This is a genomic window from Tepidimicrobium xylanilyticum, from assembly GCF_900106765.1.
In the GTDB taxonomy this organism is placed as follows: domain Bacteria; phylum Bacillota; class Clostridia; order Tissierellales; family Tepidimicrobiaceae; genus Tepidimicrobium; species Tepidimicrobium xylanilyticum.
In genome coordinates this window covers 115,343-173,013 of sequence record NZ_FNNG01000004.1, presented here as the reverse complement: position 1 = coordinate 173,013, position 57,671 = coordinate 115,343, and the positions used below count along the sequence as shown (strand labels likewise).

The following is a 57,671-nucleotide window of genomic DNA, read 5'->3' as shown; positions in this document are numbered from 1 at the left end:
ATTAAACCTTGATTATCCTGAATATGAAATAGTAATTATAAATGATGGCTCAACGGATGATACAGCAAAGGTGATCATTGACTATTTCAATTTAAAGCAAGTAGCAAGACCCATTAATAAATTGGTTCCGAGCAAAGAGATGAAAGAGGTATATGAAAATGATGGGGAAATTAAAGTTGTACTAGTTAATTAGGAAAATGGGGGAAAGTCTGATGCGCTTAATATGGGAATCAACATAAGTAGATATCCCTTGTTCGTATGTGTGGATGCCGATTCTATGCTACAGTCTGACTCGTTAAAAAAGATTGTTGAACCATTTCTGGAAAGCGATGATACAATTGCCGTTGGGGGTAATATAAAAGTTTCAAATCAAGTTGTACTCGACAAAGGTAAGGTTGTGGATACAAGGGTTCCAAAGAGAAAAATGGTTATATTCCAAATGATCGAATATTTAAGGGTATTTCTTAATTCAAGGGTTGCTCTTAATGGATTGAATGCAAACATGATAGTATCGGGGGCTTTTGGAATCTATAATAAGCAGGCTGTGGTCAATGTGGGCGGATATTCATTTGGGGTAATAGGTGAAGATATGGAAATTGTGGTAAAGATGCATGCTTTTTATAGGAAAAACAAATTACCCTATAAAATAGCTTATGTACCAGATGCTATTTGTTGGACTCAAGTACCTGAAAGCCATAGGGTATTGAAGAAACAAAGAAGGCGTTGGCATACGGGAATGGGTGAAAGCCTTAAAAACCATTGGTTTATGAATTTTAATTTTAAATATGGCACCGTTGGAATTATAGCATATCCATATTTTCTACTATTTGAATATGTAACACCTTTATTGGAAATACTGGGGATTACGACTATAATAGTCTCCTTTATTTTGAAGATAATAAATACTAAATTCTTTATATTATATCTATTAGTGTACATGGGGTACAATATGGTTGTATCTATAATAGCAGTATTATTGGATAAATGCTTATTTGGGAAGGATTTGCCTAATGATATAGTTTATAAACAACTCCTCTGCTGCATAATAGAATCTTTTGGATATAGGCAGCTTTGCTCATTATACAGACTAGGAGCCTTTAACCCATTTAAAAAGCAAGAATGGGGTAATATGGTCAGAACAAAACAGCATGTAGTTGAATGAAGGTTGGGACAGGGGGCAGTGGACTGCACCCTGTGTTCCCATAAAAAACCCAGGTATAAACCCGAACAATTGTCCATTGAATTATTCTTCCTCGTATGGCTCAACATGGGCTATTAATTGTAAATTCTTATTATATTTTTCCTTAATGGCATCTTCTATATCGTGAACTAGCTTATGAGTTTTTTCCACATCCAAACTAGAATTGACCATTATATGTAGGTCAATATTTAGATTGTTCATGGTGCCTCTACTTCTTATTTTATGGACATCTTTAACCTCTTCAAAGCTCATTACAATCTTCTTTATCTCCTCTGAATCAATAGCCACACCGTCAAGAAGCACATCGCTATTTTCCTTATAGATTTCATACCCTGCATGAATAATGAAGCCAGCTACTACCAATGAAACCATAGGGTCTATTATAGGTGGTAGACCTAACTTAACACAAATTAGGGTGGCCAACACTCCTAAAGATATGAAAATATCACTTTTTGTATGTTTTGAATCTGAAATGAGAATTTGACTATTAAGTTCTTCTCCTTTTCTATATTCTATAATGGAAACGGCTATATTAACGATTAAAGTAAAAATTAACACCATAAGGCTTTCTAGCGTTATTTCGGGAATTATTGGTACTTTAAATCTTCCAACTGCATTTAAAATAATCTTCCCAGCAGCAAAAAATAACATAATAGATATAAATAAACCAGCCAAAGTTTCATATTTATTATGTCCATAGGGATGATCTTCATCTTCAGGTTTAGATGCAAAAAAGATGCCTATTAGCCCAACCACATTAGAAGAACCATCTGAAAGGGAGTGGAATCCATCAGCCACCAAGCTGGCACTATTAATAATTGAACCAATGATTATTTTTAGTGCAGCAACCATTATATTGGCTAATAAAATGGTAAATAGAATTTGTTGAACTTTCTTATAATTGTTTTTATCCATAGAAACACCTACTATACTAATTAAACCATATTATTAATTATGTTAATATATATGTTAATTATCCATAAAAGGTTCAAATTGATTCATTAAATTCAAGTTCTATGTCTATAGTATTATATTGGTTAATTATGCTAATGTCAATATTATGGTGTTTTATTTCTGCCTTGCCAATCGGCTGTACTAATGAGGATAGGCGTATAGTGGCTAATTTAATGGAATTAATTTATTGTGGGTAATAGCTACATAGATTAAAACGTTTCTGCGAGACTATCTCTAACAGAGGAATATAAAGTTTTTGGATGGAAAAAATAAGAGCAGTAAAAATTTTATAAAAAGCTATTGACATTTTAGCAGGTTAGGATATAATAATAGTAACGATTACTACTAGATAGGAGTTATTATTATGAACAAGCGATATAGTGCTCAAAAAATGATGATAGAGGATGCTTTGATGAAATTGGATCATCCAACTGCTACAGAAATATATGAATATATTAGGGAATTCTATCCTAATATTAGTTTGGGTACAGTATATCGTAATTTAGGCCTTATGGCTGAATCTGGTGAAGTATTAAGGATTACCCTTGGGGATGCTCCTGATCGATTTGATATTAACACCCACGACCATATTCATGTAATGTGTAGGAAATGTGGCGAAGTATTTGATGCTGAAATCGACAATCTAAAAGAATTGCTAACAGAAATGGACCAATACTTGGAAGGGTATACGGGAGTTCATATAGAAAATAGGAGCATGTATTTCAAAGGTGTTTGTTCTAGTTGTAGGGAACAATCTTAATATGAACCTTGCCGGTGTAACCGGATAAAATAAAAATACATTAAGGAGGAGAGTACTTTATGTCACTTATAGGTAAAGAAATATCAGATTTCACAGTAAAGGCTTTTGTTGACGGAGACTTTAAGGATATTAGTAAGGAAGACTTGCTAGGCAAGTGGTCAGTATTTATTTTCTATCCTGCAGATTTTACTTTTGTATGTCCAACAGAACTAGAGGACGTAGCTGATCTTTATGAAGAATTCAAAAAAATTGACGCAGAAGTATATTCAGTATCAACAGATACCCATTGGGTGCACAAGGCTTGGCATGATACTTCAGACACCATTAAGAAGATTAAATTCCCAATGTTAGCTGACCCAACTGGAAAGCTTTGTAGAGACTTTGGAGTATATTTAGAAGATGAAGGAGTAGCTTTAAGAGGAAGTTTTGTAGTTAACCCAGCAGGAAAGATCGTAGCTTATGAAGTTAACGAAAACAGTATAGGTAGAGATGCTTCTGAATTATTGAGAAAGGTTCAAGCTGCTCAATTTGTTGCAAAACATGGAGATCAAGTATGTCCTGCTAGATGGAAACCGGGAGATGAAACTCTAAAACCTGGAATCGACTTGGTAGGTAAACTATAAAATTTAATTGATTCTTACTTATAGGCTATATTGAGATAAACGCCCTTTTATACTAGAGAGTATAAGAGGGCGTTTTTGATTATAAATAGGCCATTATTTTTCCTAGCTAATAAAATATTTTCCTAAACATATTATGTTAATATGTATAATAGATATATAGTGCAAATATATTTTATATTTACTAAAGGGAGGTTCAACCTAAATGAAGACGATAGTGATGACCGACTCTTGTTGTGATTTGCCATATGATTTTATTAAGGAAAGCAATATTCATGTTATACCCTTTACATACCATATGGATGGTGAAGATTACTCTGATGATTTTGGAAAATCGTTAGACTATAAGGAATTTTATAATAGAATAAGGAAAGGCAGTATGCCTACCACATCTCAAATAACTGCTTTTACTTTTGAAGAAAATTTCAGGAAATTTACCTCAGAAGGCTATTCTGTAATCTATATTGGATTTTCTTCCCAATTAAGTTCTACTTTTAACAATGCAATTTTGGCTAGAAATATGTTATTAGAAGAAAATCCTTCATTAGACATAACCCTTATAGATTCAAGGAGTGCATCTGTTGGACAAGGAGCAATAATATTTTACGTATCTCAAATGTTAAAGGAAGGAAAGTCCAAGGAGGAAATAATTCAATGGGTTGAGGAAAACAAACTAAAAGTTAACCATTGGTTTGTCGTGGATAGCCTAGAACATTTAAAGCGGGGTGGGCGAATTTCCTCTGCTAGCGCTGCTGTAGGGACTTTATTAGATATAAAACCTCTGCTTAATGTAGATGATTATGGTAAATTAAATGTTATTAAAAAGATTAGAGGAAGGAAAAAGTCCATCAAAACTCTATTAGATGTACTTAAATTAAACATAGTCAATCCAGAAGAGCAGGTAATATTTATCAATCATGGGGATTGTTTAGACGAGGCTGAATATCTAAAGGAACTGCTTTTAAAGGAAGTAAGGGTAAAAGATGTAATGATAAATTATGTAGGGCCAATAATAGGTACCCATACTGGACCTGGTATGTTGTGTATGGTTTTTCTTGGACAAGATAGGGGAAGAATATAGATAACTCGAAAGGATGATACGATGAGATACATCGATTTAAGAAGTGATACGGTAACTCACCCAACAGAAGAAATGAGAAAAGCTATGTATGAAGCTGAAGTTGGAGACGATGTTTATGGCGATGATCCAACGGTTAATAGGTTGGAAGAATTAGCAGCACAAATGGTAGGTAAAGAGGCAGCATTATTTGTTCCTTCTGGAACCATGGGGAACCAAATAGCCATTATGGTTCATACTAAGTTGGGAGATGAGATAATAGTAGGAGCTAATAGCCATATCGTTCAACATGAGGTGGGTGCTGCAGCAAGGTTATCGGGTGTCAGTTACTCTGTTGTGGACAACCCAGACGATAAAATATATAAAGAAGATGTGATAAAAAGGATTAGAGATGAGGATATCCATAATCCAACAACGGGATTACTATGTTTAGAAAATGCTTTAGGAAATGGAACTGTAGTAACCTTAGAAGAGATGGAGGAATTATATCGGGTAGCTAAAGAATATGGTATCCCAGTCCATTTAGACGGGGCTAGGCTTTTTAACGCTGCCACCTATTTGAGAGTGGAAGCAAAGGAAATTGCCCAATATGCAGATTCCGTAACCTTTTGTATATCTAAAGGGCTATGTTCTCCTGTAGGATCATTGCTTTGTGGTTCTAAGGAGTTTATAAAAAAGGCTGGAAAGATGAGAAAACTATTAGGCGGTGGCATGAGACAAGCGGGAGTTCTTGCTGCCTGTGGAATAATTTCTCTGGAAAAGATGGTTAATAGGCTTGAAGAAGACCATCAGAATGCAAAGTATTTAGCCCAAAATTTAAATGAAATAGAAGGGTTTTCAGTGGATTTGGATAAAGTCCAGATCAATATGGTATTCTGTGAGATAAGCATAAAGGATTTCAATTCTAAGGAATTTGTTGAATACCTATTAGAAAAAGGTATAAAGGTTAACGATGGTGGAAGCATATTTAGATTTGTGACAAATAAGGATGTAAATAAAAAAGACATCGACTTTGTAATAGATTGCATTAGAGAATATATATATATATAAAATAAATTAGACGATCCAAAAAAAGGGTCGTCTTTTTTATTGAAAGTGTAGGTTGGTAATATTTTAAAAAGTATGAATAATATAAATAAGGTAGGGTAATATTTTAGTAAGATTGATAATCTTCAAACTGTAGATTAGATAGATATTTTGAAAGGGGAATTTGTATGGATAAAGTAAAATTAGCTGTTATATATTATAGTTCCACCGGAACTAACTACCAATTAGCAAAATGGGCAGAGGAAGCTGCAAAGGAAGCAGGTGCGGAGGTAAGGGTGTTAAAGGTACCAGAACTAGCTTCGCAAGCAGCCATTGACTCAAATGCAGCCTGGAAGGCTCATGTTGAAGCCACAAAAGATGTCCCAATAGCCACACCTGATGATTTAGTTTGGGCAGACGCTATTATATTTAGCACTCCAACCCGTTATGGTAATGTGTCATCTCAGATGAAACAGTTCTTAGATACTACAGGAGGAGTGTGGGCGCAAGGTAAGCTGGTAAATAAGGTTGTATCTGCCATGTCTTCTGCAGGAAATCCTCATGGCGGGCAGGAGGCTACCATCCAAAGCCTTTATGTTTCCATGATGCATTGGGGAGCCATAATCGTTCCACCGGGATATACTGATAAATCCGTTTATGTGGCAGGAGGAAATCCTTATGGAACTAGTGTAACAGTCGATGGAGAAGGAAAGATGATAGAGAATGTAGAAGCTGCAGTAAAGCATCAGGCAAAGAGAACAGTGATGGTGGCAGAATGGATTAAAAGGGGAAGTAGGTAAAACAACATATTACAATGGGATAAAGGATTACATCCTTGGCTATAAGGTTTTTCCTTATAGCCAAGACCTTTGAATTGTATTTTTAGAAAGAAGGGGGGAATGAGGTGAAAGGGATTACAAAGATCTTTTTAGTCCTACTATTAATTACATCATTAGCCTTAACCTTAACAGCTTGCGGTTCTTCCGATACATCTAATGGGGATGTGACTTACAAGGATGGAACCTATATTGGGCAAGGCGAAAAAAGGGAATTTGGCTATGAGGAAGCTGAAGTGACCATAGAAGGTGGTCAAATAACCAATATTGTACTTAAAAGGATGACACCAGAAGGGGAAGAAGTGGACTATGATGAGTGGATTGGCGAAGATGGTAGACCCAATTTAAAACAATTTAGGGTGGATATGGCGGAAGAAATGATAGAAAAACAAAGCTATGATGTAGACGCTATAGCCACAGCTACAGAAACTTCCAATGGATGGAAAGATGCAGTTAAAAATGCATTAGAGCAAGCTAAGTAATTTAGTCAAGAGAGCAGGTAATCTGCTCTCTTTTAACAGTCTTTTACTCAGTGATGGCTGAAAGCTTCCCGGCTCAAATCACAATAAGTAAGATAATATTAATGGATTAAAACTCTTTTTTCCTTTTTGTTCTATTAACGGGGAATGAAAAATAATATAAAATAAAAGCAATAGAATTATTTTAGGGGGAAAAATGGCTGGGAAACCAAGAATTCATGTAATAAAGTTAAATAGAAAAATATTACTATTAATAGGTTTTTTACTTATTATCATAATTGGCATAGCCATCTTTAGAAACCAGAGGGTAACTAGGATATTTAGTTATAAGCTAAACCAGACTATTGTATTAGATCCAGGGCATGGAGGAATAGATGGAGGTACCGGAAATCCTAAGGATATCTTAGAAAAGGATATTAATTTGGATATAGGGATAAAATTGAAGAAAGAATTAATAGTGGAAGGGTTTAATGTAGTAATGACTAGGGAAAGAGATGAATCCTTGGAACACTTAAGTAGTATCAATTCATCAAGATATAGAAGGGATTTAGATGCTAGACGAAATATCATAAATTCCAATGAACCCTTAATTTACATAAGCATTCATGTAAATTCCAGCAAAAGCTCATCGGCTAGAGGAGCAAAAATATACCATTTTCCAGGGTCGGAAGATGGGAAGGAGTTGGCAGAAAAAATTGCCCATTCCATAGACCTTTACCTTTATGACCAATATTTAAAGGATGATACAATAAGAGCTGAAGTTTTATCGGAGGATTTTTTCATATTAAGGGAAACTGAATATACGGGAGTATTATTAGAAGTAGGGTTTATTACAAATCTAGAGGAAAACAGATTATTAAAAGATGATGAATACAAAAGGAAAATGGCTTATGCTATAAAAAAAGGGATACTTGAGTATTTGAATTGAGCCAGGCGATAGTAGATAAACTATTACCTGGCTCAGTTGACAATTAGGAGTAACGTGGATCGATATCATACCCCTATATATATAATAATGTAGATAGAAAAAAAGAGGAGGATAGGGATGAAGATTACTATTGACCCAAAGGCCAGAGAATTTATAGAAAGGAACTGTAAGGATAAGGCAATTACCATTAAGCTAATTGTGGCTGCTAAAGGTTGATTAACATGTATAGAACCATCTGTTGAGATGGTAATACCTAAAGATGAATCTCTCTACCATAGATATGATATAGATGGGATTAGAGTATATTGTTCACCAGAGGTTAGGAAGAAAAATGACGAAATAAGGCTTAAATTGATGAGGTTTTTTTGGATTAAATACCTATATGTAGATTGAAAGAAAATGGGGCCTAGTATATTATAATATTCATAGTAATAAATATTGGAGGTTTAATATGAATGATAAAATTTGGGTTATTCTCCTGTTAGTGCTATTGATCCCATTAAAAGTTTACAGCGATTATATGGAACCAACGGAAATACATATGGAAAGAGCTATTGTTTTAGAAGTAGAGGAAGGGGAGAATATTGAAGAAATAGAAGGTTTACTAGGCCAAGTCCAATATGTAAAGCTTCAAATACTTAGTGGGAAGTTCAAAGGCCAAATATTTGAGGTGGAAAACAACCTATCCAACAATATGGCCTATGATATTGTGGTAAAAGAAGGGGATAGGGTAATAGTAGGCATTGAAGAATATGAAGAGGATTTTGTAGAAGTTTACATAACGGATTATGCTCGACAAAGCTATGTTTTCTATCTTTTAGCCTTGTTCATACTGTTAATCCTGGCCATTGGGAGAGGAAAAGGGTTGAAAGCTATATTGACTTTGGGCATTACCATATTTATAATTGTAAAGATATTGTTGCCCTTGATGTTGAAAGGAATAAATCCAATTCCTATTTCCGTTTTAGCTGCCATAGTCATTACCATAATTACCATTTTATTTATTGCAGGAATTAATACTAAGAGCATTTCTGCCATAATAGGTACTTGTAGTGGTGTGATTATTGCTGGAATTATAGCCTACTTTGTTGGCAGCCAGGTTAGGTTAACGGGCCTTAGCAGTGAAGAAGCTACCATGCTCATGTTCATCCCCCAAAGGGTGGATTTCGATTTTCGAGGCCTATTGTTTTCAGGAATCATATTAGGAGCTCTAGGTGCCATAATGGATGTAGGGATGTCTATAGCCTCATCTATAGAGGAAATACACAATGCCAATAAAAGCTTTACAAGGAAGGAATTATTTAATTCAGGCATGAATGTAGGAAGGGATATAATGGGGACTATGACCAATACATTGATATTAGCCTATACTGGCAGCTCCATACCTTTATTGCTCCTATTCATGGCCTATGAAACCTCTATGATTAAAGTCATAAATTTGGACATTATTGCAACGGAAATAGTAAGGTCCCTATCGGGCAGCATTGGATTGGTTCTAACCATTCCATTAACTGCTTTGGTTTCCACCTTCTTAATAAAAAGGGAAAATTCCAAGAAAGAAGGTTTCTAAAAAATTTACATGACTCCAATAGCCAATTGACAAATATGTTAAGCTAATACAATAAAAATATTGTTGACAGAATATATAATGAAATATAGACTATAATTAGATGGTAAAAATTGAATATAAGGTTTAGGTTCTTTTTAAGTAAAGATTAAAAGGGAATCAGGTGAAAATCCTGAACGGACCGGCCACTGTAATTGGTGAGTGACCCTTCAAACTGCCACTGAGACTTATCTTGGGAAGGCGAAGGTAAACTATGAACCATAAGTCAGGAGACCTGCCTAAACTGCAATGTAACATATACCTTCCTGGGTTTAAGGTAATGTGTATTTTTGTGTTGTTTTTATATGAACGGGCCTATAAATGCCTTAACCTATGGTGGTTAAGGCATTTTTTAATACAGCAACAATGCCGAGTATGGATTAGGAACGGAGGGGAGTTAAATGAAGAAGAGAAACGTTTTCCTGTTACTATTGTTATCTATAATAATTATTTTGGGGAACATACAGATTTTTAGGGGAATAAAAGATTATTTTTCTGAAGATGTGGTCTTTGGACAAACTAATAAGCTAGAGATTGAATATTGGATGGATACCAGTGCAGAGGAAATTAGTGAAAGCCAGAGTTCTGAGTCCATGTTAGCCAAGTTAAGAAATGAAAAAGTAGAATTCCATGATTCATCCAAAATCCATGAGGAAGAAAGGGAAAATATCAATTCGAATGCCACAGATTCCAAAGAAAGGAGATCACCTTGGGAAAAGTTATTGGAATCTAAGGAAAAGAGAAAAAAGAATGAAGCATCTATCCAAGACCTAGTCCTTGAAAAGGCCAAGGAAGATAAAATAAAGGAAGATAAAATAAATGAAGAAAAAAATAAAAAAGAAGAAGAAACAATAAATAAGTTTCAGGAGGAAATAAGGAAGCTTAGTCAAAATACAAAGAAGGGTCCTGAAGAAAATAATAAGGACCAAGAAGAGAACAAAAATGTAGAAGAAAAAGCAACAGAAGAACAGAAAAAAGCCACAAAAAAAGCTAAAAAAGAGAAGGAGAAAAAAGAAAGAGAACAAAAAGAAAAGCGTAAAAAGGAAAATATAGTAACCATGCAAATTCGCTGTGATACAGCTGTAGCTAAAGGTATGGCTGATAATCCAGAGTGGCAGGGTATAGTACCTAAAAGTGGGATAATATTAGCTAATACAGAATTTAGAATTAAAGAAGGGGATACGGTATTAGATGTATTACTCATGGCTAAAGAACAGTATAAGTTTCACGTAAGTTATAGAGGCGAAGGGGGATCCGCCTATGTAGAAGGAATTAATAATTTATATGAGTTTGATGGTGGTCGTTGGAGTGGCTGGATGTACTGTGTAAATGGCTGGTATCCAAACTATGGAGCAGGAGCATATGTGCTTAAAGGTGGAGATGTAATCGAATGGAACTATACCTGTAATCTAGGCAAAGATTTAGGACAAGAATGGATAGGTGATTAATAGTAAAGGATGGGATTTGATTGGAAGGATACATAAAATTAAAAAAAGTCCGGAAAGAGTTTATCTTAGGAAAAAACATAATTAAGGCTGTAAATGGAATAGATCTGTCCATAAAAAAGGGAGAAATGCTTAGGATAGCTGGACGTTCTGGCTCGGGCAAGTCAACACTTTTAAATTTAATGGCTGGATTGGAAAAGGTTACATCTGGTGAAATAATAATTGCTGGTGGTCATATTGAAAAAATGAATGAAAGAGAACGAATCAGATTCAGGAGGGAAAATATAGGCTTTATATTTCAATCTTACAATTTATTACCTCAATATACAGCATTAGAAAATGTAGCCCTTCCCTTGATATTAAGGGGGGTAGCTCCTAAAGAAAGGGAAAAAATGGCCAAAGAAATTATGGAACAAGTAGGGATATACTCCCATGCAAATCATAAACCAAATGAAATGTCTGGAGGGCAGCAGCAACGTGTAGGTATAGCTAGAGCCTTGGTTACAAACCCACCAATAGTTTTTGCAGATGAACCTACAGGAAATTTAGATACAAAGACAAGTGAACAAGTAATGGAATTATTAGAAAAACTTTTCAAGGAAAAGGGGACAACCTTTGTATTAGTATCTCATGATGAGGACACAAGGGATTATATAGAAAAGACCATATATTTGGAGGATGGAAAAATCATAAATTCAAAACTGAATAAGGAGGAAAATCATTGAATCTAAAAAGAAAAGGTTTTATAGGCATATTAGTGCTTATATTATTAATTTCATTTATATTTGCATATAAGCCATCTGCTAATTATGCAGCAGATGATACTACCACTACTCCTAAGCAAAACAAACCGGGACAGGATAAAATCGAAGTAAGCGATAAAAAAGCCATTGTAATAGCAGATACAGGTACTAAGGCAGTAGTTGGTAAACCAGGAGATAAGGTGCGAATAGAATTGCCCTTAGCAGTTAATAGGGAATATGTACCCAGCTTAAATTACGTACTTAGAAATATTACCATAGAGCCAATCATTCCTACTGAAAGATCTGAAATAGAAAATTGGCCTTTTGAAATTGATAATGCCAGCTATATTAAAAGAATAAAAGATATGACTTACAACAGCCGAGCAGACGTATTTTATGATTTTACTATATCTCAAAGGGCCCAAAAAGGGGTTTATCCAGTTCCATTTTTGATAAATGCTACAATTTGGAGAAAAGATGATATAAATGGGACTCAAATAAAGGAAGATGTAGAATTTGAATTGTTTGCCTATGTAAATGTAACAGAAAATGGTAGCGAATCTAAGGTTACAAATGAAATGGGGGCACTAAGTGTTGCTACAGTAGAAAAGGATGGTTCTTTGATTCCGGCACCTCAAGGGAATGCAGGAGAAAGGATAAAGTTCAAAATACCAATAATAAACAATGGAGGTACATTAACTGATATAAATATTCATCCCGTAATATCCACTTCATTAGACGAATGGCCTTTCATAGTAGAAGTAGTCAATTATGGAAGAAAGATACCTCGAATGAATCCCAGGGATGTAATTACGCTAGAATATGAATTTACGATATCCCCAGAGGTTACCTCAGGAGCTAAACCCATAAACTTTAGAGCTACATATATGGAAAATGGGAAGATGGAAGAAAGTTTGTTTTCTGCCTATATAAATGTAATTAAGGGTAAAGAAGAACCTAAAGAACCAGTAGAGCTTCCAGATTCTGTACCAAAACTTATGGTTGTATCCTATACCACAAATCCAGAAACCATATATGCTGGCAAACCCTTCGAACTAACGCTGAAGCTGCAAAATACTTCAAAGAATAAGAGTATAAAAAATGCAAGTATTGCTTTAACATTGGCTGAAGAAGAATTAATGCCAGATATAGGCAAAAGTGATAGTGCCTATATTGACTATTTGGGGCCAGAAAAAACCGCAACTAGAACCTTTTATTTAAAAGCACTCCCAACAGCTGTCAACCCAACTTCCATAATAGTAGTTAATATGGAGTATGAAACTCCTAAAGTAACTAAAGGAACCTATTCTCAAGCAATAGTATTGGAAATAAAACAAGAAGTAAAGGTATCCTTAGGTGAGCCTGCAATCTATGGGGCAGAACACGCTAAGGGAGAACCAATTGCAGTAACCATACCCATAATGAATAAAGGCAAGGGAAAAATATTTAATTTACAGGTGGATGTAGAAGGGGAAGGTCTAGCAATGGTAGAGGAATACTATGGGGGAGATTTGCTGCCAGCAGCTAAAACTGATGTAGACTTTCAAATAATAGGGACCAGCCCGGGCGAAATACAAGGAAGTTTTATTATAAAATATGAAGATATAGATGGAGCAGAATACATGGAAGAGTTACCCTTTCAATTGGTAATAAAAGAGGAGGATTATTTAGGCAGTCAAATTGTTGAAGAACAAATCCAAACCAAAAGCAAGAAAAATAAAGACCTTATTGTGGGAGGAACTCTAGGGGCATTAGCTTTAATTGGAGGAGCCTATTATATGATAAAAAAGGGTAGGTTTAAACTATGATGAGGACTAGGGACTTTTTCCGCATGGGTTTTATAAATCTGTGGAGAAGAAAGGTAAGGACAATTTTAACGGCTTTAGCCATGACGGTAGGAGTAGCATCTATAGTGGTACTTGTTTCAATAGGTTTAGGTTATGATCAGACCTATAGGGAAACCATAGAAGAAATGGGAAGTTTAACTAAAATAGATGTAATGCCACCAAGGGACAAAAAGGGAAAAGTGCCATTATTAAACGAGAAAGCAGTAATGTCTTTTAAAAAATTAGATGGAGTAGAGGCGGTAACACCAGTTTTGCAGGTATTTCCATATTTAAAAAATGGGAAATACATAACCCTTATTAAACTTTACGGTATAGATATGAAAACTGCTCCTAGTTTTCAATTGATTCCATTAGAAGGGGAACTGCCTTTAAAAGGTACTAGAATAAGACCTGAAATAATGCTAACCGACGATGTCCAAGACTCCTTTGTGGACCCGGAAACCTGGGAAAAGATAGAAATTGCCTCCATTAAAAAGCCCCTAGATCCAATGAAATCTAATATTAGGATGTCCTTTAATTATGAATCCTTAATGGGTGAGTACCAAGCAGGGGAAGATGGCAGGGCACTTCCTATGGGGAAAAATTACAGAGTTCAAGTTACAGGAATATGCAGCAATCAGAACCGCAATTATGATACTTCTGGATTCATGGAATATGAGATTTTGGAGGAAATAATGAAAGATAATGAAGAATATATGCCTTCAGTACCAAAAGAAGATGAGGAAGACAATGAATTATCAAAACTTCAAACCTATCAGATGGTATGGGTAAAAGCTGAGGACACAGACTCTGCACAAGATGTAATAGCTGCAATTAAAGCAGCAGGATTTGAAACCTACTCCTTAAACGATATGTTAGAGTCAGTTAGAAGACAATCCAAGCAAATTCAGGGAGTGCTTGCAGCCATAGGAGGAGTATCCCTTTTGGTAGCAGGAATAGGTACTGCCAATACTATGATGATGTCAATTAATGAAAGAACGAAGGAAATAGGCATATTGAAAGTTTTGGGCAGTGAATTAACGGATATAGTAAAGATGTTTTTAGTAGAAGCAGTGATAATTGGAATAATAGGGGGAATTATAGGCCTGGCACTAAGTTTTGGTCTGCAAAGGCTGTTGCCTGTACTTTTAAAAGAAATGGAAGTAAGGTCTATAATTCCACCATGGTTAGCCGTAGGTGGAGTCCTTTTTGCAGGTTTAGTAGCTGTAATATCTGCATTAGGTCCTGCAATTAACGCCATGAGAGTAAGTCCACAGACAGCCATAAGGACAGAATAGCAGGGGCTGAAGTGCAGTTTATCATAAATACTGTGCTTGGGGGTGAAAAAATGAAATAGGATATATCTTATGGGAATAGGGTCCTTAAAAGAAAAATTTATTAAAGGGGGAATTAGAATATGTTTAAAAGCAAGAAAAGAATATTTAGCTTGTTGTTAGCATTGGTATTAGTATTGGGATTGAGTGTGTCTGCATTTGCAGAGATGGAAATACTGCCGGATGACGGAGTTTTGGAGGTAAAAGCAATAGATGGTTCAAATGAATATTCAGTGGAAATGAAATTTGTAGAGGTAAATGGTGTGACCAGATATACTGGGTATATTGAGTTTCCTAGTAATAGTGTAGATTTAAGTGATGTACAAATAGAAGCTGAGTTTGACGATTTAGAATATAGTCTAGAAGTAAATGGAGTCCCATATACTTCAAACATGAGTGTAAACTTTAGTGATGGATATGTGGATTTTGTTCTGAAATCAGGTAGTACAATTTTTAGAACCTATCAAATAAATGCAGGTATTAAGGGGACAAACACACCGATAATAGTTGCCATTGACTTAAAAAATGCAAATGATTGGATAGATGGAAGGTATAAAAGCAAAAATAAAGAAGGTTATGTAGTTCCACTAGCAGAAGACTATCCTTTAGCAAAAGATAGGGTACAGAATGCAGTAGATGGTTTGGAAAATGGACAGTTGAGTGTAATAGTATTGGCAGATATAGGGGAGTCAGCAATGGATGTATTTAAAAGAGCAATAGGTGCTAGATATCTGAACCTTAATGCAATAGGTGCAGACAGTGGATATGTAAGTGAAATTGGAAGAAATGGTCATGAAACTCTACCAGCTTTACTATTCCAGGAGACACACCCAGAGGATTTTCCACCTGAAGAGTGGTGGAATGACAGAACAGGCTGGATTTATAAGATGAACGATGAGGTCCCCAATATGGGAGCAAGCCAATATATAATAACAGCAAGTGATGAAACTATGATATGGGGGTATACCTTTGACTGGGGTATAGACCTAGGTGGACCTGAATGGTAGTAAAAAATTAAAGATAATATATGGGGCAATATTGTCCCATATATTATCCAGATAAAATATAGGAAGATAAGGGAGATTCATATGAAAAAAAGCCTAAAACTAAGAAGAATATTAAGCTTTCTTTTAGCAATTACGATTTTACTTTCAACTGGAAGTTTTGCTTTTGCTCATGATAGGAAATTTGAGTGGAAGGCTTATGTTTTTCAGAGGATATTCTCTAAGGAACATTTTTATCCAGGCACGATTATGCCCAAGAATATTTTAAATGATACTTTAGTGGGAAAATATATCAAATATACTACCTTTGTTCCTCTAAATGTTAAAGAGGCTACTATTACAAAAGCAGAAACAAGGGCCTGGAATATAATGGAGGACAGATTTAGTAACCCCCCATTGGGAGAACTTGTACCAGATGGAAAAAAACATAACTATGAATTACCAGTAAAGCATCTATATAAATTTACCTATGATAATGATACTAGGGAAGACTTCATGCCTGCATGGTTTATGGAAAATTACGATAGAAGTCAAAGGGTAGACCCTAAAGAAGTAGATGATTTAAAAGATGACTTTATAAAAGCATTAAATAGACTTCAAGGATTAGCAGATGCAATAGAAAATCAAGGAGTGCCTAAAAAGGCAGGAGACTATCATCCTACTTTGAGGGCCTATGCCTTAAATGCAATTAGAGAATGGAAGCAGATGCTTTTAGATAATTGGAGATTACCAGAATCAGGGTTTGATATATATCTATCCAGGGCCAAAATAGAAGCATCTATCCCGCTGCTCTATGATATTGTAGATTACGTAGAATCCCATAGGATAAATGAGGCAGAGATATTGGATTTTAGAATAGGTGAATATGCAGGGATTATTGATAGGGAAAATTCTTTAGTTAACATATACATTCCAAAGGATATGGAATTAGATGAATCACAGATTAAGATAGCAACCCCTGACTGGGTGGTAGCAAGGCATAAATCAGGGAATTTAAAAACAGATGGAGAAGCAATCTATTCAGTAAAGCCCATTGATGCCATACATGAAAAATACCTCGATTATTATGGTATAAAAGATTATAGCCACTTGGAAAGAGAATGGATAGTAAAGATACTGCCCGAGGAACCTGACCCACTAGTAAATTCGCTAATCTATACGAGTAAATATGGGGAAAGAATATATGGAAAGATAAATGGAGATACCATAGATTTAGAAATACCCTTTGAAGTTGATCTAAAAAATTTATCTTTAGATTTATTCCATACAGGCACATCTGCTTATTATATAGATGAAAAAGGCAGTCAAATCCCAATAACAGTTGACCAAACTATAAATGCAGAGGAAATAAAAAAAATAAAAGTAGTAAATAAGGAGCTAGAAAAAATTTACAATCTCAATATCAGTTTTAGAAAGTCTAGTCACAATGAAATTATTTATTTTAGTATAGGTGATTATGTAGCTGACATAGACCATGAAAAGGGAAAGATTCTTATAGAAGTACCTTATGGTTCAGATATTTCCGCACTAAGGCCCTATATCAAGGTTGATTATAGAGCTAAAATAATACCAGATTCAGGAGAGGAACAGGACCTTACAAAACCTGTGACATATAAAGTAATATCTGAGTCAGGAGCTACTAAGGAATATGAGGTAGCGGTAATTATTGGGGAAGCTTCTTCGGAAAATGAAATCCTGTCCTTTAGGGTGGGGACTATAGAAGGCAAAATAGAAGGAAATGATATTGTTGTAGAGGTTCCTTCATCTATTGATTTAAAAAAGGTAAAACCCTTTATTGAAGTTTCTCCAAATGCAAAAGTAGAACCTGCCAGCTTTGAAGAAGTGGACTTTTCCAAAGGGCCCGTCGATTATACAGTAACCGCTGAAAACGGAGACCAGAAAACCTATAAAGTTTATGTAAGATATAGTGACAAAGCAAAAGTAGGCCCCAGTGAAGAATATATGAATATGCTCAAGAAGCTGAGGGACAACATATATGCTAAATATAAAAAAGAAGCTACTTCGGAAGACTGGGAATGGATGAATATAGGCTTTTATGAGGGAAAAAATAACGGATTCCCTGATGGAATAAGAAAAACATATGAAGATTTGCCTGAAAGATTTGATATGTATAAGGAAATAGGAGAACTATCCAGCTCTAAGATTACGGATTTTGCTAGATTTGCTATGACTTTAACTGCTTTGGGAATAGATGCTTCCAATCTGGAACCATTTAAAATTAATGATAAGCCCTTTAGGACAGACTTAAACAGACCTTTTGGAAAAGAGGTTAACAATATAATGGAGATGCTGTATAACGAAAATCTTGGTGGCATAAATGGGGCGGCTTTTTCCCTTATAGCACTGGACATGGGGAATTATTCTATACCTGCTGATTCGGTTTTAAAAAGGGAAGATTATATTGAATTTCTATTAGATCATGAATACGGTTCTGATAGATTTGGGATTGACATGGTGGCCATGTTGATGCAGGCCTTATATCCATATCAAAATCATCCCATTTATGGGGAAAGAGTAATGGAGAAATTAGAAGAAGGGGTAGAATTGTTTACAGGTTCTAAATCAGCCAAAGGGGTAGAGCCTTTAAGTGATGATTTTTTAGGGATTTCATGGGGTGATGCAAATAGTGAATCCACATCTCAAGTTATAATTGCCCTCTGTTCCATGGGAATAGATCCTTTTTCCGACTATAGATTTTCCAGAGGACCAGAAGATAATATGATAGTCAATTGGATAAAGAAATTTGTAACCCCTGCTATAGACGGATTTGGACATACCAATAATACTTACAATTTCATGGCAACCTACCAAGGCATGTATGCATTGCAGTGGTATATTAATTTCGTAGAAAATGGAGGAAAACCCTACTCCTTATACTATGACGGAGTGCCCTTTGATTTTAGCAAGGAATTTAGCAAAGATACAGAAATTATAAGATTTGAGCTGTTGGGTAAAAACGGCATCATAGACCATGAACTAGGCATTATTACAGTGGAGCTGCCAGGAGAAATATCAGATGAAGAATTAAAAAATATAATACCTATAATAGAAATCCCCAGAGGTGCAACCATATCCCCAAGTGCGGAGGAGAAACAGGATTTTTCAAAAGATGTAGAATATGTGGTAACAGCAGAAGATGGTATAACCACAAAAAAATATTGGGTCAAAATAGAAAGGAAAGAAGGGGTAAAGAGCGGGAAAAAAGACATATTGGCTGGCAAGGTGATAGGTTTTTCAGATGCCAAAGTCTATATAGATAATCAAAAGGGAATTGTTAATATAGAGCTTCCAATTGACACTGATGAATATGAATTAAAAAATCTTATAGTATCCTTTAATCACCAAGGGGTAAGTATATCTCCTGATGAAACTGAACCGCAAGATTTTACTAAAGGAGCAGTTATATATACAGTAACGGCAGAAGATGGGACTCAAAGAGAATATAGGGTAATGGTTATTATAAAACAAGAAGCAAGTTATAGATTTACAAAATTTGTACTAAGAGGTGTAGAAGGCCATATAGATGTAAGAAAGCAATCTATTGATTTTAAATTTCCCTTTGGAACCTATTTAGAGGAAGTTTTCATAAATGAAGCGGAGTTTGAACCAAAGGACAGCACTACTTCTATAAGTCCTGGATTAAAAGAGCCAGCTGACTTTAGCCAAAGAAAAAAGGTGCAGATCATTCCATATCCATTGCCACCAGATGGTCCCATAGAATACGACTTAAATATAGAATATGTATCTCCAGCGGGGAATAGCAGGATTGAAAAATTTTCAGTAGCTGGTGTTGAAGCTGATATAATAGGCAATACCATTAAACTAACACTTCCAAAGGGGCTGGATAAATTTGATGTTGAAGATTTAGTTCCAGACATTGAATGGACTGGAAAGACTATAGATCCAGAACCAAATAAAGAAAGCAATTCTTTAAAAGATTATTATAAGGACTATATATTAACAGATGATGATGGAAATGTAAATCTGTATACAGTAAAAATAATTAGTTCAGGTCAAGAAGAACCCAAAAATGAAGATGATAGCAATAAAGATGGCAAAGACGAGATGAAAATAGAATCCTTTAAAATAAAAGGTATAGAAGGGGAAATAGATGATAATAATGGAAGGATATATATAGAGCTTCCCTATGAACTGGATTTACGAAATGTATCTCCTATTATTGAAACATCTAAGGGAAGTAATGTATATCCAAGTTCAGGACAAGTATTGGATTTAAGATACGATAACAAATTTATTCTATCCGATGGAAAGAAAACCAAGGTCTACACTTTGATTATAAGGGTTTTAGAGCCAAAACCTGCCACAAAACTCTGGAGATATTTGGAAGAATTCATTGAAACAGAGGATTATCAGGTGGTATATTAGGTAAAGAAAAGGGGGAGGTATATGAAAAGACTAATTAAAGTGATATTAGTACTTACCTTGGTGCTTGTAAGTATGATGAACATTAATTGTGTTGGGCCTTCATATGCTGAGTCAATAGATGCAGATAAGTATATAGTTGATATTAAGATAGTGGATATATCTGGAGAAAGAGCAGCCAAATTTTTTAATGGCTATGAGCTTATAGATAATAAAATAATTTTAAAGATTACTGAAAATGCTTATTTTGATGCTTTTCGTATTCCTAATAGGGGATATCATTTAAAATATTCCAAACTAATAATAGAAACAGCCAATATTGAAAGGATAAAGGTTAATAATCCAGCAGTGCGTGTAGCTGGAGGAGTAGAATATAGAGGAGTAGAGAATCTTGATAAGACAGCGGCTGAGTGGGAAGCAGGGATTCCTTTTGTAGATATGGGATTCATGCATCCAACAGCGGGGGGGCAGGTTGTATTCGATAAAGATGCCCCACCTATATTTACATTTGTAACAGATGAAGGGTCTGAATTTATGATGACTTGGGAGGCCATAAAAGTAGAAGAAGAACCAAGGCTGAAATTAACAGTAAAGCCTGAAGCAGGCACATCTGTATCCTGTGATCCAACTGTAAAAGCAGGGTTTACAGATGGAGAAAACTATAAGGAGTTGAAAATCGGAGATAGAGTTAGTGTTACAGCATATGACGGATATAAAAGTTTTTTTAGCAAGTGGAATATATCAGGTATGGATGATAATAAATTTAAAGAATTATTTGGAGAAGAAATAACCACTAGGGATATTGAATTTGAAATAACCAAAGAGATTTTTGATATAGCAAAAGATAATAAATTAACCATTGAAGCGATCTATTATAATTATACCGTAATAGATACTACTGAAACAAGCCAGGAACAAGGTGAAGTAGTTACTAAAGTTTTAAATAGAAATATAAAAGCAGAAGACGGCTTCCCCCTTGCGTATAGAAGTGATGATATAGAATTTAGGGCAGTACCTAAGGAAGACTATGCTTTTGACAGATGGGAATTTATGCCTCCTGGTGTTGTTGGAGAAAATACCCTGAATCCTTATGTGAATTTAAACAAGCCCATTATTAAAATAAAACTTCCTAATATGGTAGTAGACGCTATGGATCACAAAGCCAACTACCACCTTAGAGTTAAGGCAGTTTTTAAGGAGAAACCACGAGCAATTGAAAGAATATATGATTTTGATGATGTGGAATATATCCAAGGATATGATAAATATGAATTGCCTGAAACAGTAAAGGTTAAATATGATGATGGACAGGAAGGATATGAAATCGTAAGCTGGGATAAAGCGATAGAAGATGCAGTATTGGGGGAAAATATTTTTACAGGTACGGTTTCAGGAACAGATCAAACCGTATCACTCAAGGTTACTATAAGAAAAATTAGAGGGATCAAGGAAGAGGATAAGGTTCAAGAAGTTACAGTATATGTGGATAGTTTTGGGGGTTATTTGGTCTATAGATTGCCAAAAACTGCAAGAGTAATACTAGACGACAATAGTGAGAGAATTGTAAATATTGGGAAATGGGAAGGTAATGATGTATATCTAAGTGATTGTTTTATTTACAATAAACATGGGATCTACGAAGCAGAGGGCATAATAGAAGGTTTTGATGAAAGAATTAAATTCATACTAAATGTAAAGAAAGAATCAGAGAAAGACAAAATTATGGTTGAATTCAACACCAATGGTGGCAGTGCTATATCATCAATTGAGGTAGAAAAGGGCCAAAGGATTGCAAAACCGGAAGATCCAGTAAAAGCAGGATTTAAGTTTGCAGGGTGGTATATTGATGAAGAATTAAGGGAAGAGTTCGACTTTAATAGACCAATTACAGAAAACATAACCCTATATGCAAAATGGGAAAAAGATATTTCTACAGAGGAACCGCTGAAAATAACTTCTGTGGAATTGATTAAAGATGGGAAAACAATAGCAACAGGGGTTATGAAGGGTCAAAAAATAACACTAAAACTTCCAAAGGGTTATGATGAATCCATCATAGATGGACAGCATTTTCTCAAAATAACTGGTACGGAAGGGGCCTTTCTTAGACAAGAAAGGGGATACGATGGGCCAATAGAAAAATGGGCTGCAGGAATTATATCCAACAGTATTATGGCTGAACAATCTGAAAAGTTTACTATATATAGAGATAATAAATCTGTAGAGTATATTATAGAAATAATAGCAGAAGCAAATGAGGTGCTGGAGTATACCGTAATCTTTAATACCATGGGTGGAAGTGTAATTCCCCCTATAAAAGTTAAAGAAGGGGAAACAGTACCAATACCAAAGGAACCAACAAAGGAAGGCTATAAATTTGTGGGATGGTACAAAGATGTACTCTACAGATATGAATACGATTTTAATACAATAATAAAAGACGATATGGAACTATTCGCCAAATGGGAAAAATCAGACAATTCCCCAAAGCTGGAAGAAAAGCAAGAGCCAAGGATTACCAGTTTCAGCCTACTAGGAATACCTGGAGCTATTAATCATAGTAAAGAAACTATAAATGTATATTTGCCATTTTATATGGACTTAGAATATTTAGTTCCAGAGATAAAATATGAAGGGGATGAAATTTATCCAGACATTGGCATGCCTCAAAACTTTAATAAAACTGTTTACTATACAGTATCAGTAAAAGGCTATGGTTCTAAAACCTATAAAGTTTATGTAGATGTGCCAAGGGAACGTGATAGGTACGATAGACGAGACAGGCATATTTATTATGAACCTGAGAATTGGTATAGATCTTTACCAAGGAGCAGTAGTGGAGATAAAGACAGTAAAGATTGGTATGAAATAAGCCAAGAAATTAAAAAGAAGAGGTTAGAAGAAGAAAGGCCTTCATTAACTAGCCAGAAAGTTAGAACCATTGCTTTTAATGAAGCAGGACGGATTACAGCCCAAAGCGGAAGTGCCAAGAGGGACTTATCTATTATTCAAGGGAATGATCATGTAGAAATAAAATTAATTCCTATGGATCAAAATGATAATATAAAAAACCAAATTAACATTCCTGCAGAGGTATTAACTAATCTTAATGAATTAGGCTTCGACTATTTAAAATATAGTACAGATTTTATAAAAATTAAAATCTTTCCATTCATGGACAGTGCAGATGGATTGTATCTAAATATTAAACCTGCACCAAGTGAAAAAAATAACGATATACAATCAATTTGGGCTAAAACTAAGGGGGCAGGAAAGGTATTTCAAATTGAAACTAATTCTACCAAAGCTGGCCTTTCCTTTGAAATGAAATTGGACAAGGATTTACCAAGGGAATATATAAGAGTAGTTAAATACAATTATATGAAAAGTAAATTTGAAGACATAAGTCCACATAAATGGTCTGTAATTAACGGACATGTTTATGTAGAACAAGTATCAGACGGAGTGTATGGGATTATCTATAAAAAATAAATGATTTATGAAATGTATTAACTAAAAGGGCTTATATTACTACAGTATTTAAGCCTTTTTAGTTAAATACATAAAAAACGAAAGGAAGGAAAATATGAACTTCAAAAATAAAAAACTATTTCTCCTAATATTGATAATAATTTTATCTCTACATTTATTTGCCTGCAGTAGTAGCAATAAAGCAGGTGTTGATTTAGATAAGCAAATAGAAGAAACAGCCAACCTTATGGTTAAAATGGTAACAGATCCTACAGTTTCTTCTTTAGGCGGGGAATGGACAGTATTTTCTTTAGCCCGTTCAGATTTAGATATAGATAAGGCCTATTTTGAAAAATACTACCAAAACCTGGTACAGGCCTTAAAGGAAAAGGATGGTATATTGCATGATAGAAAATACACTGAGTATTCTAGAGTGATATTAGCCTTAACAGCTATAGGTAAAGATCCTACAGATGTGGAAGGCTATAATTTGCTAGAGGCATTAGGAGACTATGAAAAGGTTATATATCAGGGCATAAATGGCCCTGCCTTTGCCCTTATAGCCTTAGATTCCAAGAATTATGAAATACCCTATAATCCAAATGCAAATATTCAAGGTACTAGAGATATGTATATAGAATATATATTAGAGCATCAATTAAGGGATGGAGGATTTTCCTTATTAGGAGAGGAACCATCAGATCCAGATGTAACAGCCATGGTATTACAAGCCTTGTCTAAATATAAAGAAAAACCAGAAGTAGAAGAGGCCATAGGAAAGGCTTTGGACTATCTATCCAGCATTCAGTTAGAAGATGGAGGCTATTCAAGCTGGGGCTCTGCCAATTCCGAATCTGTAGTTCAAGTAATAGTAGCCCTTACAGAGTTAGCCATAGACCCAGATGACGAAAGATTTGTAAAAGGAGGCAATTCCTTAATGGACAACTTGCTAACCTTTTATTTAGATGGTGGAGGTTTCATGCATATAAAAGAAGGGACTAAAGAAAATGGTGGAGGGCAGGCAGGTACATTAGACCTTATGGCAACAGATCAAGGATTGTATGCGCTAATAGCATATAAAAGATATAAAGACGGGAAAAACAGCTTATATGATATGACTGATGTTAAATGAAAGTGGTGGCTATATCATGAAAAATATAAAGATAAAAATAGCCTTTGTAATAGCAGTTATATTGGTTATTTCATTTTTTCTAAGTGGAAAAAATGAAATAGTCCCTTTAGGTTCAGAACAATTAAAAAATCCAGATATAGAAGGCGAAAGTCAAGTAAAAATAATAGCTGAAGATAATAAAAATAAGGGAGAAAAAGACAAATACCTTACGGATCCAGTTCCTGAGGGCAAACCTAAACCAGTAGAATGGCAGGATGTGGTTATAAATAAAGAAAAAGAGCTAACTATAACTTTATCTGTAACTTGCAAAACTATATTTGACAATTTAGATAAATTTAATAAGGATAAGCTAGAAGTATTGCCAGAAGACGGGGTTATATATCCTGCTCAGGAAGTGGTCTGCTATGAAGGAGAATCTGTATTCGATGTTTTATTAAGGGAGATGCTAAAGAATAAAATCCATATGGAATTTGTCATGGTCCCAATGTATAATAGCCATTATGTGGAAGGAATTAACAATATTTATGAATTTGACTGTGGCGAGCTAAGCGGTTGGATGTATAGAGTAAATGGCTGGTTTCCAAACTATGGTGCAAGCAGATACCAGTTAAAGGATGGAGATGTGGTAGAGTGGATATATACTTGTGACCTAGGAAGGGATATAGAGGGACAAGATGCCACTTTTGGAGGCGAAGAATGATGGACAGTTTTTCTAATTTTCACCCTATAATAAATTTCATGTACTTTTGTGCAGTAATATGCTTCAGTATGTTTTTTATGCATCCCATATTCCAAGTAATAGCTTTTGCGGGGGCCTTTATATATTCAGTAATGTTAAAAGGCAAAAAAGGGCTTAAGTTCAACATATTATATATGCTGCCTATGCTAATATTCATGACCCTGTTAAATCCAGCCTTCAACCATGAAGGAGTTACCATATTGTTTTATCTAAAAAATGGCAATCCAATAACCTTGGAATCTATTATCTATGGTGTGGCAACAGCTCTAATGTTCGTAACGGTATTATTATGGTTTTCTTGTTACAATGCAGTCATGACATCGGATAAATTTATATATATTTTTGGCAGAATCATACCAACCTTATCCCTAATAATATCAATGGTACTTCGCTTTGTTCCAAGATACATAGCACAGATAAAGGAAATATCCTATGCTCAAAAATGTATTGGAAGGGATTTCTCACAAGGAAATATTATCAAAAGGGCAAAAAATGGCATGAAAATTCTATCCATCATGACCACATGGGCCTTGGAAAATGCCATTGAAACAGCTAACTCCATGAAGTCCAGAGGCTATGGCTTACTTGGCAGAACTAGCTTCTCTATATTTCGTTTTGATAATAGGGACAAGATAGTTCTTGTTATTTTGATATGCTTAACTGCCATTATATTAGCAGGTGCATTAATGGGGCAGAATACTATCAGATTCTTCCCATCAATTAAGTTTGTAGATATCTCACTTTTTAGTATTTTTCTATATATATCCTATCTTATATTATGTATGTTACCAGTTATCATCAATATAGTGGAGGAAATGAAATGGAAGCGTATAGAATCGAAAATTTGAGCTTTTCTTATCCTCAAACGGATAAAAAGGCTCTTTTAAATATTAGTATTAGCATAGAAAGTGGGGAATTCATAACCCTATGTGGAAAAACCGGTTCTGGAAAGAGTACATTATTAAAGCAATTAAAATCTATACTTACTCCTTATGGGAAAAGGGAGGGGGCAATATATTTTTTTGGGCAGCCCCTAGAAGAGGTAGATGAACGGGAACAGGCTTTTCAAATAGGTTATGTGTTTCAAAGCCCAGATAATCAAATAGTTACAGATAAGGTTTGGCATGAGCTGGCTTTTGGGCTTGAAAGCCTAGGATATGATAGTAATACTATACGCCTTCGTGTAGCTGAGATGGCTAGTTTCTTTGGTATACAAAATTGGTTTTATAAGAATGTTACAGAACTTTCAGGAGGCCAAAAGCAAATATTAAACTTAGCAAGCATCATGCCCCTAGACCCTAGAGTACTGATACTAGATGAACCAACTTCACAGCTAGACCCTATTGCAGCCTCTGATTTTCTGAATATGCTTAAAAAGATAAACAGGGATCTGGGAATCACCATTATAATGACAGAACATAGGCTCGAAGAGGTTATACCTATTTCAGATAGGCTGGTGGTATTGGATGAGGGTAAAATAATCGTAGAAGGTTCTCCTTCATATGTAGGCAAGAGACTATATGAAATGGACCACCCTATGTTTTTAGCCATGACAACAGCAATGCAAGTCCATGCCAGTGTGACAAACAGCAGTACCTACCCTATTACCATCAATGAAGGAAGAAAATGGATAGATGAGATTGCTATTGGGAAAAAAGTAATAATGACTTACCCAGAACCCCAGCCAAGACCTAATAAGAAGGTAATAGAATTAAAAGATGTATGGTTTAGATATGAAAGGAATTCACCTGATGTTATTAAGGGATTATCTTTAGATATTAGGGAAGGGGAGTTTTATTCTATTGTAGGAGGTAATGGAACAGGAAAAACTACTGCCTTATCTTTAATGAATGGGATAAACAAGCCCTATAGAGGAAAAATCACAATCAGTGAAAAGAATACTGTAACACTTCCTCAAAATCCACAAAATTTATTTGTAGAAAAGACCGTAGAATCAGATTTATATGAAATGTTATCGGATATGAAATTAACTCAAGAAGAAAAAGGAAATAGGCTTGATAAAATTATAGAAATAACGGAAATAGAAGATTTGCTTTCAATGCATCCATATGATCTAAGCGGAGGAGAGCAGCAGAGAGTAGCCTTAGCCAAGGTTTTGTTACTAGAACCTAAAATACTGCTTCTTGATGAACCTACTAAAGGTTTGGATAATTTTTTCAAGGACAAGCTTGCAAAGATACTTAAAGAACTAACTAATAAAGGTGTAACCATAGTCATGGTATCCCATGATATTGAATTCTGTGCAAAATATTCAGATTATTGTGCCCTATTCTTTGATGGGAATATTATTACCTCCAATACCACGAGGGAATTTTTTTCAGGAAATAGCTTTTATACAACTGCAGCAAACCGCATGGTGAGGCACCTGTGTAAGGATGCAGTAACAATAGAGGATGTGATTGCTTTATGCAAAGAAGGATTAAGGGCAGGCATTTAAATCATAGAAATGTTGTATCAGTTTTATTAATAATATTTGTTATTCCTGCCACTATTTTATTTGGCATATTTTATTTAAAAGACAGAAAGTACTATTTTATAAGCCTTGTGATCGTGTTGTATACAATGCTTCCCTTCTTCATGATATTTGAGAATAGAAATCCCAAAGTTAGGGAGATAGTAATTATTGCAGTGCTGTCAGCCATTGCTGTAGCAGGAAGAGCAGCTTTTTTTATGCTGCCTCAATTTAAGCCTGTTGTGGCCATAGTCATAATAACCGGAGTTACTTTGGGGGCAGAATCAGGTTTTCTAGTAGGGGCCATAACAGGATTTGTATCAAATTTTTTCTTTGGGCAAGGTCCATGGACTCCATGGCAGATGTTTTGCTTTGGAATTATTGGTTTTTTAGCAGGCATATTATTCCAAAAAGGCTTATTAAAAAGGGATAGATTATCCTTATGTATTTTTGGTGGTTTATCTACATTTTTCATATATGGAGGCATTATTAATATAGGAAGTCTTTTGATTTTTACACCTAAATTTTCGCTGAGGGCGTTAGTAGCTACTTATATATCAGGCTTTTGGTTTGACTTAGCTCATTCCATAGCAACAGTAGTATTTCTATTTGTATTGTCACAGCCTATGATAGAAAAGATAGATAGAGTAAAAATTAAATATGGTATAATGGATAAGGAAAAATGAATAAAGCGGTTTAAAATGCTGGACTAATTTAAGCCTTGTGAGGTTAAAAATGTTGGAGTGCATGGAATATGCACTCTGACATTTTTTGTATAGGCATCTTTTTAGAAAGTGTAAAATTTAATATTATTGTCATATATTATAAATTGTCTTGCTATTTATACTTATGATATAATAAGTACAAATTGCTTTTATTGTAAAATAATTAAAAATTTTCAAACTATAGTTAAGTGAGCTATTTATTCAGTTTAAATCATATTTTTTAGTAAGAGCCTTAAGGAAATTTAAAAAGGGAGGACTTGTTATGAAAGCTCGTAAACCTTATATTTACGAAGCGATTATTACATTTTTGTTTTTGATTTTAGTAATGGGAACAGGAATTGCCAAATTTGAAGCAGATCCCCATATTCCCATGTTAATTGGAGCAGCTTTTGCAGCATTAATGGCTTTAAGACTTGGATACAAATGGAGGGATATAGAACAGGGAATGATTGAAGGGATTACACAGGCACTTCAGTCGGTTATGATTTTGGCTATTATAGGCGTATTGATTGGCGTTTGGTTGTTATCAGGTGTAGTGCCTGCAATGATTTATTATGGTTTGAATATTTTAAAGCCATCAATATTTTTAGTAGCCACACTTTTAATTTGTTCAATTACATCGTTAGCAACAGGAACTTCCTGGGGAACAGCGGGAACCATAGGCATTGCTTTAATGGGGGTAGCTAAAGGATTAGGTATTCCTGCACCTATTGCAGCAGGTGCTATTATTTCTGGAGCATACTTTGGAGACAAGATATCTCCTCTTTCCGATACAACCAACTTAGCACCAGCTATGGCAGGTACAGATGTATTTACCCATGTTAAGTTTATGGTTAAAAGTAATGCAATTACCTATATAATAACTATAATAGTTTATCTAATGGTTGGATTTAGATTTGCTGGAAAAAGTGTAGACCTTTCTGCCATTACGAAAATCCAAAATGGTTTAGCCGAAAGCTTTAATTTGTCCCCTATACTATTATTACCACCTATTGTGGTTATAATTTTAGTGGCTAAAAAGATGCCAGCTATACCTGGAATATTTATAGGGGTTATATTGGGGATGATTTTTGCACCCATTTTCCAGGGAGCTAATTTAGGGGATATACTATCTGCAGGATTTAGTGGCTATGTAAGTGAAACGGGAGTAGAAGCTGTGGATGAGCTTCTAACAGCTGGTGGTCTAGAAAATATGATGTATTCAATATCCCTTACAATCATAGCTATGATGTTTGGTGGCATAATGGAAAAAACAGGGCAGTTAGAGGTAATAGTAAATGCCCTATTAAAACGAATAAAGAGCGTGGGAGGACTTGTTGCACTTACAACTGCAACTTCCATTACAAGTAATATTACAATGCCAGAACAATATATATCTATTGTTGTCCCAGGCAGAATGTATGCCAAGGCATATAAGGACAAAGGATTACATCCAAAAACCCTATCCAATGTTTTAGAATCTGCTGGAACATTAACTTCACCATTAGTACCATGGAATACTTGTGGAGCATTTCTATATAATGTATTGGGGGTATCAGCTATAGCCTATGGTAAATGGGCAATAATGAATTATTTAACCCCTATAGTGGTTATTATATTAGGCTTTATAGGAAGTAAGCTGGTAATTGCTAAGATAGAAGACGACCCAGGAACGGTAGTAGAAACAAGTCATTGATTTATGTTGTATAATTGTAAATAGGGCGGGGCTATTACGACAAAAGTCATGAAAGCCTTTGCTCTATTTTTTTAGCAATAGGACAAGAAAACAAGGAAAGGTTTATTCTCTCGTCATCTTTAAATGATTAAGGTGTTGACATATTATTAAATTGTATTATAAAATTAAATTAGCATATGCCAATTTAATTAAGAGAGGAATGAACGACAATGGCTGATTGCAATAATTGTCCAGCAAAGGATAATTGTACATCCCAAGATATTTGTACTATAAAAAACAATCCTTATAATTTTGTGAAGAATATTATAGGCGTTATGAGTGGTAAGGGAGGAGTAGGAAAGTCCACTATTTCCGCTTTAATTGCAAAGGATTTAAAGAATAAAGGGTATAGAGTAGGGGTTATGGATGCAGATATTACAGGTCCCAGCATTCCAAGATTGTTCCAAATAGAGGATAAAAGAGCTGCAGCTAATGAGAAGGGAATAATACCTATAACCACCAAAGAGGGTATTAAGGTAATATCTTTAAACTTGTTGATGGAGGAAGAGGATAAGCCAGTGATATGGAGAGGGCCTATTTTATCCGGAATAGTACAGCAGTTTTGGACTGATGTATTATGGGAGGAATTAGACTATCTGATTATTGATATGCCACCAGGAACGGGAGATGTGGCATTAACGGTGATGCAATCTATTCCCCTATCTGGTATAATCATGGTATCGGTGCCTCAAGACTTAGTTTCCATGATAGTGGCAAAGGCCATCAATATGACCAAAAAATTGAATATTCCTATATTGGGTATAGTTGAAAATATGAGCTATGTGCTGTGTCCTGATTGCAATAAAAGGATTCAGATATTTGATGGTGAAAATACGGATCAATTCCTAAAGGAATATGGTTTAAGCCTAATTGGAGAACTGCCTATGGTTAAGGATATTGCCAATATATCTGTCAATGGCAATTCAGAGTTGACAGATGAGGTGAGAAATATTTTTGACAGTATCAGCAATAGGATAATTACAACATTGAATTAATTTATCTTTGGAGGATTTATATGTCTAGACCGATTAAATGTAGGAAAGTTAAATTTCTTCCCAATATAGCCTGCTTCATGCCTGAAGGTGGGGGGCAAGGAGAAACTAAGGAGATAATATTAAAGTTAGAGGAACTGGAAGCTATAAGATTAAAGGATTTAGCAGGTTTGTCTCAACAGGAGTGTGCAGATATAATGGAGGTATCTAGGCAGACCTTCCAAAACATTTTAGGAAGAGCTAGAAAGAAAGTGTCAATGGCTTTAATTAAAGGCCTACCCCTTCAAATTCGAGGTGGAGATTTTGCTTTTGAATTCTGCCAATTCAAGTGTAACTCTTGTAATGGTAGCTATAAAATCCATTTTAAAAGGGATAGGTTTAGATGCCCTTTATGTCAGTCGGAAAAAATAGTTTGTTGTAATAAGAATAATAAATGCAATAGGTATTGTGAAAGATAGTATAACCCCCCATGTTTTTGGAAAAAATTAAGATAATAAAATATGGGGGGATTGTTTATGGATAGACCGAAAAGTTATTATAAAGAAAAGACTTATAGGATTTTAGAATATGTAGATATTCTGTCTAATAAGATAAAAGGAAGAAAAAAAACAGAAGAAGAAAAGATGATGGAGAATTTAAAAAGGGCCCATGAAGAATGGAAGAACAAAGAAATCTATTTTCAATGGGTAACAGATCCTGATTTAGTAGACCATGCAATATATGAATTAGAAGCTTCTAAGATTAAATATATTTATCTATTAAAAAAGGTAAGGGAAAGAAATATAAGGTAATATTTTCTTCACTTGTCCCCTATTATATAGTGTATAGATATGATTGAGGGGGGATATAATGGGTATTAACTCAATATTAGCTTTTGCTTTTGGCTTATTTCTATTGTATATTGTGGGTATATTATTAGTGATTCCTATTAGATTAATAGTAAAACTAATAATCAATGGAGTTTTAGGAGGTATTTTATTATTAATCGTCAATCTAATCGGTAGTTTCATAGGAATAAGCATTGCAATAAATCCGTTAACAGCCATAATTGTTGGAATATTTGGTATACCAGGTATTTTATTATTACTTATAATTCAATATATTTTATGATTCTGGCCTTGGATTTGCAAATATTCTTGATATTTGATATAAATATATTAAATAATAAATTTAGCAAGGGGGTAGCAACATGGCAGCAATAAAACTACAAGCAGAGTTAAGGACAGGGGCAGGAAAGAATAGAGCTAATAAAATCCGTAGAGAAGGATTTATACCAGCTGTTGTGTATGGGAAAGAGGAAAAAACAGAACATATTAAAGTTGATCAAAAGGAATTTAATAAAGTCTATAGAACAGCAGGTATTACTACCATGATCGATTTAGAGTTAGACGGCAAGGTATTACCTGTATTGATCAAAGAAGTACAAATCCATCCTTTTAAAAATCAATTTTTACATGCGGACTTCCAGAAAATTAAAATGGATGAAACTATTAGATTGACCATTCCTATTACAATAGTAGGGAAAGACAATATCAGACAAAAAGAAGGAGTACTAGTTCAACAATTAGATGAAATTGAAATTGAATGTTTACCAAAATACATTCCTCAATCGACAGAAGTGGATGTATCGGATATTGATTTCAACAAACCTGTCCTTGTATCAGATCTAAATATTTTCGGGGATGAAAATATAACCATATTTAGAGAAGCAGATGATGTTATAGCTACTCTAGTAGAAACTGCTGGAGCAGAAGCTGAAGAGGAAGAAGATGTGGAAGAAGTAGATGCTAGTGATGTACCAGTAGTTGGAAAAGAAGAGGAAGAATAAAATAGCTTAAATTACCATGAAACAGATAAGCACCTAGATGCTTATCTGTTTTTCTATTTGCTATAATTCGTAAGTTAAATTAAAATAAGGTTAGGGGGAATGTTTATGGAACAATTGATAAAAAGGAAGAAAAAACCCTTTGTTAAATTATTGACTACAATATTAGCCTTTGTAATTTTGGTAGATTTTATCATATTTTTAATAAACCGCTACATTGAAGATCTCTCATCTTATATATCCACTATTTTAACCATATTACTAGTCGTTACAAGCTGTAGCCATATATTGATTAAGTATTTCTCAGACTATCTATACCTAATAGAAGGAAACCAGATTCTATTCTATCGAGTTATAGGGAGGAAGAGGTTTTTGATCCTTAAAATAGGTGAAAACGATTTAATTTCAATAAGACCTTATGATAATGAGGAAAAGTACCATTATAACTTCACTTTTGACAAAAGAGGAGAAGGGGTTTATATGGGAACCTGTGAATCCAATAATAAAAGGTTAAAATTCCTATTTGCCCCCAATGAGCATATGCTGAGTAAGTTGAGGAAAATGGGAAAAACAAGGAGTGAAAAAAATGGGTAAAATACTATCTGCTTATTTATTTCCCCATCCCCCCATTATAATAGAGGAAATAGGTGGGAGAGATAGAGAAAAGGCTATAAAAACCTTAGAAAGCTCCCAAAGCTTAGCTCAGGATATTGCGGAAAAAAGGCCTAGTACCATAATCCTTGTAACACCTCATGGGTCATTATTTAGGGATGCCATATCCATTTCTACAACACCTATCTTAGAAGGCGATTTTAGAGATTTCGGTGCAGCTCATGTAAAATTTAGATTTGAAAACAATCTAGAGATGGTAAAGGATATTATATTTGAAAGTGGTAAGAAAAATATCCCCATTGCCAATGTGAATGAAGATTTGGCTGAAAGCTTTAATATTAGCTTGAAGTTGGACCATGGTACTCTGGTACCCTTATATTTTGTGGATAAAGTATATAGGAATTTCAAACTTATCCACATAACCTACGGCTTATTATCTCCTAAAGAATTATACGTTTTTGGACAGATAATTCAAGATATGGTATTAAAATCGGAGGAAGAGGCATCTTTCATTGCTAGTGGAGACTTATCCCATAAACTATCTCACGATGGTCCCTATTCCTATTCGCCCTATGGGGAAAAGTTCGATAAAGAGATAGTAAACCTTTTGGAAAAAGGAGATTTCAAATCCATCGTATCTTTTGATTTAGATTTAAGCGAACGGGCTGGTGAATGCGGTCTTAGGACATTAATGATTTTATCAGGATTTTTGGATGGATTTAATGTTAAACCAGAAGTGCTATCCTACGAAGGACCCTTTGGAGTGGGCTATTGTAATGCCAAGTTTACAGTATTAGATAGGAAGGAAGGTAAAAACATACTAGAGGAGATAACTAAAATAGAAGAGGAAAAGGTTCTTAAAGCCCGGGCAGGAGAAGATGAATATGTAAAGCTGGCTAGGATGAGCTTGGAACACTACATTAAGTATGGAAAAAGATTAGAAGTTCCTGAAGGGTTGAGTGAGGAATTGCTAAACAATAGAGCTGGGGTTTTCGTAACCTTAAAGAAGAACGGAATGTTAAGAGGCTGCATAGGAACCATAGAACCGACTAAGAAGAATATAGCCATGGAGATAATCGAAAATGCCATTAGTGCTGGTACAAAAGATCCACGTTTTGACCCTGTTGAAGAGGATGAATTACCTCATCTAATATACTCGGTAGATGTGTTGATGAAGCCAGAACCAATATCTTCTATAGAAGAATTGGATGTGGAAAAATACGGGGTAATCGTGTCTAAGGGCTTTAGAAAAGGACTTCTACTTCCCAATATTGAAGGGATAGATACTCCAGAAGAACAGATAAGGATTGCTTTAAATAAAGCCAGTATATCGGAATATGAGGATTATAAAATGGAGCGTTTTAGGGTAATTAGGCATTTTTAAGGGAGGTATATTATGGAGTGTATGTATTATGAAAAGATGGAAGGCTGTAGGGTAAGGTGCCTATTGTGTCCGCATAAATGCGTTATTGAAGATGGCAATATTGGAATATGCCGAGTTAGGAAAAATGAGAATGGAAGCCTTATTTCCTTAAACTATAGAAAGATTACTTCATATGCTTATGACCCTATAGAGAAAAAACCTTTGTACCATTTCTATCCTGGTTCAAATATACTATCCATTGGAAGCTTTGGATGTAATTTAGCCTGCGATTACTGCCAAAACTGGGAAATAGCACATGAAGAATCTCTCAGTATGGCAATAGAAGATGAAGATGTAATTCTATTAGGCAAATCTAGAGGGTCCATCGGAATTGCTTATACTTACAACGAGCCTACTATATCCTTTGAATATGTATATCATATGGCTAAGCTGGCAAGAAGAAATGGGTTAAAGAATGTATTGGTAACAAACGGGTATATAAACGAAGAACCTTTAAAACAGCTACTACCCCATATAGATGCCATGAATATTGATTTAAAATCCATTAAGGATGACTTCTACAAAAAGGTTTGTAGAGGGAAGTTGGAACCTGTACTCAACACCATCCAGCTGGCAGCTAGTAAAACCCATGTGGAGATTACCAATCTAATAGTAGAAGGATTAAATAGTTCCGATGAAGAAATTGAGGAATTGGCTCAATGGATTAAGAGCATAGACAAATCAATACCCATCCATTTGACAAAATACTTTCCAGCCTATAAGATGAAGCTTCCTGAAACTACCTATGATGCTTTAATTAGGGCAAAGGAAATAGCTAGAAAGCATTTGGACTATGTATATATAGGGAATGTTTGGGGGATTGACAATAACACCTACTGTCCTAACTGCCATAATCTTATTGTAGGTAGATATGATAAGGGAGAACTAAGGGGTCTAGAGGATGGGAAATGTCTAAAATGTGGTAATAGGATAAATATCATATATTAAATAATGTCTTATAAGCACAAAGGGGATTATTGTGAATAAAATATAATAATAAGGCAATAATCCTAGTAAAGGAGTAGTCGAGGGGCTGATTTTATGAATTGTAAACTTTGTAACCAGAAGAGAGAGAATACCATAAACTTACTAGGAGTAAATATTTGTAAGGGCTGCTTTAATACCATAACTCATATACCCATTTCCCATAAGAAATATGATTACTATAAGGAATTGATAAAGGAAATATTAAAAGAATATATGTGCCAGAGGACAAATTTAGACCCCGTTGAATAAAGCGGGGTTAAATTTATAATAGGAAGGTGGAAAAAGTGAAAACGCCTATTTTAGATAAACTGATCAAATTAATGGATAAAAAATTGGTTTCTTTCCATATGCCAGGACATAAAGGGAGGAACACCATAATAAATTGGGGGGAATTAGTTCCTCAAATTGATGTAACTGAATTGCCAGGGTTGGACAACCTTCATGACTCTAGGGGGGTTATTAAAGAAAGTTTAACATTAGCAGCTAAAACCTTTGGAGCTAAGGAAACTTTGTATTCTGTAAATGGAACTACAGGAGGTATCTATATTGCTTTGGCTGCTATTACTAACCCGGGGGACAAGGTATTAATTCAAAGGAATTCCCATAAATCCATATATAATGGAGCCATATTAAATAGACTGGATATAGATTATGTTTATCCTCATTATAATGAAAAATATGGATTATTCACAGGAATTAATCCTGAATCCATAGAGGAAAAGCTTAGAGCCAATTCTGATATAAAAGTGGTAGTAATAACCTATCCAAATTATTATGGAATCTGTTCCCATATAAAAAGGATTGCAGATATAGTTCACAAATATGATAGGATATTATTAGTAGATGAAGCACATGGTAGCCATTTCATCTTTTCAGAGAAATTGCCACTTCCCGCTTTAAAAGCAGGGGCAGATTTATCGGTACAGAGCATACATAAAACTTTACCTAGTTTTACCCAAACTTCCATGGTTCATGTAGGTTCCAACAGGGTAAATATAGAAAAATTAAAATCTATGTCTTCTCTCTATCAAACAACAAGTCCATCCTATTTATTTATGGCATCTCTGGAAATTGCCAGGGCCTATATGGAAGGAGAAGGAAGGGAAAGATTGGAGAAAAATATTCTGTTAATAGATGAACTCATCTGTAAACTTAAAGATATGAAAGGAGTTTATCTGTTTACAGGGGATGAAGAAGATAAAACCATATTTGATAAGGATATTACCAAAATACTGTTTAGAATGGGGAATGTACCGGGACCAAAGATAAGCCAAATTCTAAGAAAGGACTATAATATCTATTTGGAAATGGAAGATGATCGCTATTGTTTGGCTTTAGCCAGTGTTATGAATGAAGAAAGGGACTTTCATCTATTAGGGGATGCCATAATGGAAATAGCTGATAACATAATGTCTCAAGAGGGATATATTGAAAGGGTCCCAATTATGCCCAAACCTGAAATAGTGCTGCCCCTATATGAGGCTTTTTATAGGTCAAAAAGGGCTGCAGATTTAAAGGATGCTGCCGGTAAAATATCCGGTACCTTCTTAATTCCATATCCTCCAGGCATACCAGTATTATGTCCTGGAGAAAGGATCACCATAGGAATAATAGAGTATATAGAATTTTTAATTGAGAAAGGAATAGAAATAATTGGACTAATAGGCTATAATAAAGAAAAAATAGAAGTAATAGATTAAGAAGGGAATGACTCGATGTTGAAGGGAATATTTATATCTTTAGAAGGACCAGATGGATCCGGGAAAAGCACGACAATAAAATTAATAGCTGATTACCTAAAGGAGAGAAATCTGGATTTTATATGTACTAGAGAACCTGGAGGTACCCAAATAGGAGAAAGAATAAGGGATATAATATTGGACTCTAGTAATAAGAATATGGCTTTTGAAACAGAGGCCCTCCTTTATGCAGCATCAAGAGGGCAGCATGTTCATGAAAAAATACTGCCAGCCTTAAAGAAGGGGCAGATTGTTCTATGTGAAAGGTTTATACTGTCTAGCTTAGCTTATCAAGGGATAGGAAGAGGATTAGGCATAGAGGAAGTAAGGATCATAAACGATTTTGCTATTAAAGGAATTAGACCAGATTTAACCTTGTTTTTCCATGTAGATCCTGCAACTACTTTAGAGAGAAAGACGTTAAAAAAAGGAGGAGATAGATTAGAGCAGGAGGGAACGGATTTTCATAGGAAGGTTTACCAAGGATATATGGAACTAATAAAAATGTATCCCAAAAGCGTTCAGATAATAGATGCCACCAAGTCTATAGAGGAAGTATTTGCCCAAAGCATATATTATATAGAAAAGATTTTTGAAAGGAGGAATAATATATGAAGCTTATAATAGCCATCGTTCAAGATCAAGATGCTTCAGGTCTAATAGATGACTTGACTGAAAAGAAGTATGGTGTTACAAAACTTGCATCTACAGGTGGGTTTTTAAAATCTGGGAATACCACCCTTTTAATAGGAGTTGAGGATGATAAGGTAGACGAAGTGATAAAAATAATAGAAGATAATTGTAAGACTAGAGAGATCACTACATCTTTATTGACGGTGAATATGCCAGGGGACACCTATATACCCTATCCTATAGATGTAAAAGTAGGAGGTGCTACTCTATTTATATTGGATGTGGAACAATATAAAAAGATTTAAAGGGATATTGTTTGGGGGGATTTTAGTGAAATTAGTAATTGCTATAGTACAGGACGAAAATGCACCAAAGTTAATAAAGAGTCTAACAGCTAAAGAATATAGAACTACTAAATTATCTTCTACAGGTGGGTTTTTAAAATCTGGGAATACTACCCTTTTAATAGGGGTTGAAGACGATAAAATGGATGAAGTTGTAGATATTATAAAAGCAGAATGTAAGTACAAAAAGATTGACAATGGAAAAGAAGAAGTAGATGTATGCGGTGCTAATATATTCATATTAGATGCAGAAGATTATCGAAAGATATAATTGTGGAGGAGTTTCATGGATTTTAACGAAATCATTGGTCATGATAGGATTATAGAAAACTTAAAGAATGCCATAAAAGAAGAGCATCTATCCCATTGTTATCTATTTGAAGGAGAAAATTCAATAGGGAAGAAAAAGGTGGCCTTAGCCTTTGCGAAGACTCTATTATGCAAGGGAGAAGGCCTTGAACCTTGCAATAGATGTAGATCTTGTTTGAAATTCAATAGCTGGAATCATCCCGATTTAATGTTTATTAAACCGGAGAATGGGTTAATTAAGAAAAAGGTCATCGATGATTTAATAAAGGATCTAAGTAAGGCCCCTTTTGAAAGTAAAAGAAGGATTATTATCATTGATGATAGCCATGAAATAGGGATAGAGGGGCAAAATGCCCTTCTTAAAACCTTGGAAGAGCCGCCATCCTATATCAATATAATACTGATAACTTCTAACAGTAATAACCTTATACCTACAATATTATCCCGTTGTGAAATAGTTAAATTTTCCCCTGTTGAAAGTCATAAGATAATAGACTTACTCACAAAGAAATATGGCAAAAGCTTGGAAGAAGCAAACTTTATTGCAAATTTTACTAAGGGAAGTATAGGAAAATCCATAGAAATTTGTGAATCGGATTCTTTTTTTGAAAAAAGGGATGAAATAATTGAAATTATCGTCAACATATTAACAGGGGATAAGGTTAGAATATTTAACTCTATGGATTTCTTTCTAGAAAACAAGGATAATTATCAGGAATTGTTAGACATAATTCTTTATTGGTTTAGGGATTTAATAATATATAAGCAAACGAGAGATTTAAATCTCATATTGAACAGGGACAAACTTCCAACATTATCAAAGGCACCTGATTTAAAATTAGATAGAATTAATGATATAATAGATAGTATAATAGAAACTAAACAGAATATTGATAGGAATGTAAATTATCAACTTGCTATAGAAATAATGCTTTTAAGGATTCAGGAGGGTTTAAATATATGATAACAGTTGTAGGTGTGAGGTTTAAAAAAGCAGGAAAAATATATTACTTCGATCCAGATGGATTAGATATAAATAAAGATGATTATGTGGTAGTGGAAACTGCAAGGGGCATAGAGTTTGGAAACGTGACAGTAGGTCCTAAGCAGGTTACAGAGGATGAAATAGTCTCCCCTCTAAAAAAGGTATTGAGGGTGGCAGGCGAAGAAGATTTCATCATCCATCAAAACAATAAGGAGAAGGCTAAAAAGGCCTTTAAAATCTGTCAGGAGAAGATAGAGGAACATGGATTGGAGATGAAGTTAATAGATGTAGAATATACCTTCGATAACAATAAGGTTATATTTTATTTTACCGCTGATGGTAGAGTTGATTTCAGGGAACTTGTAAGAGATTTAGCAGCTATTTTTAAGACTAGAATAGAATTGAGGCAAATCGGCGTAAGGGATGAAGCCAAAATGATAGGAGGCCTTGGTCCTTGTGGCAAGCCCATATGTTGTGCCACCTTCTTAGGAGAATTTGAACCTGTATCCATAAAGATGGCAAAGGAGCAAAGCTTATCCCTAAATCCAGCTAAAATATCTGGGTTATGTGGTAGACTTATGTGTTGTCTTAAATTTGAACAGGACACCTATGAAAAATTATTGGAGAACATGCCAGCAATAGGCTCTATAGTGTTAACCCCTGAAGGCAAGGGAACTGTAGTAGAAACCTTTACCCTATTACAAATGGTCAAGGTAAAAGTCAAGCTTGAAGACGATACAGATGAGCTATTTAATTATAAGGTAGATGAGATAATACTTACAGACGAAAAGGATCCTAACTATGTTCCTGTATCAGATGAAGAAGAGTATTTGGAAGGGATAGAAGGAATAGAAGAGATAGATGAAATTGATGAGATAGGAGATTTAGAATAATATAATCTTATTAATATTAACTCTTTTATTATTGGCAGTAAAATGATACAATTATATCGTGGCATAAGACAAGGTTTTAGGGGGTGAATTATTTGGCATATAAAATTACTGATGCATGTATTGCATGCGGAGCTTGTGCGGCTGAATGCCCTACTGAAGCAATAAGTGAAGGAGATATTTATGTAATCGATCCAGAGAAATGTATTGACTGTGGTTCTTGTGCTAATGTATGTCCAGTAGATGCACCTCAACCAGAATAATAGACAAAACAAAAAAGGCCCTAAATCTAGGGCCTTTTTTAATAAAATTATAAGGAGAATGGATATGAGTAAAGGGATTCTATATATATGTCCTACCCCCATAGGAAATTTGGAAGATATTACCCTTAGAACCTTAAGAATATTAAAAGAAGTAGATTTGATAGCAGCAGAAGACACTAGGCGTACCATTAAATTATTAAATCATTACAACATAAAAAAATCTTTAATATCTTATCATGAACACAATAAGGAAGCTAGAGGGCAATTATTAATAGAAAAACTAAATGAAGGCATGAGCATTGGTTTTGTTACCGATGCAGGTATGCCTGGCATATCAGACCCAGGGGAGGACTTAATTCGATTATGTATAGAAGAGGATATAAAGGTTATAGTTCTTCCAGGGCCTACTGCATCTATAACTGCTTTAGTTAATTCAGGCCTTCCAACAGGGAAATTCGTATTTGAAGGTTTTTTTCCTTCTAAAAGGAAGGAGCGTATTAAGGAACTGGAAAGGTTAAAGGGAGAAAAGAGAACTATGATAATTTACGAAGCACCCCATAGGCTTCTATCCCTTTTAAAGGATATATATGAGGTTTTAGGAGATAGAAGGATAGCTATATCCAGAGAATTAACTAAAATCTATGAGGAAACATTTAGGGGATGTGTATCGGAAGGAATAAAAAAGTTTGAATTTCAGGAGCCTAAAGGGGAATTCGTTTTAATATTAGAAGGGGCAAAAATTGAGGAAGGGGATTTATTTTCCGATATAAGTATTAAGGAGCATATAGAATTATATATAAAGGAAGGGCTTACCAAAAAGGAAGCTATAAAGAAGGTTGCAGAAATAAGGGGGATACCGAAGAATTTAGTTTACAAGGAGAGCTTAAAATAAAAAATACCCGTCATAAAGGCGGGTACTAGTAGTTTATTTTTTTAGCTCGTCCATACAAGCTGGACAGATATTCTTTCCTTTAAAGGATATAACATCTTTAGCTTGTCCGCAGAAGATACATGCAGGAGCGTATTTTTTTAATATAATTTGCTCTCCTTCAACGAATATTTCCAAGGCATCTTTGACATCAATATCTAGATGTCTCCTTAATTCAATAGGTATTACAACTCTACCTAATTCATCCACTTTTCTTACTATCCCCGTTGACTTCATAATCATTCCTCCCATATATAATATTAAAATCGACTAAATTCTACATAAAAACAATACCATAAATTCCAAATAAAGTCAACATAAAAAGTTAAATACTACACAAAAATTTTTACTTTATCTTTTAAATAAGAGGTGAAGGAATTGTATAATATTAACGAAGAGCTAAAAGATAAGATAATCAGTTTAAATAAATTATTGTTGGAAAAATACAAGGAAATCTTTACTCTAGATGCTAATACTCTTAGGGAATTCATAAGAAGGGAAGTAGGAGAAATCAAAAAAGTTGATAAGCTGTCTCAGGAAGAGCTAAAAAATTATAATAAAAAGGGAGGCATACTAGGTGTTGATGGTTCCAACAACAGAGTAGGAGGAGCCTATCCCCATTTTGTTGAAATTTACCAAGGCTTGGCTAAGTCCACAATCTACGGAAGCAAGCCTATATATAAAACCGATTTTTATAGCCCTCTTTGTCCTGGAAATGGATATGAGAATGGTTTAGAAAACCCTCTGGAAGAAGACCAGTCCATTAGAAGTAAAAAGTTGTCTGCCATAGAAGTGGAAGTGGCAATAGAAGGAGTTAAGAAATTGAAACCCTATGCAGTGATTATGGATGGTTCCCTTATTCGTTACGATATAGAGTGCCATGCTAAATGGCAGGAGTTGAAAAGGGAGTGTGAAGAAAATAATATAATTTTAATTGGAGTAATCAAAGATATAAAAACCTATATAATAGGAGATTTGTTAGTGAAAAACAATCTATTATCTACAAAGGAGCTGTTCTACGACAGGGAATTATTGTATGGCTTATTGGAATATGGGGAGGCAATTGAAATTCAGAGTGATGTAGCAAAGAAGACCAAGGAAGGCTTTGCCTCGCTGTTTATGAGAAGTTCCTTAGCTCCTAGTGTAATAGGAATGGATATCCTTTATAGCCAAAGGCAGCATTTAGAGGAGATGGCAAGGTTAATATTAACGTTAACCCCCAAGGATGGAAGAGGAGTGCCTTTTTGGATCGATATAGTGGACAACGAAGTCAGAATAACAGACCAATTAATAAAAGGATTGCTGGAATCCTATTTGGATCGGGAAATATTGGAAAAACTATTTATATCTGAAAGAGATAAAAGAACTAGGTAGGAGGGAAGGAAATGAAGGTAGTGGGTATTACAACCCAACAGGAAGTATTCGTTGGCTCTAAGGAAAGAAACTTTAGGATAAACGAGTTTTTGATAATAGTAGACCCTTACCAAGGGGATTTAATTGGCGAGGTGGTGGAAGCTCAAACCTATAATAAGTACATGCCTTTAAATCTTCAAGGGGAATTGGCAGATAGTTCCGTTATAGATTCTTTAAAGACAATAGGTTATAATATCGAGGAAGATACCATATATATAGGCAGAATAAGGCTTTTAAACGAAGCCCTATATCCAGTAGAATCTGGTTCTGACGTGAGGGTACCTTCCTTTGAAGAGGTGAAGGATTTGATGATTAAATCTTCGCCAGATGAAGGTTTGGTACTTGGGATAATTAAGAATACAGATCAAATGGCTGAAGGTATGGATGAAGAATACAAGAACCTTCTATATACCTTTGAAGAAGGGAAGCTAAAGGTACAAAAAGACATACCCTATATATTTGATATAAAATCCATGCACCAATATCCTCATATTGGGGTATTTGGAGGTTCCGGTTCGGGAAAATCCTTTGGTCTTAGGGTGATTTTAGAGGAACTTATGGAATTAAATATACCTACCATAGTATTGGATCCCCATTTTGAAATGGATTTCAGTGAAGTAGGTCCCTATATTCCTAAGGAAAAGAGGAAAGATTATAGGGAAAAGTTTAAATGCCTTCAGATAGGATACCATGTAGGAGTTCGCTTTGAGGATTTGTCCCGACAGGATATTAAGAACCTTTTGGGGGCTTCCAGTCCCTTAACGGATGCCATGAGCAATGTAGTGGATATATTATTTAGGGGAAGGGAATCTTATAACAGCTTTTATAATAAACTAAAAATGCTGGCAGAAGCTCAGGAAGAAGGCTCTTTAGATAGGATACAAAGGAGAATCGATGAAAGCTCAAGCGATTTGGAGAGGGAAGGTTGGCAGAAGAGGAAGGAACTATTTATAAATTATGACAAGATCTGCCCCTATAGCTCTGTTAGAGGCATTATTTGGAGGTTAACTAGACTTGAAAATGAGGGGATATTTAGCAAGGATATTAAGCCTATAGAAGAAGGTCTACAAATGGGTAAATTGATAGTAGTACAGGGAAGCACTAGAATACTTCAGGTATTTAGCACCTATCTATTGAATAACCTATATTATAAGAGAAGGGATTACAAGGATGCTTTGTATAAGAATACAACTGCAGAATATTTTCCTCCCTTTATAGTGGTTACCGATGAAGCTCATAATTTTGCTCCTAAAGGATATGAACCTCCTTCCAAATCTATTTTAAAGGAAATATCCCAAGAGGGTAGGAAATATGGGACCTTCTTAATACTGGCAACCCAAAGGCCTACTCTATTAGATGAAACCATAACAGCTCAATTGAATACTAAATTCATATTTAGAACCGTAAGGGCTTCCGATATTCAGACTATTAAGGAGGAAACGGATATAACAGCAGAGGAAGCTAAGAGGCTTCCCTATTTAAGAACAGGAGATGTGTTCATATCAGAAGCTTCTTTAGGAAGAACCATATTTGCAAGAATCAGAGCTGCCAACACAACTAGTCCTCATAGGGAGAATCCTTTCGACGAATTAAGGGATAAGGTCATAGAAGATGATAAAAAATTTTTGGAGATAATTGAAGATAAATTGCCCATCAATGGCGACGATTTCATAAATGTAGTTAAGGAGATTGAAAAGGAAACGGGGAAGACCTATCCCATTACAGTATTTGAAGAGAAACTAGAGGGCTTGGTAGACAAAGGATTATTAAAGAAAAAACAGACTCCTTTTTTCAACATCTTCACCAAATAAGTTTATTTATTGGTGCCAGGCACAAATAAATAAACTTATGGAATTTTCTAGAGAATATCATATTGAAAATATTATAAATAAACAACAAACCCCTTTCATATATTTTATAGGAAAGGGGTTTTTCTATGCTCAATACCATATGGTTTTTAATGATATTTGTAGGAATCCTATATGGAGCTATTACCGGTAATTTAGAAGAAATAAATAATATTATTTTAAAAGAAACACAAGAAGGGGTTACATTTGGCATAAGCCTTATGGGAATAATGGCCTTCTGGTTAGGGATTATGAATATTGCAGAAAAATCTGGGTTTATAAGGTGCTTATCAAGGGCCTTTAGGCCTATTATAAAACTCTTATTTCCTGAAGTTCCACCAAACCATCCAGCAGAAAGATGGATGATAATGAACTTTATAGCTAATATGTTTGGAGTAGGCAATGGTGCCACTGCTTTTGGATTGAAGGCAATGAAGGAATTGGATAATATAAATTCCCATAAGGGTAAAGCTACAAATGCTATGGCTATGTTTTTGATAATAAATATGTCTTCCTTGCAGTTAGTACCCCTTACAATAATAAAGTTAAGATATGATTATGGCTCTAAAGCCCCTACAGACATCATAGGCATTACTTTATTAGCAACCAGCATATCTACCATTGTAGCCATAATAATAGGTAAAATGTTTGAAAGGAGAAAAAGATGCTAGATATAATCTCTCTTGGTATAGTGCCATTCTTAGTCATTGTAATTGTAGTCCATGGATATTTAAAGAAGGTAGACATATATGATGCCTTTACAGAAGGAGCATTTGAAGGCTTAAAGACTGCCTTTAAAATAATTCCTAATTTAATAGCCATATTTATTGCTATTGGAATATTCAGGAGCTCTGAGGCCCTAGATATGTTTATAGATTTAGTACGTCCTATAACTCACCTGTTGAGGATACCAGAAGAAATACTTCCCCTTATTTTTATAAGGCCCTTATCAGGTTCGGGAGCTTTAGGACTAGTAAGGGACATCATAAGTCATTATGGGCCAGATTCCTTACTGGGTATAACAGCATCAATCTTAATGGGGTCTTCTGAAACAATATTTTATACTATGGCACTATATTTTGGCTCAATAGGAGTAAAAGACCATGGTCATACATTAAGAGCAGCACTTCTATCCTATGTAGTATCGATATTTATAATTATGTTACTAATAAGGTATTTGGTTTGTCTTGATTGTTAATTATTCTCTACATAAGATGACTGTTTTGCTTTATTATACAGGCACGTTTATTTAATCTCTATCAGCTTCAAATAGCCTCTATAATTGTAGATGAGGTTAAATTTCACAAAATTATGTAATGATTGTTAACTACATTAGTTGCAACTCTTTCTCGCCTATTAATCCTTCTTATGAGAAAAAAGGTTTATGAAATAGTTATGGATAATAGCGTAGTTGATGATATTATCAATGATGTTATTATAAGATTGATTAAAAATATTGATACTATCCAAAAATTAGAGTGTCACAAATTAACATCCTACATTGTCTATACTATTAGAAGTGTATCTTTTAATTTTATTAATAAAAGAAATAGATATAATAAAAGAATCTTCTATGGGCTTGAAAATGATTTATCTGAAACCATTGAAGATACTGAAGCATCCCAACCAGATGAACTTGTCATAATAGGGGAGGAAATAGATGAACTAGGAAAAGCAATAACCAGACTGTCAGCAATAGACCAAGAGATACTCTTTTACAAATATAACTTGGAAATGAGCACTGCTGATATAGCTAGTATATTTAATATTTCAAAGGACAATGTTCGTAAAAGACTTCAACGGGCGAGACAACGTGCCCTAAGAGAATTAAAAAAGGGAGATTATAAAGTTGAATGATATAAGAAAAGACCTATTAGAAGAATATGACGAAATTATCCTAAAATTAGCTTTAGATAACTTTTCGATAATTAAAGGAAAAGAATTTGACTTGGAAAAAGAGAAGATTAAAGAGTGTGAAAAATTTTCTATTTCCCAATCTGAAATAAGGAAAATATCTAAATTGCTAGAAAGATATTTAATGAAACAGAATATTTTCGTATTTATAAAAGATACTGCTGCCCTACTAAAGAAGGTTTCTGTATTTGTTGTTTTATTTATTATTATGTCTGGAATAACAATAATAAGTGTAGATGCTGCACGATCTAAGCTATTAAACTTGATACTAAAAATGGAAGATGAATATACCTCAATTGAACTAACTAACAATAGAAGTGGAAATGTTTTAGGAAATAGCCTATATATTAATTGGGAAAATGCATATGCTCCTACCTATTTCCTGATGGATATACAGTTCAGAACATATCCAATACAGATAATATAAAGTTCATTGAATATAAAGATGTGAAGAAAGATTCGGATAATCAATCTATAGTATTCATACAGATGCCTACAGAAACAAAAGGCGTTGTAGACACAGAGGGGGCAAAGATTACTTATATTGAAATCCATGACTATGAGGGGGTTTTAATTGAAAAAAATAATCGCATATCTATAATATGGCATAATGATGAGTATTTATTTGACATATCGGGATATGAGAGCAAATCTGAAATGATTAAAGTTGCTGAAAGCATAAAGTTTTTAGGAAAACATAGCAGGAATACTTGGTAATTTACTTACTGAGATGAAAGCATAAAATTATACAAAACAATCCATATATAAATAGGTTCTTTTATATATTTAATATATTATATGCATGATAGGAAATCTAGTAAAGACAAGAACTTGCCTATATTTTATTTAATATATTCTTTCACTTTTTTAGGGACAGGTTATCCTGTTACTCAGTTTGTTATTTATGAATATATTACAAAAAAAAGATCAAAAAAATAATATGTTTACTCCAAAACATGACAAAATTTGCAGAATACTTATATTATACTACCTATAAATAATATCATTAATCACTATTTGAGATAATTACTTTTGAAATTTATTATAAAAATTAATTAAGGACAGTGTGGGTTAGATTCTATACTTACAGCTAAAAGCAATAAAGTTAATTTATGTATAATCTGCAGAAAACCCTAGCAGTAAAGAAGGAGGTATGATTATACTATGAAGAATCTGGAAGAAGCTAAATTATTTTTACAACAATATGTAGGTTTGATAGCAGTTGAAGAACCTAGTCAATGTTCTTGTTGTTGTTCTAGCCATGGTGGTGGAAAAGCTAGATATGAAGATGGTAGTGATACGGAAATAAATGAATAGAAGTTAAAGCGTTTTTCTATAAGGCTGTTCATAATGTGTTAAACTGCTAGGGTTTCTGTTGTAAATAATGAGGTGATTATATTGAATACTGTAGTAAGAGAGTGTATAAATTTTAAAATGAATGATAATGGAATGGTTGATGTATTGGAAGGGGATAAAGTTATAGGGGAAGTTGAATTAGGTGTGCACGCATTATTAACATTATTTAATGGTTATATGAGTGATGATAACATAATTGAGATACTATCTGAACTAACTCAGCTTGATAAAGATAAAGCCAAAAAAATGTTTGACAAAATTACAGAAAATTATAAATATATATTGGAAAAAAAAGATTCAGTATTTAGAAATTTTGATGTGTTTATAAATAGTAAACAGAAAGTTAATTTAAATAGGTTAAGGGCTATAGTTCCAAAATTTTTAGTATTATCATTAACTAGGGATTGTTTTATGCAGTGTAGGTACTGTTATGCGGGTGCTAGGTATTGCGAAAATATAGATGAAGCTAAAGGATTAGAAATAGAATTGATAGATAAAATATTAAAAGATGCAAAAAAATTGGGAATAAGACATATTGAAATAACAGGAGGAGATCCATTTATAAGAAAAGATATATATGAAATTTTACAAAAAACTGTTGAAGAAGGAATACATATAAATATATCAACAAAAAAATTACTATCTATTCAAGAAATTAAACAACTAAAGCAAACTGGTTTAAAAAGTATACAGATAAGTATAGATACACTTGATGATTATATAGCTAAATATTTAACGGGTATTGATGATTTTGCAGAACGTATGATAGAAGTTATTAGTAAATTAATATCTAATGGAATTGATGTTACTGTTAATACAGTGGTAACTAAAAAAAACATAAAGGGTATACCAGCACTAATAATAAAGTTAAATAATATGGGTGTAAAAGAACATATGATATCACCCTATTTAAGAACTTTAGGAAGACATGATGAACTATTATTTCCAAGTGAAGAAGACTATAAGTTATTGGAAGAATTTGTATATAATTATGAAGGGAAGATGAACGTCAATTATAAGAGTCCAAAATACGAAATTAAGTCTAAGACATTAATGAATATTTCTAGATGCTCAGGTGGCAGAATGGGACTAGTCATTATTCCAAATGGTAAAGTGACTATTTGTGAGAGATTAATAGATAGTGAGGAATGTATAATAGGAGATGTAAAGAAACAGTCATTAATTGATATTTGGAATTCGGACGAGTTATATAATCTTATATATCCTAAGAGAAGTAAGTTTATTAATACAGATTGCTACGATTGTGACGATTATGAGAAATGTATACTTGATAAAGGTTTATGCTATGCTAGAAGTAAAATTGCATATGGAACCATATATAATAAAGATCCGTTATGTCCTAGAGAAACCAAATTTATGAGATTTGTGTAAAGTAAATTAGAGATATGTCAAGAGGCGAATTTTAATAAAATCAAAAATAATAAAAAATAACCGGAATTTGATAGATCATTCAGGAAACGTGCTTTTAGGCAATAATCAAATGGCTTTGTTGAAGTTGAAAGGATTATTCTTTGCAAACTATCTTTATTCAATTATAGCATTAGGTACCTCTAATAAAAATTGTATTAAAAACAAGAAAGTATGCTTAGAAGCCCTATAAAAAGTGTTTCTAAGCATATTATATGAGAGGAGCATATAACATGATACATATAAAAGATTTAACAAAAATATATAGAGTGCCAAAACAAAATAAAAAAAAGTCTCTGAGAAATTTTTTATTTCCAGTTTACGAAGATAAAATAGCAGTAGATAATATAAGTTTTGATGTAGAAGAGGCAGAAATAATTGGTTTTGTAGGAACAAATGGAGCAGGTAAAACAACGACTATTAAGATGTTATCAGGAATATTAACTCCAACTTCTGGGAAGATAATTGTAAATGGCTATATACCATATAAAAATAGAAATGAATTATCTAAGAATATTGCTGTGATAATGGGGCAAAAGTCAGTAATGTTTTATGATATACCTGTTATAGAATCTTTTAAATTCTATAAAGATGTTTATTCAATATCAATCAATGATTATAAAAAAAGGATGGAATTATTTTTGGATAAGTTGGAATTAAGTAATATATTGAATATCCCTGTCAGAAAGCTATCCCTTGGACAAAAAATGAGATGTGAGATCGCTGTATCATTGTTACATAATCCGAAGATATTATTTTTAGACGAACCTACTATTGGGCTTGATATAATAGCTAAACATAAAATATTAGATTTTTTTACATACTTAAACAAAGAATTTAATACTACAATATTTTTAACTACCCATGATATAGCAGATATTGATAAAATTTGCAAACGCATAATTATTATTGATAAAGGTATAATTAGATATGATGGAGCGATAAAAGAACTTAAAGATAGAGATCAATACAAAATAATTGAGATTATGCATGAGAAAGATTACAATTTAGAAAAAATATTAGATGGTTTTAAGAAGGAGATTTTAGTATCTGAAGAATATAAAACCACTATAAAAGTGGTTAAGCAAGATGTGGGGAATGTTGTTAATAATTTGATTAATAATCCTAAGATAGTGGATTTTAATATAAATGCATTGAGTTTAGAGAGCGTACTACAGGAAATATATTTAAATGATCAAGGAGAATTGTTATGATAAAGAAATATATGAAATTAATAAGAAGGTTCGTTATAATTTCTTGGCAAGAAATATATATTTTCAAATTTGAGCTTTTTATGGTATTGTTACATTTATTGTTTAATACTAGTTTTGTGTTTTTATTTTGGTATTCACTACTTAGCAATATAGAAGGGCTTGGAGGCTGGGAATTTTCACAATTAGCCATGTTCAGTGCGGTTACATTGTTTGGAGAAAGTTTAGGCGGATTATTCTTTGGATTTAGAGATTTGCCAAGTAAAATAATAATGGGAGAGCTGGATAAATATTTGAGTAGGCCTATAAATACATTGTTTGCAGTATTATTTGAGAGTGTATCGATAGTTTATTTTATACAACAGTTTTTAGTAAGCTTGATCTTGATTATAATTGTAGCCATAAATGCCAAAATGATTATAAAGGTCAATAATATAATAATGAGCCTTATAGTAATGTTCATGGGAGTGCTAATCTATAATTTTATATACGGAATTATAACATTTATGGCATTTTGGTTTGGCAGAATAGAGGTATTCAGAGGATTAATATTAGGCCTAACAGAAAGCAAGCAGTATCCATTGGATATTTTTCCAAGCAAGATGAGAATGATTTTAACATATGTGGTTCCAATTGCATTTGTATCGTACTATCCTACCGTTATATTATTGGATAAAATGAGTATTAGTCTTATGTTTTTTTTAAAATTATTGGCCTTTTGTTTTATAACATTTATTTTATTCATAACAATATGGCACTTAGGAATAAAAAGGTATGAATCAAATGGGGGATAAAACCACTTTTTGGCAGGATGGCTCATTCAGTTTTGTGCCTTGATCGAAGCGAAAGGAATGATTTAAAGGTGAAAAAATATATTCGTATTTTACAAATTGAATTTTGCAGAATGAAAGAGTATGCTTTGAATTTTATGGGACAAATTATGTATTTACCGTTAAAGTTATTAATAATATATCTAATATGGAAATTTGTATATGCGAGTACAAGTACAATAAAAGATTATACTTTTGAAGATATTATTACATATTATTTTTTACTGAATATATTTGAAACTGCAATAGCACCTGTAGGGATAACTGCTTATCAGGTGTTTAATGATATTAATATAGGAAATTTGGATATGTATTTGACAAAGCCAATTTGTTATCCATTGTACTTATTTTGTACTAAGATAGGTTATTTTTTTTGGGGAATAACTTCAGGATTGATTTTTTTATATTTAAGTAAAGCTGTAATTGGAATAAAACTACCAGTAAATATTGCAAATTTTGCATTATCATTATCAAATGTTTTTTTAGGATTAGTAATAATGTATTCCTTATTTTTTATAGTAGGTGAGTTAACATTTTGGGTAAAAAATATATTGACGCTCAGAGATAATTTATGGAATGTTATAAAATTGTTATCAGGACAAATATTGCCTATAGCATTCTTTCCTGAAATTTTAACCAAATTATCAAGATGGTTACCATTTCAATATATTTATTATGTTCCTGTATCAATATTTCAAGGGAAGTATACACAGGTGCAGGCAATTAAGCATCTAGGATTTCAGATTATTTGGGTAGCTGTACTTTCGACTATAATGATTGTTTTGTGGGCTACAGGAATAAGAAAGTATGAATCTCAAGGAGGATAAAGCAAATATAGCTAATAAATAAAAATAAAGAGTGTGAAATTTTTAGAATAGATAAAGGTGACATGTTCACCTTTATCTATTATCTAATATATATACTTTTACCTTTCTTCTGCCAAATTGTTTTACTTCTTTGGCGGTGTTGAAAAATAAATCAATTTTATTTCCTTTAATTGCACCGCCAGTGTCCTCTGCTACGCAAAAACCATAATCCTCTGTACCATCAAGGCTTTGAACATACAATTTTGTACCTAAAGGTATTACACGTGGATCAACAGCAACTACTCCTGGCCTTGCCTTAGTCCCAGAAGCAGTAATGCCGTAATATTTGTCTCCAGGTCTTTTACCAGTGCTTTCATAGGATAGGTCATAAGCCGTTGCTATCATAGTAATGGCTTTAATATACCTTATATTTCCTCTCGAAGAAATTAAAATATTCTTGGTTCCCCTTTCAACAATATGGGGAATGGCTTCTTCTATAATCTCTTCTTCTAAAATATCTTCTGAAACCAATTGACCATTTTCAAATGTTTTTTTCACTTTTACCTTCTTTAGGCCATCCTTGCCTTCTTGTATGGTATTTTCATTACCTATATCCAACCTGTTATTTTTTCTGACGATCTTTTCGTGAGCAATTACTTCTTCATGTTCTTCTACTACCTCAGTTACCTTGGTGACCATAATTTCTGATCCTGGAGCGATTACATCATCAAGGCCTGGATAAGTATAATCCTTTTCGCCAAGATCTACATGCAAGTCCTTCAATATGTCCTGGACTTTATTTTCAACTGAATTCACCTCAACTTTTTTATCTCCAAAGGCTAATATATAAGTTTTAGGTGTCTTTATGATTATGTTCATATTATTTTCTAGTTTAGCATCTAATGGGACATTAATATATACACCTTCTGTTAAACTAATATTTTCCTGTTTAAGCAGATCTTCTACGGTGTCCTTGTAGGTAATTATATTTTTTTCTTCTCCATCTATGGAGATAGTTATATCCTTAGCAGTATGCATATATACTCCCAAAGATAAACTTGCAGTTATAGCGAGGACAGTCAACATTTTAAATTTATTTGACTTTGTGACTGTAAAGTTTGCCATTATATTAACCTCCTCTTTTTTGGCTAGACAGTATTCTAGTCAAAAAATTTTTTTCTGTCAAATTTAAATCCATAAATTACCAAGGGGGAATTAAAAAATCATTAAAAATTTAATTTAAATTTATTGTTTCCCAAATAATTCAATATATTCTGAAAATCAAACGATATGGAAAAATGCGGCATTAAAGGGTTATTAATATGGGAAAAATTACAATTAATAGGTTTAGAAATATTAATCCTCAACAAAATATTAAATTTTTGTAACAAATAAGGAATGCCCCTTTTTATATATTGGGGCATTCCTCCTATTTTATATCTTCCATGTAATAACTTGTTGATTGGTCTATATACATATTTCCCTGTTCCATTGGATAATAATAAGAAGAATATCTACCGCATTGCATCATACATACCCTTATACAGTCTCTAAGCATAGGGTCCATCATTGGGCAAGGCATATAGGGCATGTGTTCATATGGCATAGACTCATAGGGCATAGGTTCATAAGGCATAGGGTCGTAGGGCATGGTTTCGTAAGGTTTAGGCCTGCATGGATCCATTGGATACAATGGAGGTACAGCAGGATGTCTTTGCTCAAAATCTTGTGGGTACATAAAATCACTCCTTTTACACATAACTAATAACATTATATGAAAAAGATAAATAGTGGTCACAAGATAAAACAACTTGACAAATTAAATTTTTTACTATATATTGATGAAGTAAATAAACCAATATATTAGGTAATGAAGGGAAGAGTAGGTTTAATCTGAGACTTTAGAGAGCTGGGGTAGGTGAAAGCCAGCGTTGAAGATTATTCCGAACATGGCCCCTAAACTTTACAGCTGAAGTTTAGTAGGCTGTAACGGCAGCATCCGTTACCATGTGCCGGGTTATGTATGTAACCTACAGAGGTTTAAACTGCGAAGTTTAAACGAATTAGAGTGGTAACACGAAATTCAAGCTTTCGTCTCTATATATAGATGATGAAAGCTTTTTTTGATTTAAATGGGAAATAATAAGAGAAAAGGAGGAATTAAGGTGAAAAAATACTATATTACAACGTCCATATATTACCCTAGCGACAACTTGCATATCGGTCATGCCTATACCACCATTGCAGCAGATACATTAAAAAAGTTTAAAATTGCTCAAGGCTATGATGCCTATCTTGTAACTGGTTCTGATGAGCACGGTCAAAAGATTCAGGGGAAGGCAAAGGAAAATAATATGGCACCTCAGGAATACGTGGATAAAATAGTGGACGATATTAAAAAACTTTGGAGCATGTCAGAAATATCCTATGATAAGTTCATCAGAACTACTGATGAATATCATGAAAAGGCAGTACAAAAGATATTTGAAACCCTTTATAAAAAAGGTGATATCTACAAATCCTATTATGAAGGGTTATACTGCACACCTTGTGAAGCCTTTTGGTCTGAAAGCCAATTGGTAGATGGGAAATGTCCTGATTGTGGAAGGGAAGTTCATTTAGCCAAGGAGGAAGCCTATTTCTTTAAGCTATCTAAATATAAGGATAGATTGATTAAGCTTTTTGAAGAAAATCCTGAGTTTTTACAACCTGAATCGAGGAGAAATGAAATGTTAAATTTCCTTAAGGGGGGTTTAGAAGATCTATGCGTATCCAGAACTAGTTTCGATTGGGGAATCAAGGTACCCTTCGATCCAAAACACGTAGTCTATGTTTGGATAGATGCTTTAAGCTGTTATATTACTGCTTTAGGTTATGGCAGTGAAGATGATGAAAACTTTAGAAAGTATTGGCCTGCTGATGTCCATTTAGTTGGAAAGGAAATAGTGAGATTCCATACTATAATATGGCCAGCCCTATTGATGGCATTAGACTTAGAGATACCTAAGAAGGTATTTGGCCATGGCTGGATATTGTTTGAAGACGATAAGATGTCAAAATCTAAGGGTAATGTTATCTATCCAGAGCCCATAATTGAGCTTTATGGAATCGATGCCTTTAGGTATTTCCTCTTAAGGGAGTTTTCCTTTGGGCAAGATGGTTCATTCTCTAGGGAGAAGTTTTTACAAAGGCTAAACTCGGATTTAGCCAATGACCTAGGGAACTTAGTAAGTAGGACTGTTACCATGGTGGAAAAATACAACGAAGGAGTACTACCAAGTCCAGTAAAAGAAGAGGAAATAGATAAGTCCTTAATAGAAATTGCAACAAAAGCATCGGATGAAGTAGAAAAATATATGGACCAATTAAACTTCAGCCAGGCCTTGGAGGAAATATGGAAGGTAATTAGAAGGACTAACAAGTATATTGATGAAACTAGTCCTTGGATATTGGCTAAGGAAGAGGACAAAGAAAGATTGGATACAGTATTATATAATTTAACTGAAAGCATAAGAATCATAGGCCAATTATTAAATCCATTTATGGAAAGGACCTCTAATGAAATATTGAAGCAAATTGGGTATAAGGACAAATATGATTGGCAGGATACTAAAAAATGGGGTAAAATAAAGGCAGGGACTAAACTATCAAAAGGGAATGTATTGTTCCCAAGATTGGATGTTAAAAAAGAACTGGACAAATTAAACAAAGCTAATGAAAAGTTAATTGAAAATAGGATTAAAAAAGTGGAAAATAATGTAACTGAGGAATATATAACTATAGAGGATTTTGAAAAAATTCAGTTAAGGGTGGCAGAAATACTGGAAGTAAAGGAGCATCCAAAGGCTGATAAGTTGTATATATTGAAGCTTAAAGTTGGAGAAGAGGAAAGGCAAGTTGTATCGGGAATAAAGGAATACTACTCACCTGAAGACCTGGTAGGAAAGAAAGTAGTAATTGTCGCCAACTTAAAACCTATTAAGTTAAGGGGAGAGGAATCTAGGGGCATGGTATTAGCTGCAGAAAAAGATGGGAAGCTGACCTTAGTATCTACTCTTGAGGATATAGATTCCGGAGCCACCATATCATAAGGAGTGAAAAGATGTTAGTAGATAGCCATGCACATCTAGATGATGGAAGATTTGATAGAGATAGGGATAAGCTGATTAAATCCTTGAAGGAATTTGGAGTAGACTTGGTCATAAATCCAGGAGCTGATCTAAATTCTAGCATTAAGGCTGTGTCCATATCGGAAGAATATGATAATATCTATGCTGCAGTGGGGGTACATCCCCATTCAGCAAAGGAAATGGATGAATATACGATAGATATATTAAAATCCTTTACCAATAGGAGAAAGGTTGTAGCTATAGGAGAGATTGGTTTAGATTATTATTACGATAACTCTCCAAGGGATATACAGAGGGAAAAGTTCATA

57 protein-coding genes, 1 pseudogene, 1 riboswitch and 1 other annotated feature (2 of these 60 running past the window's edge) are annotated in these 57,671 nt (G+C 34.0%); of the genes and pseudogenes, 54 read left to right on the top strand and 4 right to left on the bottom strand.

The window, feature by feature from the left end; all coding sequences use genetic code 11:
- Positions 1-1,162, top strand: a pseudogene (locus BLV68_RS06450) (glycosyltransferase family 2 protein) (it extends 104 nt beyond the left edge of the window).
- An 81-nt stretch (positions 1,163-1,243) separates the two neighbouring features.
- Here BLV68_RS06450 and BLV68_RS06445 read toward each other — a convergent pair.
- Entirely contained in the window at positions 1,244-2,116 is an 873-nt protein-coding gene (locus tag BLV68_RS06445) for a cation diffusion facilitator family transporter (protein WP_093752016.1), read from the bottom strand.
- A gap of 403 nt (positions 2,117-2,519) precedes the next feature.
- Here BLV68_RS06445 and BLV68_RS06440 point away from each other — a divergent pair, with 403 nt between their 5' ends.
- From BLV68_RS06440 to rsmI, 39 genes are all read left to right on the top strand, one after another.
- Positions 2,520-2,915: a Fur family transcriptional regulator gene (locus BLV68_RS06440; RefSeq protein WP_093752014.1), complete on the top strand. Its 396-nt coding sequence runs from the start codon at positions 2,520-2,522 to the stop codon at positions 2,913-2,915.
- Between the two features lie 59 nt (positions 2,916-2,974).
- Positions 2,975-3,538 (top strand): alkyl hydroperoxide reductase subunit C, encoded by a 564-nt coding sequence (ahpC, locus tag BLV68_RS06435; RefSeq protein ID WP_093752012.1) that lies wholly within the window; start codon positions 2,975-2,977, stop codon positions 3,536-3,538.
- A gap of 202 nt (positions 3,539-3,740) precedes the next feature.
- The gene (locus tag BLV68_RS06430) at positions 3,741-4,616 is read left to right on the top strand and encodes a DegV family protein (RefSeq protein WP_093752010.1); all 876 of its coding nucleotides are present in this window, start codon (positions 3,741-3,743) and stop codon (positions 4,614-4,616) included.
- 21 nt (positions 4,617-4,637) lie between these two features.
- On the top strand, positions 4,638-5,663 hold the full coding sequence (ltaE, locus tag BLV68_RS06425; RefSeq protein ID WP_093752008.1) for a low-specificity L-threonine aldolase: 1,026 nt from the start codon (positions 4,638-4,640) through the stop codon (positions 5,661-5,663).
- A gap of 164 nt (positions 5,664-5,827) precedes the next feature.
- A complete protein-coding gene (gene wrbA / locus BLV68_RS06420; RefSeq protein ID WP_093752006.1) occupies positions 5,828-6,439 on the top strand; it encodes an NAD(P)H:quinone oxidoreductase in 612 nt (203 codons plus the stop codon).
- Positions 6,440-6,543: 104 nt separating this feature from the next.
- Positions 6,544-6,957 (top strand): FMN-binding protein, encoded by a 414-nt coding sequence (locus BLV68_RS06415; protein ID WP_093752004.1) that lies wholly within the window; start codon positions 6,544-6,546, stop codon positions 6,955-6,957.
- Positions 6,958-7,150: 193 nt separating this feature from the next.
- Positions 7,151-7,882 carry an N-acetylmuramoyl-L-alanine amidase family protein gene (locus BLV68_RS06410; RefSeq protein WP_093752002.1) on the top strand — a complete coding sequence of 244 codons (732 nt, stop codon included), beginning with the start codon at positions 7,151-7,153 and terminating at the stop codon, positions 7,880-7,882.
- A 225-nt stretch (positions 7,883-8,107) separates the two neighbouring features.
- Positions 8,108-8,275 (top strand): CC/Se motif family (seleno)protein, encoded by a 168-nt coding sequence (locus tag BLV68_RS16270; protein ID WP_317920886.1) that lies wholly within the window; start codon positions 8,108-8,110, stop codon positions 8,273-8,275.
- A 58-nt stretch (positions 8,276-8,333) separates the two neighbouring features.
- Positions 8,334-9,452 carry a YibE/F family protein gene (locus tag BLV68_RS06405; RefSeq protein WP_093752000.1) on the top strand — a complete coding sequence of 373 codons (1,119 nt, stop codon included), beginning with the start codon at positions 8,334-8,336 and terminating at the stop codon, positions 9,450-9,452.
- Between the two features lie 108 nt (positions 9,453-9,560).
- A riboswitch (cobalamin riboswitch) is annotated at positions 9,561-9,745 on the top strand.
- A 144-nt stretch (positions 9,746-9,889) separates the two neighbouring features.
- Positions 9,890-10,936: a DUF4430 domain-containing protein gene (locus BLV68_RS15730; protein ID WP_200773678.1), complete on the top strand. Its 1,047-nt coding sequence runs from the start codon at positions 9,890-9,892 to the stop codon at positions 10,934-10,936.
- 20 nt (positions 10,937-10,956) lie between these two features.
- On the top strand, positions 10,957-11,658 hold the full coding sequence (locus BLV68_RS06390) for an ABC transporter ATP-binding protein (protein WP_093751998.1): 702 nt from the start codon (positions 10,957-10,959) through the stop codon (positions 11,656-11,658).
- Entirely contained in the window at positions 11,655-13,484 is a 1,830-nt protein-coding gene (locus tag BLV68_RS06385; protein WP_093751996.1) for a COG1361 family protein, read from the top strand. The genes BLV68_RS06390 and BLV68_RS06385 overlap by 4 nt, the downstream gene beginning before the upstream one ends.
- On the top strand, positions 13,481-14,800 hold the full coding sequence (locus BLV68_RS06380) for an ABC transporter permease (RefSeq protein WP_093751994.1): 1,320 nt from the start codon (positions 13,481-13,483) through the stop codon (positions 14,798-14,800). The genes BLV68_RS06385 and BLV68_RS06380 overlap by 4 nt, the downstream gene beginning before the upstream one ends.
- Positions 14,801-14,919: 119 nt before the next feature.
- On the top strand, positions 14,920-15,843 hold the full coding sequence (locus BLV68_RS06375) for a DUF4430 domain-containing protein (protein ID WP_093751992.1): 924 nt from the start codon (positions 14,920-14,922) through the stop codon (positions 15,841-15,843).
- A gap of 81 nt (positions 15,844-15,924) precedes the next feature.
- Positions 15,925-20,247, top strand: coding sequence for a DUF5018 domain-containing protein (locus BLV68_RS06370; protein ID WP_093751990.1), 4,323 nt, complete (start codon positions 15,925-15,927; stop codon positions 20,245-20,247).
- A 21-nt stretch (positions 20,248-20,268) separates the two neighbouring features.
- The gene (locus tag BLV68_RS06365; protein ID WP_093751988.1) at positions 20,269-23,736 is read left to right on the top strand and encodes an InlB B-repeat-containing protein; all 3,468 of its coding nucleotides are present in this window, start codon (positions 20,269-20,271) and stop codon (positions 23,734-23,736) included.
- 94 nt (positions 23,737-23,830) lie between these two features.
- Entirely contained in the window at positions 23,831-24,847 is a 1,017-nt protein-coding gene (locus BLV68_RS06360; RefSeq protein WP_093751986.1) for a prenyltransferase/squalene oxidase repeat-containing protein, read from the top strand.
- A gap of 16 nt (positions 24,848-24,863) precedes the next feature.
- Positions 24,864-25,547: a DUF4430 domain-containing protein gene (locus BLV68_RS06355; RefSeq protein ID WP_234949849.1), complete on the top strand. Its 684-nt coding sequence runs from the start codon at positions 24,864-24,866 to the stop codon at positions 25,545-25,547.
- A complete protein-coding gene (locus tag BLV68_RS06350) occupies positions 25,544-26,434 on the top strand; it encodes an energy-coupling factor transporter transmembrane component T (protein WP_093751981.1) in 891 nt (296 codons plus the stop codon). Before BLV68_RS06355 ends, BLV68_RS06350 begins: the two co-directional genes overlap by 4 nt.
- On the top strand, positions 26,407-28,044 hold the full coding sequence (locus BLV68_RS06345; protein ID WP_093751979.1) for an ABC transporter ATP-binding protein: 1,638 nt from the start codon (positions 26,407-26,409) through the stop codon (positions 28,042-28,044). The genes BLV68_RS06350 and BLV68_RS06345 overlap by 28 nt, the downstream gene beginning before the upstream one ends.
- Positions 28,014-28,745, top strand: a complete 732-nt coding sequence (locus BLV68_RS06340) for an ECF transporter S component (protein WP_093751977.1) — start codon at positions 28,014-28,016, stop codon at positions 28,743-28,745. The genes BLV68_RS06345 and BLV68_RS06340 overlap by 31 nt, the downstream gene beginning before the upstream one ends.
- A 301-nt stretch (positions 28,746-29,046) precedes the next feature.
- Positions 29,047-30,459 carry a Na+/H+ antiporter NhaC gene (nhaC, locus tag BLV68_RS06335; RefSeq protein WP_093751975.1) on the top strand — a complete coding sequence of 471 codons (1,413 nt, stop codon included), beginning with the start codon at positions 29,047-29,049 and terminating at the stop codon, positions 30,457-30,459.
- Between the two features lie 209 nt (positions 30,460-30,668).
- The gene (locus BLV68_RS06330) at positions 30,669-31,493 is read left to right on the top strand and encodes an Mrp/NBP35 family ATP-binding protein (protein WP_093751973.1); all 825 of its coding nucleotides are present in this window, start codon (positions 30,669-30,671) and stop codon (positions 31,491-31,493) included.
- A 20-nt stretch (positions 31,494-31,513) separates the two neighbouring features.
- Positions 31,514-31,948 (top strand): DUF134 domain-containing protein, encoded by a 435-nt coding sequence (locus BLV68_RS06325; protein ID WP_093751971.1) that lies wholly within the window; start codon positions 31,514-31,516, stop codon positions 31,946-31,948.
- 57 nt (positions 31,949-32,005) lie between these two features.
- The gene (locus BLV68_RS06320; RefSeq protein ID WP_093751969.1) at positions 32,006-32,281 is read left to right on the top strand and encodes a DUF2508 family protein; all 276 of its coding nucleotides are present in this window, start codon (positions 32,006-32,008) and stop codon (positions 32,279-32,281) included.
- A 58-nt stretch (positions 32,282-32,339) separates the two neighbouring features.
- The gene (locus BLV68_RS06315) at positions 32,340-32,600 is read left to right on the top strand and encodes a pro-sigmaK processing inhibitor BofA family protein (RefSeq protein WP_093751967.1); all 261 of its coding nucleotides are present in this window, start codon (positions 32,340-32,342) and stop codon (positions 32,598-32,600) included.
- Positions 32,601-32,679: 79 nt separating this feature from the next.
- Complete coding sequence (locus BLV68_RS06310; RefSeq protein ID WP_093751965.1) at positions 32,680-33,318, top strand: 50S ribosomal protein L25; 639 nt, start codon at positions 32,680-32,682, stop codon at positions 33,316-33,318.
- Between the two features lie 105 nt (positions 33,319-33,423).
- Positions 33,424-33,909: a hypothetical protein gene (locus tag BLV68_RS06305; RefSeq protein ID WP_093751963.1), complete on the top strand. Its 486-nt coding sequence runs from the start codon at positions 33,424-33,426 to the stop codon at positions 33,907-33,909.
- On the top strand, positions 33,902-35,311 hold the full coding sequence (gene amrA / locus BLV68_RS06300; protein WP_093751961.1) for an AmmeMemoRadiSam system protein A: 1,410 nt from the start codon (positions 33,902-33,904) through the stop codon (positions 35,309-35,311). The genes BLV68_RS06305 and amrA overlap by 8 nt, the downstream gene beginning before the upstream one ends.
- A 12-nt stretch (positions 35,312-35,323) precedes the next feature.
- Complete coding sequence (amrS, locus tag BLV68_RS06295) at positions 35,324-36,298, top strand: AmmeMemoRadiSam system radical SAM enzyme (protein WP_093751959.1); 975 nt, start codon at positions 35,324-35,326, stop codon at positions 36,296-36,298.
- 93 nt (positions 36,299-36,391) lie between these two features.
- Positions 36,392-36,586 carry a sigma factor G inhibitor Gin gene (locus BLV68_RS06290; protein ID WP_093751957.1) on the top strand — a complete coding sequence of 65 codons (195 nt, stop codon included), beginning with the start codon at positions 36,392-36,394 and terminating at the stop codon, positions 36,584-36,586.
- Between the two features lie 35 nt (positions 36,587-36,621).
- Positions 36,622-38,037, top strand: a complete 1,416-nt coding sequence (locus tag BLV68_RS06285; protein ID WP_093751955.1) for an aminotransferase class I/II-fold pyridoxal phosphate-dependent enzyme — start codon at positions 36,622-36,624, stop codon at positions 38,035-38,037.
- Positions 38,038-38,052: 15 nt separating this feature from the next.
- Complete coding sequence (gene tmk / locus BLV68_RS06280) at positions 38,053-38,691, top strand: dTMP kinase (RefSeq protein WP_200773676.1); 639 nt, start codon at positions 38,053-38,055, stop codon at positions 38,689-38,691.
- Positions 38,688-39,014 carry a cyclic-di-AMP receptor gene (locus BLV68_RS06275; protein WP_093751953.1) on the top strand — a complete coding sequence of 109 codons (327 nt, stop codon included), beginning with the start codon at positions 38,688-38,690 and terminating at the stop codon, positions 39,012-39,014. The genes tmk and BLV68_RS06275 overlap by 4 nt, the downstream gene beginning before the upstream one ends.
- Positions 39,015-39,039: 25 nt before the next feature.
- Entirely contained in the window at positions 39,040-39,324 is a 285-nt protein-coding gene (locus tag BLV68_RS06270) for a cyclic-di-AMP receptor (protein ID WP_093752086.1), read from the top strand.
- Between the two features lie 15 nt (positions 39,325-39,339).
- The gene (holB, locus tag BLV68_RS06265; protein WP_093751951.1) at positions 39,340-40,326 is read left to right on the top strand and encodes a DNA polymerase III subunit delta'; all 987 of its coding nucleotides are present in this window, start codon (positions 39,340-39,342) and stop codon (positions 40,324-40,326) included.
- Positions 40,323-41,240 carry a PSP1 domain-containing protein gene (locus BLV68_RS06260; RefSeq protein WP_093751949.1) on the top strand — a complete coding sequence of 306 codons (918 nt, stop codon included), beginning with the start codon at positions 40,323-40,325 and terminating at the stop codon, positions 41,238-41,240. The genes holB and BLV68_RS06260 overlap by 4 nt, the downstream gene beginning before the upstream one ends.
- 92 nt (positions 41,241-41,332) lie before the next feature.
- Positions 41,333-41,500 (top strand): DUF362 domain-containing protein, encoded by a 168-nt coding sequence (locus tag BLV68_RS06255; protein ID WP_093751947.1) that lies wholly within the window; start codon positions 41,333-41,335, stop codon positions 41,498-41,500.
- Between the two features lie 64 nt (positions 41,501-41,564).
- Positions 41,565-42,392 (top strand): 16S rRNA (cytidine(1402)-2'-O)-methyltransferase, encoded by an 828-nt coding sequence (gene rsmI, locus BLV68_RS06250; protein ID WP_093751945.1) that lies wholly within the window; start codon positions 41,565-41,567, stop codon positions 42,390-42,392.
- A gap of 33 nt (positions 42,393-42,425) precedes the next feature.
- Here the strand turns inward: rsmI and BLV68_RS06245 are convergent, their stop codons facing one another.
- Entirely contained in the window at positions 42,426-42,665 is a 240-nt protein-coding gene (locus BLV68_RS06245; protein WP_093751943.1) for an AbrB/MazE/SpoVT family DNA-binding domain-containing protein, read from the bottom strand.
- A gap of 141 nt (positions 42,666-42,806) precedes the next feature.
- Between BLV68_RS06245 and BLV68_RS06240 the strand changes: the two genes are divergently transcribed.
- The 12 genes from BLV68_RS06240 (at position 42,807) to BLV68_RS06190 (ending at position 53,254) form a co-directional block, all read left to right on the top strand.
- Positions 42,807-43,802: a DNA double-strand break repair nuclease NurA gene (locus tag BLV68_RS06240; RefSeq protein ID WP_093751941.1), complete on the top strand. Its 996-nt coding sequence runs from the start codon at positions 42,807-42,809 to the stop codon at positions 43,800-43,802.
- A gap of 11 nt (positions 43,803-43,813) precedes the next feature.
- Positions 43,814-45,652, top strand: coding sequence for an ATP-binding protein (locus BLV68_RS06235; RefSeq protein WP_093751939.1), 1,839 nt, complete (start codon positions 43,814-43,816; stop codon positions 45,650-45,652).
- Positions 45,653-45,777: 125 nt separating this feature from the next.
- Positions 45,778-46,359, top strand: coding sequence for a nucleoside recognition domain-containing protein (locus BLV68_RS06230; RefSeq protein WP_093751937.1), 582 nt, complete (start codon positions 45,778-45,780; stop codon positions 46,357-46,359).
- Positions 46,353-46,886, top strand: a complete 534-nt coding sequence (locus tag BLV68_RS06225; RefSeq protein WP_093751935.1) for a spore maturation protein — start codon at positions 46,353-46,355, stop codon at positions 46,884-46,886. Before BLV68_RS06230 ends, BLV68_RS06225 begins: the two co-directional genes overlap by 7 nt.
- 170 nt (positions 46,887-47,056) lie before the next feature.
- Positions 47,057-47,545 carry an RNA polymerase sigma factor gene (locus BLV68_RS06220; protein ID WP_143035249.1) on the top strand — a complete coding sequence of 163 codons (489 nt, stop codon included), beginning with the start codon at positions 47,057-47,059 and terminating at the stop codon, positions 47,543-47,545.
- On the top strand, positions 47,538-48,029 hold the full coding sequence (locus tag BLV68_RS06215; protein ID WP_093751931.1) for a hypothetical protein: 492 nt from the start codon (positions 47,538-47,540) through the stop codon (positions 48,027-48,029). Before BLV68_RS06220 ends, BLV68_RS06215 begins: the two co-directional genes overlap by 8 nt.
- Positions 47,954-48,319, top strand: a complete 366-nt coding sequence (locus tag BLV68_RS06210) for a DUF4367 domain-containing protein (protein ID WP_093751929.1) — start codon at positions 47,954-47,956, stop codon at positions 48,317-48,319. The genes BLV68_RS06215 and BLV68_RS06210 overlap by 76 nt, the downstream gene beginning before the upstream one ends.
- A gap of 447 nt (positions 48,320-48,766) precedes the next feature.
- On the top strand, positions 48,767-48,919 hold the full coding sequence (locus BLV68_RS15425; RefSeq protein WP_159428633.1) for a hypothetical protein: 153 nt from the start codon (positions 48,767-48,769) through the stop codon (positions 48,917-48,919).
- Between the two features lie 81 nt (positions 48,920-49,000).
- Complete coding sequence (locus BLV68_RS06205) at positions 49,001-50,350, top strand: radical SAM/SPASM domain-containing protein (protein ID WP_093751927.1); 1,350 nt, start codon at positions 49,001-49,003, stop codon at positions 50,348-50,350.
- A 269-nt stretch (positions 50,351-50,619) separates the two neighbouring features.
- Entirely contained in the window at positions 50,620-51,600 is a 981-nt protein-coding gene (locus BLV68_RS06200) for an ABC transporter ATP-binding protein (RefSeq protein ID WP_159428632.1), read from the top strand.
- On the top strand, positions 51,597-52,391 hold the full coding sequence (locus BLV68_RS06195; RefSeq protein WP_093751923.1) for an ABC transporter permease: 795 nt from the start codon (positions 51,597-51,599) through the stop codon (positions 52,389-52,391). The genes BLV68_RS06200 and BLV68_RS06195 overlap by 4 nt, the downstream gene beginning before the upstream one ends.
- A gap of 68 nt (positions 52,392-52,459) precedes the next feature.
- Complete coding sequence (locus tag BLV68_RS06190; RefSeq protein WP_159428631.1) at positions 52,460-53,254, top strand: ABC transporter permease; 795 nt, start codon at positions 52,460-52,462, stop codon at positions 53,252-53,254.
- A 72-nt stretch (positions 53,255-53,326) separates the two neighbouring features.
- Here BLV68_RS06190 and BLV68_RS06185 read toward each other — a convergent pair whose 3' ends face one another.
- A complete protein-coding gene (locus BLV68_RS06185; RefSeq protein ID WP_093751919.1) occupies positions 53,327-54,358 on the bottom strand; it encodes a 3D domain-containing protein in 1,032 nt (343 codons plus the stop codon).
- A 304-nt stretch (positions 54,359-54,662) separates the two neighbouring features.
- Positions 54,663-54,971 carry a hypothetical protein gene (locus tag BLV68_RS06175; protein ID WP_093751915.1) on the bottom strand — a complete coding sequence of 103 codons (309 nt, stop codon included), beginning with the start codon at positions 54,969-54,971 and terminating at the stop codon, positions 54,663-54,665.
- 123 nt (positions 54,972-55,094) lie between these two features.
- Positions 55,095-55,335, top strand: a binding site (T-box leader).
- Between the two features lie 30 nt (positions 55,336-55,365).
- On the opposite strand from BLV68_RS06175, the gene metG reads away from it, so the two are divergent.
- Positions 55,366-57,324: a methionine--tRNA ligase gene (gene metG, locus BLV68_RS06170; RefSeq protein ID WP_093751913.1), complete on the top strand. Its 1,959-nt coding sequence runs from the start codon at positions 55,366-55,368 to the stop codon at positions 57,322-57,324.
- Between the two features lie 11 nt (positions 57,325-57,335).
- Positions 57,336-57,671: the 5' portion of a TatD family hydrolase gene (locus tag BLV68_RS06165; RefSeq protein WP_093751911.1), read on the top strand. 432 nt of this gene lie beyond the right edge of the window; only the first 336 of its 768 coding nucleotides appear in the window; the start codon lies at positions 57,336-57,338; the stop codon falls past the right edge of the window.

What these genes read in the sequence shown, in the direction of transcription:
- BLV68_RS06370 (WP_093751990.1), top strand. Translation starts at nt 15,925, where the DNA reads ATGAAAAAAAGCCTAAAACTAAGAAGAATATTAAGCTTTCTTTTAGCA.
- BLV68_RS06185 (WP_093751919.1), bottom strand. Translation starts at nt 54,358, where the DNA reads ATGGCAAACTTTACAGTCACAAAGTCAAATAAATTTAAAATGTTGACT.
- BLV68_RS06410 (WP_093752002.1), top strand. Translation starts at nt 7,151, where the DNA reads ATGGCTGGGAAACCAAGAATTCATGTAATAAAGTTAAATAGAAAAATA.
- BLV68_RS06320 (WP_093751969.1), top strand. Translation starts at nt 32,006, where the DNA reads ATGGATAGACCGAAAAGTTATTATAAAGAAAAGACTTATAGGATTTTA.
- amrA (WP_093751961.1), top strand. Translation starts at nt 33,902, where the DNA reads ATGGGTAAAATACTATCTGCTTATTTATTTCCCCATCCCCCCATTATA.
- BLV68_RS06220 (WP_143035249.1), top strand. Translation starts at nt 47,057, where the DNA reads ATGAGAAAAAAGGTTTATGAAATAGTTATGGATAATAGCGTAGTTGAT.
- BLV68_RS06430 (WP_093752010.1), top strand. Translation starts at nt 3,741, where the DNA reads ATGAAGACGATAGTGATGACCGACTCTTGTTGTGATTTGCCATATGAT.
- BLV68_RS06405 (WP_093752000.1), top strand. Translation starts at nt 8,334, where the DNA reads ATGAATGATAAAATTTGGGTTATTCTCCTGTTAGTGCTATTGATCCCA.
- ahpC (WP_093752012.1), top strand. Translation starts at nt 2,975, where the DNA reads ATGTCACTTATAGGTAAAGAAATATCAGATTTCACAGTAAAGGCTTTT.
- BLV68_RS06175 (WP_093751915.1), bottom strand. Translation starts at nt 54,971, where the DNA reads ATGTACCCACAAGATTTTGAGCAAAGACATCCTGCTGTACCTCCATTG.
- nhaC (WP_093751975.1), top strand. Translation starts at nt 29,047, where the DNA reads ATGAAAGCTCGTAAACCTTATATTTACGAAGCGATTATTACATTTTTG.
- BLV68_RS06195 (WP_093751923.1), top strand. Translation starts at nt 51,597, where the DNA reads ATGATAAAGAAATATATGAAATTAATAAGAAGGTTCGTTATAATTTCT.
- BLV68_RS06445 (WP_093752016.1), bottom strand. Translation starts at nt 2,116, where the DNA reads ATGGATAAAAACAATTATAAGAAAGTTCAACAAATTCTATTTACCATT.
- amrS (WP_093751959.1), top strand. Translation starts at nt 35,324, where the DNA reads ATGGAGTGTATGTATTATGAAAAGATGGAAGGCTGTAGGGTAAGGTGC.
- BLV68_RS06375 (WP_093751992.1), top strand. Translation starts at nt 14,920, where the DNA reads ATGTTTAAAAGCAAGAAAAGAATATTTAGCTTGTTGTTAGCATTGGTA.
- wrbA (WP_093752006.1), top strand. Translation starts at nt 5,828, where the DNA reads ATGGATAAAGTAAAATTAGCTGTTATATATTATAGTTCCACCGGAACT.
- metG (WP_093751913.1), top strand. Translation starts at nt 55,366, where the DNA reads ATGGGAAATAATAAGAGAAAAGGAGGAATTAAGGTGAAAAAATACTAT.
- BLV68_RS06310 (WP_093751965.1), top strand. Translation starts at nt 32,680, where the DNA reads ATGGCAGCAATAAAACTACAAGCAGAGTTAAGGACAGGGGCAGGAAAG.
- BLV68_RS06245 (WP_093751943.1), bottom strand. Translation starts at nt 42,665, where the DNA reads ATGAAGTCAACGGGGATAGTAAGAAAAGTGGATGAATTAGGTAGAGTT.
- holB (WP_093751951.1), top strand. Translation starts at nt 39,340, where the DNA reads ATGGATTTTAACGAAATCATTGGTCATGATAGGATTATAGAAAACTTA.
- BLV68_RS06380 (WP_093751994.1), top strand. Translation starts at nt 13,481, where the DNA reads ATGATGAGGACTAGGGACTTTTTCCGCATGGGTTTTATAAATCTGTGG.
- BLV68_RS06340 (WP_093751977.1), top strand. Translation starts at nt 28,014, where the DNA reads ATGCAAAGAAGGATTAAGGGCAGGCATTTAAATCATAGAAATGTTGTA.
- BLV68_RS15425 (WP_159428633.1), top strand. Translation starts at nt 48,767, where the DNA reads ATGAAGAATCTGGAAGAAGCTAAATTATTTTTACAACAATATGTAGGT.
- tmk (WP_200773676.1), top strand. Translation starts at nt 38,053, where the DNA reads ATGTTGAAGGGAATATTTATATCTTTAGAAGGACCAGATGGATCCGGG.
- BLV68_RS06225 (WP_093751935.1), top strand. Translation starts at nt 46,353, where the DNA reads ATGCTAGATATAATCTCTCTTGGTATAGTGCCATTCTTAGTCATTGTA.
- BLV68_RS06315 (WP_093751967.1), top strand. Translation starts at nt 32,340, where the DNA reads ATGGGTATTAACTCAATATTAGCTTTTGCTTTTGGCTTATTTCTATTG.
- BLV68_RS06235 (WP_093751939.1), top strand. Translation starts at nt 43,814, where the DNA reads ATGAAGGTAGTGGGTATTACAACCCAACAGGAAGTATTCGTTGGCTCT.
- BLV68_RS06360 (WP_093751986.1), top strand. Translation starts at nt 23,831, where the DNA reads ATGAACTTCAAAAATAAAAAACTATTTCTCCTAATATTGATAATAATT.
- BLV68_RS06440 (WP_093752014.1), top strand. Translation starts at nt 2,520, where the DNA reads ATGAACAAGCGATATAGTGCTCAAAAAATGATGATAGAGGATGCTTTG.
- BLV68_RS06325 (WP_093751971.1), top strand. Translation starts at nt 31,514, where the DNA reads ATGTCTAGACCGATTAAATGTAGGAAAGTTAAATTTCTTCCCAATATA.
- BLV68_RS06355 (WP_234949849.1), top strand. Translation starts at nt 24,864, where the DNA reads ATGAAAAATATAAAGATAAAAATAGCCTTTGTAATAGCAGTTATATTG.
- BLV68_RS06260 (WP_093751949.1), top strand. Translation starts at nt 40,323, where the DNA reads ATGATAACAGTTGTAGGTGTGAGGTTTAAAAAAGCAGGAAAAATATAT.
- BLV68_RS06200 (WP_159428632.1), top strand. Translation starts at nt 50,620, where the DNA reads ATGATACATATAAAAGATTTAACAAAAATATATAGAGTGCCAAAACAA.
- BLV68_RS06350 (WP_093751981.1), top strand. Translation starts at nt 25,544, where the DNA reads ATGATGGACAGTTTTTCTAATTTTCACCCTATAATAAATTTCATGTAC.
- rsmI (WP_093751945.1), top strand. Translation starts at nt 41,565, where the DNA reads ATGAGTAAAGGGATTCTATATATATGTCCTACCCCCATAGGAAATTTG.
- BLV68_RS15730 (WP_200773678.1), top strand. Translation starts at nt 9,890, where the DNA reads ATGAAGAAGAGAAACGTTTTCCTGTTACTATTGTTATCTATAATAATT.
- BLV68_RS06365 (WP_093751988.1), top strand. Translation starts at nt 20,269, where the DNA reads ATGAAAAGACTAATTAAAGTGATATTAGTACTTACCTTGGTGCTTGTA.
- BLV68_RS06275 (WP_093751953.1), top strand. Translation starts at nt 38,688, where the DNA reads ATGAAGCTTATAATAGCCATCGTTCAAGATCAAGATGCTTCAGGTCTA.
- ltaE (WP_093752008.1), top strand. Translation starts at nt 4,638, where the DNA reads ATGAGATACATCGATTTAAGAAGTGATACGGTAACTCACCCAACAGAA.
- BLV68_RS06290 (WP_093751957.1), top strand. Translation starts at nt 36,392, where the DNA reads ATGAATTGTAAACTTTGTAACCAGAAGAGAGAGAATACCATAAACTTA.
- BLV68_RS06330 (WP_093751973.1), top strand. Translation starts at nt 30,669, where the DNA reads ATGGCTGATTGCAATAATTGTCCAGCAAAGGATAATTGTACATCCCAA.
- BLV68_RS06345 (WP_093751979.1), top strand. Translation starts at nt 26,407, where the DNA reads ATGGAAGCGTATAGAATCGAAAATTTGAGCTTTTCTTATCCTCAAACG.
- BLV68_RS06305 (WP_093751963.1), top strand. Translation starts at nt 33,424, where the DNA reads ATGGAACAATTGATAAAAAGGAAGAAAAAACCCTTTGTTAAATTATTG.
- BLV68_RS06230 (WP_093751937.1), top strand. Translation starts at nt 45,778, where the DNA reads ATGCTCAATACCATATGGTTTTTAATGATATTTGTAGGAATCCTATAT.